Annotated in this window: 56 protein-coding genes (2 of these 56 running past the window's edge); 32 read left to right on the top strand and 24 right to left on the bottom strand. The window is 33.1% G+C overall.

What is annotated here, in order from left to right; translation table 11 throughout:
- The 19 genes from QLS31_RS03920 to QLS31_RS03830 all read left to right on the top strand — a co-directional run.
- Positions 1 to 2,876: the 3' portion of a CusA/CzcA family heavy metal efflux RND transporter gene (locus QLS31_RS03920; RefSeq protein ID WP_282742742.1), read on the top strand. The gene continues 1,468 nt to the left of window position 1, outside the view; 2,876 of the gene's 4,344 nt are visible here — the last part of the coding sequence; its start codon lies off the left edge, out of view; it ends in the stop codon at positions 2,874 to 2,876.
- Positions 2,877 to 4,013: an efflux RND transporter periplasmic adaptor subunit gene (locus tag QLS31_RS03915; RefSeq protein WP_282742740.1), complete on the top strand. Its 1,137-nt coding sequence runs from the start codon at positions 2,877 to 2,879 to the stop codon at positions 4,011 to 4,013.
- Between the two features lie 18 nt (positions 4,014 to 4,031).
- Positions 4,032 to 4,760 carry a superoxide dismutase gene (locus QLS31_RS03910; RefSeq protein ID WP_282742738.1) on the top strand — a complete coding sequence of 243 codons (729 nt, stop codon included), beginning with the start codon at positions 4,032 to 4,034 and terminating at the stop codon, positions 4,758 to 4,760.
- A 113-nt stretch (positions 4,761 to 4,873) separates the two neighbouring features.
- Entirely contained in the window at positions 4,874 to 5,992 is a 1,119-nt protein-coding gene (locus QLS31_RS03905) for a VIT1/CCC1 transporter family protein (RefSeq protein WP_282742736.1), read from the top strand.
- 56 nt (positions 5,993 to 6,048) lie between these two features.
- Positions 6,049 to 6,561 (top strand): hypothetical protein, encoded by a 513-nt coding sequence (locus tag QLS31_RS03900; RefSeq protein ID WP_282742735.1) that lies wholly within the window; start codon positions 6,049 to 6,051, stop codon positions 6,559 to 6,561.
- A 281-nt stretch (positions 6,562 to 6,842) separates the two neighbouring features.
- Entirely contained in the window at positions 6,843 to 7,700 is an 858-nt protein-coding gene (hisG, locus tag QLS31_RS03895) for an ATP phosphoribosyltransferase (RefSeq protein WP_282718345.1), read from the top strand.
- Between the two features lie 88 nt (positions 7,701 to 7,788).
- Positions 7,789 to 9,081, top strand: a complete 1,293-nt coding sequence (gene hisD / locus QLS31_RS03890; protein ID WP_282742733.1) for a histidinol dehydrogenase — start codon at positions 7,789 to 7,791, stop codon at positions 9,079 to 9,081.
- Positions 9,071 to 10,120 carry a histidinol-phosphate transaminase gene (hisC, locus tag QLS31_RS03885; protein ID WP_282742731.1) on the top strand — a complete coding sequence of 350 codons (1,050 nt, stop codon included), beginning with the start codon at positions 9,071 to 9,073 and terminating at the stop codon, positions 10,118 to 10,120. The genes hisD and hisC overlap by 11 nt, the downstream gene beginning before the upstream one ends.
- Before the next feature lie 24 nt (positions 10,121 to 10,144).
- Positions 10,145 to 11,281: a bifunctional histidinol-phosphatase/imidazoleglycerol-phosphate dehydratase HisB gene (gene hisB / locus QLS31_RS03880; RefSeq protein ID WP_282742729.1), complete on the top strand. Its 1,137-nt coding sequence runs from the start codon at positions 10,145 to 10,147 to the stop codon at positions 11,279 to 11,281.
- A gap of 99 nt (positions 11,282 to 11,380) precedes the next feature.
- The gene (gene hisH / locus QLS31_RS03875; RefSeq protein ID WP_282742728.1) at positions 11,381 to 11,962 is read left to right on the top strand and encodes an imidazole glycerol phosphate synthase subunit HisH; all 582 of its coding nucleotides are present in this window, start codon (positions 11,381 to 11,383) and stop codon (positions 11,960 to 11,962) included.
- Positions 11,963 to 12,071: 109 nt separating this feature from the next.
- Positions 12,072 to 12,803 carry a 1-(5-phosphoribosyl)-5-[(5-phosphoribosylamino)methylideneamino]imidazole-4-carboxamide isomerase gene (gene hisA, locus QLS31_RS03870; protein WP_282742727.1) on the top strand — a complete coding sequence of 244 codons (732 nt, stop codon included), beginning with the start codon at positions 12,072 to 12,074 and terminating at the stop codon, positions 12,801 to 12,803.
- Between the two features lie 9 nt (positions 12,804 to 12,812).
- Entirely contained in the window at positions 12,813 to 13,172 is a 360-nt protein-coding gene (locus QLS31_RS03865) for a four helix bundle protein (protein WP_282717814.1), read from the top strand.
- Positions 13,173 to 13,205: 33 nt separating this feature from the next.
- Positions 13,206 to 13,961 carry an imidazole glycerol phosphate synthase subunit HisF gene (hisF, locus tag QLS31_RS03860; RefSeq protein ID WP_282742726.1) on the top strand — a complete coding sequence of 252 codons (756 nt, stop codon included), beginning with the start codon at positions 13,206 to 13,208 and terminating at the stop codon, positions 13,959 to 13,961.
- Between the two features lie 99 nt (positions 13,962 to 14,060).
- Positions 14,061 to 14,660 carry a bifunctional phosphoribosyl-AMP cyclohydrolase/phosphoribosyl-ATP diphosphatase HisIE gene (gene hisIE, locus QLS31_RS03855; RefSeq protein WP_282742725.1) on the top strand — a complete coding sequence of 200 codons (600 nt, stop codon included), beginning with the start codon at positions 14,061 to 14,063 and terminating at the stop codon, positions 14,658 to 14,660.
- 122 nt (positions 14,661 to 14,782) lie between these two features.
- Positions 14,783 to 15,928, top strand: a complete 1,146-nt coding sequence (locus QLS31_RS03850) for an alpha/beta hydrolase-fold protein (RefSeq protein ID WP_349238930.1) — start codon at positions 14,783 to 14,785, stop codon at positions 15,926 to 15,928.
- A gap of 52 nt (positions 15,929 to 15,980) precedes the next feature.
- The gene (locus tag QLS31_RS03845) at positions 15,981 to 17,414 is read left to right on the top strand and encodes a leucyl aminopeptidase family protein (RefSeq protein WP_282742723.1); all 1,434 of its coding nucleotides are present in this window, start codon (positions 15,981 to 15,983) and stop codon (positions 17,412 to 17,414) included.
- 3 nt (positions 17,415 to 17,417) lie between these two features.
- On the top strand, positions 17,418 to 18,632 hold the full coding sequence (locus QLS31_RS03840; RefSeq protein ID WP_282742722.1) for an ATP-grasp domain-containing protein: 1,215 nt from the start codon (positions 17,418 to 17,420) through the stop codon (positions 18,630 to 18,632).
- Positions 18,633 to 18,778: 146 nt separating this feature from the next.
- Positions 18,779 to 19,825 (top strand): alkaline phosphatase D family protein, encoded by a 1,047-nt coding sequence (locus tag QLS31_RS03835; RefSeq protein WP_282742720.1) that lies wholly within the window; start codon positions 18,779 to 18,781, stop codon positions 19,823 to 19,825.
- A 60-nt stretch (positions 19,826 to 19,885) separates the two neighbouring features.
- Positions 19,886 to 21,541 (top strand): M1 family metallopeptidase, encoded by a 1,656-nt coding sequence (locus QLS31_RS03830; protein ID WP_282742718.1) that lies wholly within the window; start codon positions 19,886 to 19,888, stop codon positions 21,539 to 21,541.
- A 43-nt stretch (positions 21,542 to 21,584) separates the two neighbouring features.
- Here QLS31_RS03830 and QLS31_RS03825 read toward each other — a convergent pair whose 3' ends face one another.
- The gene (locus QLS31_RS03825; RefSeq protein WP_282742717.1) at positions 21,585 to 22,421 is read right to left on the bottom strand and encodes an AraC family transcriptional regulator; all 837 of its coding nucleotides are present in this window, start codon (positions 22,419 to 22,421) and stop codon (positions 21,585 to 21,587) included.
- A 155-nt stretch (positions 22,422 to 22,576) separates the two neighbouring features.
- Here QLS31_RS03825 and QLS31_RS03820 point away from each other — a divergent pair, with 155 nt between their 5' ends.
- Complete coding sequence (locus tag QLS31_RS03820) at positions 22,577 to 23,572, top strand: phytanoyl-CoA dioxygenase family protein (RefSeq protein ID WP_282742715.1); 996 nt, start codon at positions 22,577 to 22,579, stop codon at positions 23,570 to 23,572.
- A gap of 56 nt (positions 23,573 to 23,628) precedes the next feature.
- On the opposite strand, the gene QLS31_RS03815 is transcribed toward QLS31_RS03820, so the two are convergent.
- The 16 genes from QLS31_RS03815 to QLS31_RS03740 form a co-directional block, all read right to left on the bottom strand.
- Positions 23,629 to 24,504: a sugar phosphate isomerase/epimerase gene (locus QLS31_RS03815; RefSeq protein ID WP_282742713.1), complete on the bottom strand. Its 876-nt coding sequence runs from the start codon at positions 24,502 to 24,504 to the stop codon at positions 23,629 to 23,631.
- Positions 24,505 to 24,523: 19 nt separating this feature from the next.
- Positions 24,524 to 25,417, bottom strand: a complete 894-nt coding sequence (locus tag QLS31_RS03810) for a TIM barrel protein (protein ID WP_282742711.1) — start codon at positions 25,415 to 25,417, stop codon at positions 24,524 to 24,526.
- Between the two features lie 10 nt (positions 25,418 to 25,427).
- A complete protein-coding gene (locus QLS31_RS03805) occupies positions 25,428 to 26,666 on the bottom strand; it encodes a nucleoside permease (RefSeq protein WP_282718332.1) in 1,239 nt (412 codons plus the stop codon).
- Positions 26,667 to 26,736: 70 nt separating this feature from the next.
- On the bottom strand, positions 26,737 to 27,474 hold the full coding sequence (locus QLS31_RS03800; protein ID WP_282712970.1) for a DUF1080 domain-containing protein: 738 nt from the start codon (positions 27,472 to 27,474) through the stop codon (positions 26,737 to 26,739).
- 32 nt (positions 27,475 to 27,506) lie between these two features.
- A complete protein-coding gene (locus QLS31_RS03795) occupies positions 27,507 to 28,964 on the bottom strand; it encodes a Gfo/Idh/MocA family oxidoreductase (RefSeq protein ID WP_282742709.1) in 1,458 nt (485 codons plus the stop codon).
- Between the two features lie 103 nt (positions 28,965 to 29,067).
- The gene (locus QLS31_RS03790) at positions 29,068 to 29,442 is read right to left on the bottom strand and encodes a c-type cytochrome (RefSeq protein ID WP_282742707.1); all 375 of its coding nucleotides are present in this window, start codon (positions 29,440 to 29,442) and stop codon (positions 29,068 to 29,070) included.
- Between the two features lie 19 nt (positions 29,443 to 29,461).
- On the bottom strand, positions 29,462 to 30,514 hold the full coding sequence (locus QLS31_RS03785; RefSeq protein WP_099715524.1) for a sugar phosphate isomerase/epimerase: 1,053 nt from the start codon (positions 30,512 to 30,514) through the stop codon (positions 29,462 to 29,464).
- Between the two features lie 39 nt (positions 30,515 to 30,553).
- On the bottom strand, positions 30,554 to 31,717 hold the full coding sequence (locus QLS31_RS03780) for a Gfo/Idh/MocA family oxidoreductase (RefSeq protein WP_282742705.1): 1,164 nt from the start codon (positions 31,715 to 31,717) through the stop codon (positions 30,554 to 30,556).
- Positions 31,718 to 31,727: 10 nt separating this feature from the next.
- A complete protein-coding gene (locus QLS31_RS03775) occupies positions 31,728 to 33,431 on the bottom strand; it encodes a GMC family oxidoreductase (RefSeq protein WP_282718330.1) in 1,704 nt (567 codons plus the stop codon).
- A 53-nt stretch (positions 33,432 to 33,484) separates the two neighbouring features.
- Positions 33,485 to 34,048: a gluconate 2-dehydrogenase subunit 3 family protein gene (locus QLS31_RS03770; protein WP_282712975.1), complete on the bottom strand. Its 564-nt coding sequence runs from the start codon at positions 34,046 to 34,048 to the stop codon at positions 33,485 to 33,487.
- A 484-nt stretch (positions 34,049 to 34,532) separates the two neighbouring features.
- Positions 34,533 to 35,723: a hypothetical protein gene (locus tag QLS31_RS03765; RefSeq protein ID WP_282742703.1), complete on the bottom strand. Its 1,191-nt coding sequence runs from the start codon at positions 35,721 to 35,723 to the stop codon at positions 34,533 to 34,535.
- Positions 35,724 to 35,738: 15 nt separating this feature from the next.
- Positions 35,739 to 36,569 carry a homoserine O-succinyltransferase gene (locus QLS31_RS03760; RefSeq protein WP_099715529.1) on the bottom strand — a complete coding sequence of 277 codons (831 nt, stop codon included), beginning with the start codon at positions 36,567 to 36,569 and terminating at the stop codon, positions 35,739 to 35,741.
- A gap of 40 nt (positions 36,570 to 36,609) precedes the next feature.
- Positions 36,610 to 37,716: a carboxylate-amine ligase gene (locus QLS31_RS03755; RefSeq protein WP_282742701.1), complete on the bottom strand. Its 1,107-nt coding sequence runs from the start codon at positions 37,714 to 37,716 to the stop codon at positions 36,610 to 36,612.
- Positions 37,717 to 37,866: 150 nt separating this feature from the next.
- Entirely contained in the window at positions 37,867 to 38,814 is a 948-nt protein-coding gene (locus QLS31_RS03750; RefSeq protein WP_121342036.1) for a hypothetical protein, read from the bottom strand.
- An 18-nt stretch (positions 38,815 to 38,832) separates the two neighbouring features.
- The gene (locus QLS31_RS03745) at positions 38,833 to 39,546 is read right to left on the bottom strand and encodes an alpha/beta fold hydrolase (RefSeq protein ID WP_282742699.1); all 714 of its coding nucleotides are present in this window, start codon (positions 39,544 to 39,546) and stop codon (positions 38,833 to 38,835) included.
- Positions 39,547 to 39,758: 212 nt separating this feature from the next.
- Positions 39,759 to 40,160 carry a glyoxalase gene (locus tag QLS31_RS03740; RefSeq protein WP_282742697.1) on the bottom strand — a complete coding sequence of 134 codons (402 nt, stop codon included), beginning with the start codon at positions 40,158 to 40,160 and terminating at the stop codon, positions 39,759 to 39,761.
- A 69-nt stretch (positions 40,161 to 40,229) separates the two neighbouring features.
- Between QLS31_RS03740 and QLS31_RS03735 the strand changes: the two genes are divergently transcribed.
- Positions 40,230 to 40,613 carry a hotdog domain-containing protein gene (locus QLS31_RS03735; RefSeq protein WP_099715534.1) on the top strand — a complete coding sequence of 128 codons (384 nt, stop codon included), beginning with the start codon at positions 40,230 to 40,232 and terminating at the stop codon, positions 40,611 to 40,613.
- A 21-nt stretch (positions 40,614 to 40,634) separates the two neighbouring features.
- Here the strand turns inward: QLS31_RS03735 and QLS31_RS03730 are convergent, their stop codons facing one another.
- From QLS31_RS03730 to QLS31_RS03720, 3 genes are read right to left on the bottom strand one after another with little or no spacing between them, the layout of a single operon-like run.
- Positions 40,635 to 41,027, bottom strand: coding sequence for an ACT domain-containing protein (locus QLS31_RS03730; RefSeq protein WP_282742696.1), 393 nt, complete (start codon positions 41,025 to 41,027; stop codon positions 40,635 to 40,637).
- Between the two features lie 26 nt (positions 41,028 to 41,053).
- Positions 41,054 to 42,310: a mechanosensitive ion channel domain-containing protein gene (locus QLS31_RS03725; protein WP_282742694.1), complete on the bottom strand. Its 1,257-nt coding sequence runs from the start codon at positions 42,308 to 42,310 to the stop codon at positions 41,054 to 41,056.
- Positions 42,303 to 42,581 carry a DUF3817 domain-containing protein gene (locus QLS31_RS03720; RefSeq protein WP_282742693.1) on the bottom strand — a complete coding sequence of 93 codons (279 nt, stop codon included), beginning with the start codon at positions 42,579 to 42,581 and terminating at the stop codon, positions 42,303 to 42,305. Before QLS31_RS03720 ends, QLS31_RS03725 begins: the two co-directional genes overlap by 8 nt.
- Before the next feature lie 102 nt (positions 42,582 to 42,683).
- Between QLS31_RS03720 and QLS31_RS03715 the strand changes: the two genes are divergently transcribed.
- The 4 genes from QLS31_RS03715 (at position 42,684) to QLS31_RS03700 (ending at position 47,719) form a co-directional block, all read left to right on the top strand.
- On the top strand, positions 42,684 to 43,211 hold the full coding sequence (locus QLS31_RS03715; protein ID WP_121342034.1) for a DUF6155 family protein: 528 nt from the start codon (positions 42,684 to 42,686) through the stop codon (positions 43,209 to 43,211).
- A gap of 106 nt (positions 43,212 to 43,317) precedes the next feature.
- The gene (locus QLS31_RS03710) at positions 43,318 to 44,862 is read left to right on the top strand and encodes a DEAD/DEAH box helicase (protein ID WP_282712980.1); all 1,545 of its coding nucleotides are present in this window, start codon (positions 43,318 to 43,320) and stop codon (positions 44,860 to 44,862) included.
- Positions 44,863 to 45,005: 143 nt separating this feature from the next.
- Complete coding sequence (locus QLS31_RS03705; RefSeq protein ID WP_282742690.1) at positions 45,006 to 46,343, top strand: DEAD/DEAH box helicase; 1,338 nt, start codon at positions 45,006 to 45,008, stop codon at positions 46,341 to 46,343.
- Between the two features lie 95 nt (positions 46,344 to 46,438).
- Positions 46,439 to 47,719: an NAD(P)/FAD-dependent oxidoreductase gene (locus QLS31_RS03700; RefSeq protein ID WP_282742689.1), complete on the top strand. Its 1,281-nt coding sequence runs from the start codon at positions 46,439 to 46,441 to the stop codon at positions 47,717 to 47,719.
- Positions 47,720 to 47,732: 13 nt separating this feature from the next.
- Here the strand turns inward: QLS31_RS03700 and QLS31_RS03695 are convergent, their stop codons facing one another.
- Together QLS31_RS03695 and QLS31_RS03690 are read right to left on the bottom strand one after the other, a co-directional pair.
- The gene (locus tag QLS31_RS03695; RefSeq protein ID WP_282713078.1) at positions 47,733 to 48,962 is read right to left on the bottom strand and encodes a multidrug effflux MFS transporter; all 1,230 of its coding nucleotides are present in this window, start codon (positions 48,960 to 48,962) and stop codon (positions 47,733 to 47,735) included.
- Positions 48,963 to 49,083: 121 nt separating this feature from the next.
- Positions 49,084 to 49,803: a sulfite exporter TauE/SafE family protein gene (locus QLS31_RS03690; RefSeq protein WP_282742687.1), complete on the bottom strand. Its 720-nt coding sequence runs from the start codon at positions 49,801 to 49,803 to the stop codon at positions 49,084 to 49,086.
- 106 nt (positions 49,804 to 49,909) lie between these two features.
- Between QLS31_RS03690 and QLS31_RS03685 the strand changes: the two genes are divergently transcribed.
- Positions 49,910 to 50,329, top strand: coding sequence for an Lrp/AsnC family transcriptional regulator (locus QLS31_RS03685; protein WP_282742685.1), 420 nt, complete (start codon positions 49,910 to 49,912; stop codon positions 50,327 to 50,329).
- Between the two features lie 43 nt (positions 50,330 to 50,372).
- On the opposite strand, the gene QLS31_RS03680 is transcribed toward QLS31_RS03685, so the two are convergent.
- Positions 50,373 to 51,110 carry an NUDIX domain-containing protein gene (locus tag QLS31_RS03680; RefSeq protein ID WP_282742684.1) on the bottom strand — a complete coding sequence of 246 codons (738 nt, stop codon included), beginning with the start codon at positions 51,108 to 51,110 and terminating at the stop codon, positions 50,373 to 50,375.
- 469 nt (positions 51,111 to 51,579) lie between these two features.
- Here QLS31_RS03680 and QLS31_RS03675 point away from each other — a divergent pair, with 469 nt between their 5' ends.
- The 5 genes from QLS31_RS03675 to fucP are packed head-to-tail and all read left to right on the top strand — an operon-like array spanning position 51,580 to position 55,697.
- Positions 51,580 to 52,197 carry a carbohydrate porin gene (locus tag QLS31_RS03675; protein ID WP_282742682.1) on the top strand — a complete coding sequence of 206 codons (618 nt, stop codon included), beginning with the start codon at positions 51,580 to 51,582 and terminating at the stop codon, positions 52,195 to 52,197.
- A 51-nt stretch (positions 52,198 to 52,248) separates the two neighbouring features.
- On the top strand, positions 52,249 to 52,446 hold the full coding sequence (locus QLS31_RS03670; RefSeq protein WP_282742680.1) for a carbohydrate porin: 198 nt from the start codon (positions 52,249 to 52,251) through the stop codon (positions 52,444 to 52,446).
- Between the two features lie 29 nt (positions 52,447 to 52,475).
- Positions 52,476 to 53,330 (top strand): sugar phosphate isomerase/epimerase family protein, encoded by an 855-nt coding sequence (locus QLS31_RS03665; RefSeq protein WP_282742678.1) that lies wholly within the window; start codon positions 52,476 to 52,478, stop codon positions 53,328 to 53,330.
- Between the two features lie 52 nt (positions 53,331 to 53,382).
- The gene (locus tag QLS31_RS03660; protein WP_282742676.1) at positions 53,383 to 54,321 is read left to right on the top strand and encodes a carbohydrate kinase; all 939 of its coding nucleotides are present in this window, start codon (positions 53,383 to 53,385) and stop codon (positions 54,319 to 54,321) included.
- A 20-nt stretch (positions 54,322 to 54,341) separates the two neighbouring features.
- Entirely contained in the window at positions 54,342 to 55,697 is a 1,356-nt protein-coding gene (gene fucP / locus QLS31_RS03655; protein ID WP_282742674.1) for an L-fucose:H+ symporter permease, read from the top strand.
- Between the two features lie 269 nt (positions 55,698 to 55,966).
- On the opposite strand, the gene QLS31_RS03650 is transcribed toward fucP, so the two are convergent.
- Positions 55,967 to 56,473, bottom strand: coding sequence for a DUF2911 domain-containing protein (locus QLS31_RS03650; protein WP_282742672.1), 507 nt, complete (start codon positions 56,471 to 56,473; stop codon positions 55,967 to 55,969).
- 185 nt (positions 56,474 to 56,658) lie between these two features.
- Between QLS31_RS03650 and QLS31_RS03645 the strand changes: the two genes are divergently transcribed.
- Positions 56,659 to 57,671, top strand: partial view of a DUF294 nucleotidyltransferase-like domain-containing protein gene (locus tag QLS31_RS03645; RefSeq protein WP_282742670.1) — the 5' portion only. The gene runs 904 nt beyond the window's last position; only the first 1,013 of its 1,917 coding nucleotides appear in the window; the start codon lies at positions 56,659 to 56,661; the stop codon falls past the right edge of the window.

The following is a 57,671-nucleotide window of genomic DNA, read 5'->3' as shown; positions in this document are numbered from 1 at the left end:
GTGCTTTTATATTGTCGCTGACTTATGTTCCCATGATGACTGCTTTGTTTTTGAATAAAAACATATCCCACAAAAAAAACTTCTCAGATAGAATGATGGAAAAATTAGAAAATTTCTATCAACCTCTTCTGAACAAAGCATTAGGAATTCCTCGAACAATTATTGCTGCAACTTTTGGATTATTTCTTTTGGCGTTAATTACACTTTCGTTTATGGGCGGTGAATTTATGCCCTCATTAGAAGAAGGAGATTTCGCTGTAGAAACAAGGGTTTTACCGGGAAGTAATTTGCAAACTTCGATGACAGCCATTTCACAGGGCGCAAAAATACTAATAGAAAAATTCCCTGAAGTAGAGAAAATTGTTGGTAAAACTGGAAGCAGCGAAGTGCCAACCGATCCAATGCCTATTGATGCCAGTGACATGATGATTATTTTAAAGGACAAAAGCGAATGGACTTCTGCCGAAACTTTTGACGAATTATCAGAAAAAATGGCAAAAGAATTAGAAGCTGTTCCAGGTGTTTCTTATGGTTTTCAATATCCGGTACAAATGCGTTTTAATGAATTAATGACGGGCGCAAGACAAGACGTGGTTTGTAAAATATTTGGAGAAAACTTAGATACCCTGGCTTTATACGCTAATAAACTGGGCAAAATTGTGAATACGGTCGAGGGTACTTCTGATCTTTATATAGAAACCGTTACTGGAATGCCCCAAGTAGTAATTGACTACAATCGGGCAACAATAGCCCAATATGGGTTGAACATTGAAGATATTAATCGAATAGTAAACACTGCATTTGCAGGACAAAGCACCGGAGTTATTTACGAAGGCGAAAAAAGATTTGATTTAGTAGTTCGTCTGGAAGGCGAAAAACGTCAGGATTTGGCAGATGTTCAAAATTTATTAATTCCAACACCAAATGGTTTTCAAATTCCGTTATCCCAATTAGCAAAAGTTGAAATTACCGAAGGACCAAATCAGATACAAAGAGAAGACGCTAAACGTAGAATTGTGGTCGGTTTTAATATTCGAGGCCGCGATGTGCAAAGTATAGTAAAAGAGTTGCAAGGAAAAGTCGAAGCCCAAATAAAATTTCCCGCGGGTTACTATCCTACTTATGGCGGTGCATTTGAAAACCTAAATGAAGCAAAAAATCGTTTAATGATAGCTGTTCCGGTTTCATTATTATTAATATTTATTTTGCTTTATTTTGCATTCAATTCAATGAAACAAGGACTATTGATTTATTCCGCGATTCCACTTTCTGCAATTGGAGGTATTTTCTTTTTAGCGTTGCGAGGAATGCCTTTTAGTATAAGTGCCGGAGTTGGCTTTATAGCCTTATTTGGTGTAGCGGTTCTGAATGGATTGGTATTAATTGCAGAATTTAACAGTATTCGGAAATCAGGTGAAACCGATTTGAAAGCGATTATTTTGCAAGGAACTAAAATACGTTTACGTCCTGTTTTAATGACTGCATTTGTAGCCTCATTAGGTTTTTTGCCCATGGCATTAAGCAACGGTTCAGGTGCCGAGGTACAAAAACCATTGGCAACGGTTGTTATTGGCGGACTATTGATTGCTACTTTATTGACCTTATTTGTTTTACCAATTTTATACATTATGTTCGAAAAAGGAGCTAAATTAAAATCAAAAAAAATGCAATCAATTACAACAATCATGGTATTGGGGTTATTTTTTTCTTTTCAAAATGCAAGTGCACAAGAAAAAATTTCACTTGAAAAAGCTATTGAAACCGCATTGGAGAATAATATAAAAATAAAAAACGGAAAACTAAATTCTGAATATTTACAAAAGATGACCAAGACGGGCTACGATATTTCCAACACGGGAATTATTGGGGAATATGGTCAGTTTAACAGCAATGCTAATGATATAAAAATTGGCGTTTCACAAACTATTAAATTTCCGATAGTTTACAAAAGGCAGAGACAACTGCTAATTGAAGAAGCCAAAACTGGCGAATGGAACGAAGTCTTACAAAGAAAGGAATTGACAAGACAAGTGACAACAGTATTTTATGAAATGGTTTATCTCAAAGAAAAGGAAAAATTATTGCTAAAAAGTGATAGTATCTATTCTGAATTTTTAAGAAAATCAACACTTCGTTTTGACAAAGGAGAAAGCAATATATTAGAAAAAGCAACTGCCGAAAATCAATCAGGGCAAATAAAAATTCAACTTTTGGAATTACAAAGTGATTATAAAATGACACAATTGCAATTCAAGTACATTCTTAATACAGATAAAGACTTTATCCCGGTTTCAGATAAATACAAATTGGATTTTGCTGAAAATTTAGATAAAAGTGTTATAAGCAATCAACCCAGTATAAAATTATTTGAGCAAGAAGTAAATAGCAACAAAGCGCAAATTTCACTTGAAAAATCTAAAAAATTACCCGAATTAATAGGCGGTGTTTATTACCAGACGTTCAAAACAAATACTGCGTTTCAAGACGGCTATAATGGCATTTATGGACAATTTGGAGTGGCACTGCCGCTTTTCAATTCAAACATAAAAAACAGACAAAAAGCATTAGAAATCAACAGTCAAATTGCAGAAAATAATTTGACTAACGAAAAATTAAAACTGCAAAGTCAGTATCAGGAATTAATTCAAGAATCGAAAAAACACCAAGAAACTATTACTTATTTCGAAAATCAGGCTTTAAAGAATGTAGATTTGATAACTAAAGCCGCTAATGATAAATTCATCAATGGTGACATCAATTATTTGGAGTGGGTAATGTTGATCAATCAAAATACAGAAATTCAAAGTAACTACATTGAAACAGTTAGAAAATTCAATGAAACAATTCTTAAACTAGGAAATTTAATATCAAAATAAATGAAAAATACAGTCATTACTTTAATAGGGTTATTTTTTCTGTACTCGTGTGGTAATAAAAAAACAGAAAACGATCCCGAAGCTTCGGGAGAAGCTACTCCAGCTATTGAAAACACAACAACACTTACCGATGCACAAATAAAAAATGCAGGTATTGAAACCGGAAAAATCGAGCAAAAAGAGATTTCATCATTATTAAAGTTAAATGGAAAAATAGATGTGCCACCTCAAAATTTAGTATCCATAAGTGTTCCAATGGGAGGATATTTAAAATACACCAAACTTTTAGAGGGAATGTATGTGACCAAAGGACAAGTTTTATGCGTAGTAGAAGACCAACAATACATTCAATTACAGGAAGATTACCTTTTGGCAAAAGCAAAAATTGGGTATGCAAAAGCCGAATTCGAAAGACAAAAAGAACTTAATCGAAGTAAAGCCAGCAGCGATAAAGTGTACCAACAAGCACAATCAGAATACAACTCACTATCGGTAATGGTACAATCGTATGGGGAGAAATTAAAATTCGCAGGAATAAATCCAAATAATGTATCGGCAAAAAACATTTCAAAAAGCATCAATATTTATTCGCCAATAAGCGGATATGTGTCTAAAGTAAATGTAAATACTGGAAAATATGTAAATCCAAGCGATATTTTATTCGAGATTGTAAATCCTTCTGATATTCATTTGGCACTAACCGTATTCGAAAAAGACATTAACAAAATGGCAATTGGCCAGTCAGTTATAGCTTATAATAATACTGATCCAGAAAAAAAATATCCTTGTAAAATCATTTTAATTGGTAAAGACTTTTCCGAAAACAGAAGTACAGAAATGCATTGTCACTTTACAAGCTATGACAAATCACTTTTGCCAGGGATGTATATGAATGCTGAAATAGAATTAAAAAGTCAACAATCAAATGTGTTGCCATCAGAAGCTATTGTGAACTATGAAAACAAGAATTATATCTTCATAGAAAAGGAAAACAAGCAATTTGAAATGGAAGAAGTAACAACAGGAAATACAGAAAATGAATTTACTGAAATTATTTCAGAAGATTTGAATGAGGCTACTATTGTGATAAAAGGGGCTTATTCGCTTTTAATGAAAATGAAGAATATGGAAGAATAAAAACCGTAAATTTACAGTATGGACAGAAAAGAGTTTTTAAAATCAAGTACATTGTTTGGCGCAGCAGCATTAGTGCTTCCAACTACAAACGCGTTTACTAAAAATTTATCAGACAATTCTATTGATAAATTAGTAGATGCAAATGGTAATTATATTCAACAAACATTGCCCTACAGCGAAAGTTTTTTAGAACCCTACATGGATGCTGAAACCTTAAACCTACATTATACTTTTCATCACGGTGGCGCGGTAAAAGGAGCAAATAAGGATTTGCAGATGATAAAAAAAGCATTGGATGAAAATAGTTTAGAAACCATTGATTTATGGACAAAAAAGCTATCGTATCACTTTTCATCACACATATTGCATTCCATATTTTGGACAAATCTTACAAATAAAAGCAACATCCCTCAAGGAAATTTGCTAAAACGAATTGAGAAAAGCTTTGGTAGTTTCGACAGATTGAAAGTTTTAATTGCAGCTACCGCAAAAAATGTTGATGGTAACGGTTGGGGAATTTTGGCATATCAACCTTATAGTGACAGTCTTGTAGTTCTACAATGTGAAAACCATGAAAAACTAACGCAATGGGGTGCAATTCCAATATTAGTTATTGATGTTTGGGAACATGCCTATTATTTAAAATACAAAAATAAGCGAACTGATTTTGTAGATGCACTTTTCAATATCATCAATTGGGATAACGTGGCGATGCGATTGAACGATGCCTTAAAGCTGACCCGATAATAAATTGGATAAGCATTAACATCAAATGAAAAATGCTACTTTAGTTGAAATAATAAATGATTCTTCAGAAATTCTTGTAAAAGGGACTTTTGATATCGTAAATTAGATAAATAATGGACTTGAATAAACTAAAAGATCAGTTGCAAACAGAGGTTGATACGGCTTTTTTGTATGATAGTATTGCTGCCATTCAATCTAAGGATAATCTTAAAAGAGTATTATTGAGTTTGGGTGAAATTGAAAAAGGACATGCGAAACACATGTTTGATAAAGTGTTGACTTTTGAACCAAATTACAAGATGCCTTCACCTTCCTCCAGAGCAAAATTTCAATTGAAGTTGGGTAAAATCTTTGGTTACAGTTCTATAATTAGCAGCCTTTCCAATATTGAAAAACAATTTGCAGTAAATTCAATTAAAAATAAACTTAAAAGCGGAGAGAAACCAACAGGTTTTGAGCACAATCATCTTAATATTATTGAAGCAGTAAATAATAATGCTGCCTTGAATGTTTCCGGTGGCTTATTGTCTAAATTTGAAAGCAGGCATAAATCAGTAGGCGGAAATGCATTGCGTGCCGCCGTTTTAGGATCTAATGATGGATTGGTTTCTAATATGAGTTTGGTCATGGGAGTTGCTGGTGCGGCTGTTTCTAATGATACGATATTATTAACTGGTATTGCGGGACTTTTGGCAGGAGCAATTTCAATGGCTTTGGGTGAATGGCTTTCGGTACAAAGTTCCAGAGAATTAAACCAGCGCCAAATTGATTTGGAAACCGAAGAATTGGAAGCTTCTCCCGAAGAAGAGAAAAAAGAATTAGTTTTATTGTATCAGGCCAAAGGAATGAATGCTGTCGAATCACAAAAACTGGCGGATAAAGCTTTTGAAAATCCACAAACAGCGATTGATGCTATTATCACAGAAGAACTAGGAATTGATAAAGAAGAATTAGGCGGGTCTGCCTGGGAAGCAGCAACAGCTTCGTTTGTACTTTTTGCTATTGGAGCCATTATTCCGTTATATCCTTTTATGTTTTTAGATGGGAAAAATGCTATTCTATTGAGTGTAGGAAGCAGTGTTGTCGGGCTTTTTGGAATAGGTGCCGCAATTACTTTATTGACAGGGAAAAGCGTTCTGTTTTCTGGATTTAGACAAGTTTCTTTTGGATTGGCAGCCGCTGCAGTGACTTATGGCATTGGCTCTTTAATTGGAGTTTCACTAGCGGGATAAAAATAATTTGTTCAAATAATTCAGCTTTAAAACAATAAACTTTAAATAAAAAAATTATGAATGATGCTCATTTACATATGGTTGTAAACCATTTTCCTATCATCGGAACCATTTTTGGAATTGGAATTTTAATTGCAGGGATATTTTTAAATAACGGTTCCGTTAAAAATACTGCTTATATAATATTTATAATTGCAGCAATTTTTGGAGCGCTCAGTATGGGAACTGGTGAAGGAGCGGAGGAGATGGTTGAAGATTTTCCAAACATTGGAAAAGCAATTATCCATGAACATGAAGAATTGGCAGAAAAATTTGCATTAGTACTTTATGCAACCGGAATTTTTGCATTGGTTTCATTAGTAGCTGCCATAAAAAAGTTCCGACTAGCTAAAATATTTTCATTTATTACGCTTGTTTTAGCTTTAATTGCTGGAATTATATCAATAAATGTTGGGACTTCCGGTGGTGAAATTCGTCATACTGAAATCAGGGAAGACAACGGTACTACAGTTACAAGCGATACAAATTCTGTTGAAAATGAATCGAATAAAATGATAGATAAAAAGTAATTTGTAACAATTTCATATCTTTAAGTTAAAATAAAAATTGCTTTTTAAATATTTTATCTCTTATATTTGCAAAAGAATTTTAAAATAAAACAAACACAAAAATGTTTACAAATCAATTGCATCATCATCATTTTCATTATTGCTCTCAAGCGATGTGTTAATGGTATGTGTGTAAATCATCATATTCTAAAAACCCGTTTGAGTACATCAAACGGGTTTTTTTATTACCCAAAATTTGTACTCAATCAAAAAAATTTAAACAAAAACAAAAAAGACAAAAAATGAGTACATTAAAAATTGCAATTCAAAAATCAGGACGTTTAAACGAAGACAGCATTCAAATTCTTAAAGATGCAGGTATTTCAATCGATAATGGTATCGACCAATTGAAAGCGGAAGCATCCAATTTCCCTTTAGAGGTTTTATATTTAAGAAATTCAGATATACCTCAATATCTAATAGATGGTGTTGTAGATATTGCTATTGTTGGCGATAATTTATTAGTTGAAAAAGGAAACAACATTGAAGTAATTCAAAAATTAGGTTTTTCAAAATGTAAAGTCTCCGTAGCTGTACCAAAAGCATTTAATTACAAATCAGTTCAAGATTTAGATGGTATGCGCATTGCGACTTCTTACCCTAAAACAGTTCTTGATTTTTTTAATTCTAAAGGGGTTACAGTTGATATTCACCAGATTTCAGGTTCGGTTGAAATAGCTCCAAACATTGGTCTAGCCGATGCTATTGTTGATATTGTTTCTAGCGGGAGTACTTTGTTTAAAAATAATCTAAAAGAAGTAGAAGTTATTTTTAAAAGTGAAGCAGTTTTAGCCGTTTCGCCAAAAGTAAGTCCTGAATCTCAAAAAATAATAGATACCTTAAAATTCAGAATTGAATCGGTTTTAAGAGCACGAAAATCAAAATATATCTTGATGAATGTTCCAAATGACAAAATAGAAGCTGTTGGGAAAATTCTTCCTGTATTAAGAAGTTTAACCGTTTTGCCATTAGCGCAAGAAGGATGGAGTAGCGTACACTCCGTAATCGATAAAGATACTTTCTGGGATGTTATTGATCAATTAAAGGAAGCCGGAGCCGAAGGGATTTTGGTTTGCCCAATTGAGAAAATGGTTTTATAAAATCAGATTTGATAAGTTAGAAATAAGAGGTTTAAAAAGCCTCAATCTTTAAATTTTTGAATCATTTAATCTTTCAATTAAATTAAAAATGAATAAAATATACAATCCAAAACCAGAAACCTGGACTTCTATTTTAGAAAGACCTACAAAAACTGTCGATGATATTGAAGCGACTGTGAAAGAAATTTTTAAAGAAGTACAAAAAAAAGGCGATGCTGCCATAGCAAAATATACGTCGCTTTTTGATGGAGCTAAAATAGATGTAATTGAAGTTACTAAAGCTGAAATTAATCAAGCAATTGCATCAATTTCTACCGAGTTAAAAGAAGCTATTTTACTTGCAAAATCAAATATTAAAAAATTTCATACTGCTCAAAAAACAGATAGAGTTGCTGTAGAAACAATCGAAGGAGTTAACTGCTGGCAGGAAAAAAGACCGATCCAAAAGATAGGATTGTATATTCCAGGGGGAACTGCACCTTTATTTTCAACAGTTTTAATGCTAGCAGTTCCCGCAGAAATTGCAGGTTGTAACGAAATTGTTTTATGTTCTCCTCCAGATAAAAACGGAACTATAAATCCAGCTATTTTGTATGCCGCAAACTTATGTGGTGTGACTAAAATATTAAAAGTAGGCGGAATTCAAGCTATTGCAGGAATGACTTTTGGAACGGAAACAATTCCTAAAGTCTATAAAATATTTGGTCCTGGTAATCAATTTGTGACTGTCGCTAAACAATTGGCAACTCAATATGGCGTAGCAATCGATATGCCAGCTGGCCCATCAGAATTATTGATTGTTGCAGATGACAGTGCAGTTCCCGCTTTTGTGGCTTCTGATTTATTGTCACAAGCAGAACATGGAGCGGACAGTCAGGTAATTTTAGTTTCTACTTCCAGAAAGCTAATGGATGTTGTAGAGGCCGAAATTCAAATCCAAATGGAAGCGTTGCCAAGAAAAGCAATTGCCGAAAAAGCGATTGCAAATTCAAAATTAATTTTTGTTGAAAATGATAAAATTGCCCTGGAATTAATCAATGAATACGGACCGGAACACTTTATTATTTGTTCTGAATTTGATGATTTTTACAGCAATGGTGTTCAAAATGCAGGGTCTGTTTTTATAGGGAATTATACACCTGAAAGTGCTGGAGATTATGCTTCAGGAACCAATCACACTTTGCCTACTAACGGATATGCTAAAAATTATAGCGGAGTAAATTTAGACAGTTTCACCAAAACAATGACTTTTCAAAAAATTTCTCAAAAAGGAATACAAAATATCGGTAAAGCTATTGAAATAATGTCAGAAGCCGAAGGTTTACAAGCACACAAAAATGCAGTTACATTACGATTAAAAGCAATTGAAGATGGAAAATAATTTCGATATAAATACTATAGTTAGAGCAAACGTTAAGCAATTAAAACCCTATTCTTCGGCACGTGATGAATTTGAGGATTTTGATACCGCAGATATGATTTTTCTGGATGCCAATGAAAATCCATTTGAAAATGGGGTGAACAGGTACCCAGATCCACAACAAATGAGTGTAAAAGGGATTTTGGCAAAACAAAAAAATGTCAAAACGAATCAAATTTTATTGGGTAACGGAAGTGATGAAGTGTTGGATTTATTATTCAGAGCTTTTTGTGAACCAAAAACGGACAATGTAATCACTTTGCCACCTACATACGGAATGTATGGCGTTTTGGCTAATATCAATGCAGTAGAAAATAAAGAAATTTTACTTTCAGAAGATTTTCAACCACAAATTGAGAAAATCATGGAAGCGGTTAATGAGAATACTAAAATCATCTTTTTGTGCTCTCCAAATAATCCAACCGGAAATTCATTTTCGGATGAAAGTGTAGTATCACTTTTGCAAAATTTTAATGGTTTGGTTGTGATTGATGAAGCTTATATTGACTTTTCTAAAAAGGAAAGTTGGATTAACGAATTAGATGAATATCCAAATTTGGTCATTACTCAAACGCTATCAAAAGCGTATGGTTTGGCTGGAATACGTTTGGGTATTTGTTATGCATCTACGGAAGTAATTTCGGTTTTAAATAAAATAAAGCCACCGTATAATGTGAATGAGCTGACTCAAAAAAGAGCTTTGGAACGATTAGATGATAAAGATAAAATAAAATCGGAAATTGAATCTATAATAAGACAAAGAGAGGAGTTACTTAAAGTTTTACTTAATGTAAATTTTGTCGAAAAAATATATCCTACGGAAGCTAATTTTATTTTAGTAAAAGTGGATGACGCCAATAAAAGATACAATGAATTGATTGCAAAAGGAATTGTAATTAGAAACAGAACAACCCAACCGTTATGCGATAATTGTTTGCGTCTGACCGTTGGAACAGAACAAGAAAATATGAAATTAATTGAGGTGTTAAAACAACTTTAAACCTTAAACTTTAAACTTTTTTTAATGAAAAAAATACTTTTTATAGATCGTGATGGAACAATGGTTTTAGAACCAAATGATTACCAATTAGACAGTTTCGAAAAATTAGAATTTTATCCAAAAGCGTTTCAATATCTTGGTAAAATCGCTTTGGAACTAGATTTTGAACTTGTAATGGTTACGAATCAAGATGGTTTGGGAACTGATTCTCATCCGGAAATTAACTTTTGGCCCGTTCATAATTTAATCATGAAAGCTTTTGAAAATGAAGGCGTTGTTTTCAAAGAAGTATTAATTGACAAAACATTTCCTCACGAAAATGCACCAACTCGCAAACCTGCAACTGGTTTGTTGACAAAATACATTGATAATCCGGAGTATGATTTAGCAAATTCATTCGTAATAGGAGACAGAATAACCGATGTTGAATTGGCAAAAAACTTAGGCTCAAAAGCCATTTTTATAAACACGGACGAAGGTTTGGGAAGTGATGAAATTACTTCAAAAAGGTCAGCTTTGGATTCTGTCATTGCTTTACAAACGACAGATTGGAAAGTAATTTATGAGTTTTTGAAACTAGAAGAACGTTCCGCTTCTATTGAAAGAAAAACAAACGAAACGGATATTTTCATCAACTTAAACCTTGATGGAACCGGAAAAAGCAAGATCGAAACAGGAATTGCTTTTTTTGACCACATGCTCGACCAAATTGCACGTCACGGACAAATGGACTTGGAAATCCTTGTGAAAGGTGATTTAGAAGTTGATGAACATCATACTATCGAAGATACAGCGATTGCTTTAGGAGAAGTTTTTGCGAAAGCATTAGGAAATAAATTAGGTATCGAACGTTACGGTTTTTGTTTGCCAATGGACGACTGTTTAGCGCAAGTGGGGATTGATTTTGGAGGAAGAAACTGGTTGGTTTGGGAAACGGAATTCAAGCGAGAAATGGTAGGTAAAATGCCGACAGAGATGTTTTATCATTTCTTCAAATCGTTCTCTGATGGTGCTAAAGCCAACATTAATATCAAAGCGGAAGGAACAAACGAGCATCACAAAATTGAAGCTATTTTTAAAGCTTTTGCAAAAGCAATAAAAGTAGCCGTAAAACGTGATACCGAAAAGATGATTTTGCCTAGCACGAAAGGAATGCTTTAGTTTAAGGGTTAAGTTTTAAGTATGAATTATTAAGTTTAATAATAAAATCAAAATGCTTAAAACTTCATCCTTACAACTTAATATTTAATACTTATAAAAGTGAAAATAGTAATCATAAATTACGGAGCAGGAAATATTCAAAGCATTATGTTTGCCATCGAAAGATTGGGATTTAAAGCCATTTTGAGTAATAATCCTGATGAAATTAAAGCTGCCGATAAAGTTATTTTCCCAGGAGTTGGTGAAGCAAGTTCTGCAATGAAAATGCTTTTAGAAAGTGGTTTGGAGACTTTGATTCCAACGTTGAAACAGCCCGTTTTAGGAATCTGTCTGGGTATGCAATTGATGTGCAACAAATCGGAAGAAGGAAATACAAAAGGATTGGGGATTTTTGATGTTGACGTAATCAAATTCACGCCAAAAGTAAAAGTGCCACAAATGGGATGGAACCAAATTTATAATTTGAAATCGCCTTTATTCGAGGGAATTAATGAAAATGAATACATGTATTTGGTTCATAGTTTTTATGCTCCCAGCTGTCCTGAAGCCATTGCTACAACTGATTATGAAGTAGAATATGCTTCGGCTTTACAGAAAGACAACTTCTATGGAACACAATTTCACCCAGAAAAAAGTGGTGATGTTGGAGAGCAAATTTTAGGTAATTTTTTAAAATTATAATGGCAATAGCAAAATTCAATAACAATGAAAATTAGTAAGTAAGATTGCTTCGTTCCTCGCAATGACAAATCTGAAATCAAAAATCGTTAATCTAAAATCATAAATCTCAATGAGAATAATACCTGCAATAGATATCATAGAAGGAAAATGTGTTCGCTTGTCAAAAGGCGATTACAATACCAAAATTATATACAATGAAAATCCGCTTGAAGTAGCAAAATCATTTGAAGCACACGGAATAGAATATTTACATTTAGTTGATTTAGACGGAGCAAAGTCGAGCCAAATTGTAAATTATAAAATATTGGAGCAAATTGCTACACAAACCAAATTGAAAATTGATTTTGGGGGTGGATTAAAATCGGATTCTGATTTGAAAATTGCTTTTGAAAGTGGTGCAAATCAAATTACAGGCGGAAGTATTGCTGTCAAAAACAGAGAACTATTCGAAAAATGGATTGCTGAATATGGATCTGATAAAATCATTTTGGGAGCAGATGCTAACAATGAAAAAGTAGCTGTTTCGGGTTGGTTAGAAGATTCGAATGAAGACTTGATTCCTTTTATACAAGATTATCAAAGCAAAGGAATTCAGTATGTAATTTGTACGGATATAGACAAAGACGGTATGCTTGAAGGACCATCTTTTGATTTATACGCTAAAATTTTGGCGGAAGCCAATGGCATAAAATTAATTGCTTCAGGAGGAATTTCTACTTTTGACGAATTACCAAAGCTAGCCGAATTGGGTTGTGAAGGAACGATAATCGGGAAAGCAATTTACGAAGGGAGAATTTCATTAAAACAATTGGAAAACTATGTTTTAAGTATGAATTATTAAGTATTAAATATGAGTGAAGACGTAATAAAAATAAAAAGCTTTTCTTTTGCCATTAGAATTGTTAATTTATATAAAACTTTAAATAGTAGAAATGAATATGTAATGAGTAAACAAATTTTACGTTCAGGAACTTCTGTTGGAGCAAATATTAGAGAAGCTAAAAATGCAGAAAGTAAAGCTGATTTCATTCATAAAATGGGTATTTCTCAAAAAGAAGCTGACGAAACATTATATTGGCTTGAACTTTTACAAGCAACAAATTATATTTCAAATGAAGAGTTTTTAAGTCTAAATAATGATGGTATAGAAGTTTTAAAATTAATAAAAAGTATAATTATTACTTCTAAAAACAATATCAAAAAAACTTAATAATTCAACCTTACAATTTAATAATTAATTTAGATGTTAACAAAAAGAATTATTCCCTGTCTCGATATAAAAAACGGAAGAACCGTAAAAGGTGTTAATTTTATGGACTTACGGGATGCAGGAGATCCAGTGGAACTGGCCAAAATATATTCAGATGAAGGTGCTGATGAATTGGTTTTTTTGGATATTTCGGCAACGGAAGAAAGAAGGAAAACCTTAGTTGATTTGGTTCGTAAAGTAGCTTCAACTATTAATATTCCGTTTACTGTTGGTGGAGGAATTTCCTCCGTTGAAGATGTTGAAATTTTATTACAAAATGGAGCGGATAAAGTTTCCATTAATTCATCGGCGGTGAAAAATCCGCAGTTAATTAATGATTTGGCACAAAAATTTGGAAGCCAATGTGTCGTTGTTGCGATTGATGCCAAGCAAATTAATGGGCAATGGATTGTTCATTTAGTGGGAGGAAAAGTGCCTACAGAATTGAATTTATTTGATTGGGCCAAAGAAGTTGAAGAACGCGGCGCAGGTGAAATCTTATTCACATCAATGGATAATGACGGAACTAAAAACGGATTTGCTAATGAAGCTTTGGCAAAACTTTCGGAATTAGTTAATATTCCAATAATTGCTTCTGGTGGTGCAGGAAACATTCAACATTTTGTAGATACTTTTCTGGAAGGAAAAGCTGACGCAGCATTAGCCGCAAGTGTATTTCATTTTAAAGAAATTGAAATTAAAACATTGAAAGCAGCCCTTAAAAATAACAATATCGAAGTACGGATTTAAATTAAGGCATAAGTATTAAGTATGAGTCATTAAGTATTGAGTTGCTTATTTATCCATATAACTTAATACTTAAGACTTACAACTTAATACTTAAAAAATATGAACATAGATTTCTCAAAAAATACAGACGGATTAATTCCTGCTATAATTCAAGACAATGAAACCAAAACGGTTTTGATGCTGGGTTTTATGAATGCCGAAGCGTATCAAAAAACGGTTGATACTAAAAAAGTGACATTTTATAGTCGTACCAAGCAAAGACTTTGGACAAAAGGCGAGGAAAGTGGCAACTTTTTAAATCTGATTGACATCAAAAACGACTGTGATAATGATACGTTGTTGATTCAGGTAAAACCAGAAGGACCAACATGTCACAAAGGAACGGATACGTGTTGGGCTTATGAAAACAAAGCAGATTATGGCTTTATTTCGAATTTAGAAGATACAATCCAACTTCGAAGAGAGAATGCTGATTCTGAGAAAAGTTACGTGGCTTCCTTATTTAAATTAGGGATGAATAAAATTGCCCAGAAAGTAGGAGAGGAAGCAATAGAAGTAGTTATTGAAGCCAAAGATGATAATGATGATTTGTTTTTGAGCGAAAGTGCTGACTTGCTTTTTCATTACCTTATATTGTTGCAAGCCAAAGGATTTAAGCTAAATGATGTTGTTGAAGTACTAAAAAGTCGTCAGAAATAGAAATTCTTTTTAAAGATTTTACATCAATAAAACCCAATAGTAAATGAATATACTATTGGGTTTTCTTTTATTTCAAATAGCAATCCACTATATTTACTATTATTTTAAAATAAGAGTACCACATGCAAGTGATGAATTTAGATAATACCACATTGACACAAGAATTAAACGATCCAATCCTAAATACGGGACTATATATAATCCTTACAACTGACGAAGACGATGCAAGACCTGTTTATATTTCAGGGAATTTCAATAATTGGCGTACTCAGGACAAGGAGTTTATGATGGAGAAAATTGGAAATAACGTATACCATTACAAATTTTCGCATGATTTTGATTATCCTGTCGAGCTTTTGTATAAATTTACTAAAGGGGATTGGAGTGAAGTTGAGATTGACAGCCACGGCAATCGTACCGAAAACCGTTCAACATTAGCACATACGGGCATTCAAAATGAACACGTAGCAAGATGGAGAAAAAACTGGTTGCCTTTTAAGCAGTCTTTTTTACCACAGGTTCAGTTAATTTCAGATGAATTTGAAATCCCGCAACTTAATAAAACCAGAAAAATTTGGGCCTTGTTGCCTCATGATTATGATAATTCAAGTGAAAATTATCCCGTAATGTATTTGCAGGATGCTCAAAATTTATTCAATGAATCAGCCGAATTTGGTAATTGGGAAATTGACAAAAAACTGGCGGTTATGTCCGAGTATAAAATTGGAAAAATTATAATTATTGCCATAGAACACGCCAAAGAAGATCGAATAAAAGAATACAATGTTGGGAAAACAGTATTAGGAAAAGGACAAGGAAAAAAATACATCCGTTTTGTAACTGATACCCTAAAACCATTTGTTGACAGCAATTTTAGAACAAAAAAAGAACGGGAATTTACGGGGATTGGTGGAAGCTCGATGGGAGGATTAGTCAGTATTTTTAGTGGATTAAGAAACCCGGAAGTATATGGTAAATTAATGATTTTTTCTCCATCGCTTTGGGTTGTTCCAGAACTGAAAATTAATCCCAAAAAAGCAAATACAGCCGATACCAAAATCTATTTGTATGGCGGTGGTGATGAGAGTAAAACAATGATTGAACATATAAAAAGTTTTAAAGATAATCTGATTTCAAGCGAATTTGTAAAAGACAAATCAAAGATTAATTTAAGCATTAACAGGCAAGGAAAACATAGTGAAACCTATTGGAGTGATGAATTTCCTAAAGCAATAGAATGGTTGTTTTTTAATACAAAAGAGTCGTAGAGCACTATTCATAGGGTCTTGAATTAATAGGTAGAAAAAAAGAAAAGAACAAATGAAAACAAATACATTACAAAACGTAGCTGATTTTTCAGGAACAATTTTGATTCCGGTTTTTGAAACGTATTCAAAAAGTATTGTTCCTATAACTTTTAATGGATTAGAAATAACATCAAAAGTTTTTTTTGGAAAAAAAGACACGCACTATTTAGCTGAAAAAAACAATAATGCATATGTTTTTATTGGCTTAGGAAAAGTGATAGACTATAAATCATTGAAAACTATTTTTCGTCGTATTTCATCGAAACAAAAAGAAAATTTTAGTTCGAATGTTGCTTTAGTTATACCTGAACAATTCACTCAGGATCAGGTTGAAGCGATGGTTTCTGGTTTGCTTTTAGGAACGTATGATTTAGGTCATTTCAAAACAGAAAAAAACGCACATCCTTTTTTGAGTGCTGATTTTACTTTAAATTTAGTATCCGAAAAAGATTATTTGGCTACAGCCAAAAAAGGAATTAAAATTGCCAAAGCACAACTGGCAACTTATAATTTGGTTGATTTACCACCCAACACGATTAATCCTAAATATTTGGCCAATTGGGCTAAAGAAACAGGTGAAAAATATGGTTTTGACGTAGAAGTTTTAGGTCATGATGCAGCAAAAATAGTGGGATTGGGCGCTTTTTTGGCAGTTGGAAAAGGAAGTGAAAATGAACCACAGTTTATCATTATGAATTACACTCCTAAAGTGGAAGTGGAACACATGAAACATGTTGGGTTAGTGGGGAAAGGAATCACTTTTGATACAGGAGGATTAAATATAAAAACAGCTGGAATGCTTCATATGAAGTGCGATATGGCAGGTGGTGGTGCCGTTTTTGGGGCGATGCAATTGATTGCAGATTTGCAATTACCCGTAAAAGTGACTGCAATTGTTCCTTGTGCCGAAAATTCAGTTGATGCCAAATCATTTCTACCAAGTGATGTAATTCACAGTTATAGCGGACATTCGATAGAAATCATTGATACAGATGCTGAAGGACGACTCATTTTGGCGGATGGATTGTCATATTTAATTAAAAATTTCAAACCTGAATATATAGTTGATATTGCTACGCTAACCGGAAGCAGTGTTGGTACTTTTGGGTATGAATGTGGTGCTTTGTTTACCAATAATACCGAAATGGCTAAGAAGCTACAAGAAAACGGAGACGCAATAGGAGAGCGTTTGTGGCCTTTACCGCTTTGGGATGTTTATAAATCCGATATTGAGAGTGACATTGCAGATGTAAAAAATTATAGCGGAAAACCAGTTGCCGGAGCAATAAGTGCCGCTAAATTTTTAGAATATTTCACCCAAGAGCACAAAGCTTGGGCACATCTTGATGTTGCAGGTGTCGCATTTGGCGATGATGAGCTTGCTAAAAGTAAGCATGCTACAGGATATGGAGTTCATTTATTAACTAAATTCATTGAAAATTTATAACGTATGGAAAACTCTAAAACCTTCCTTTGTATTTCAAATTATTTCAAGGGTGCCGATTTTTTAATTAATTTAAAAAAGTTAGGCAACAAAGTCTATTTAGTGACAAGTGAAAAACTGAGAGACAAGCCATGGCCACATCAACATATCGATGAGATTTTTTATATGGAAGGCCAAGATGTCGATTGGAATTTAGAACATCTGCTGTTAGGTGTTGGTAATTTTATGAAGTCAACCAAAGTTGATGCCATTGTTGCCTTAGATGATTATGATGTCGAAAAGGCTACATATCTAAGGGAAAACCTGCGTATTGACGGGATGGGACAAACAACGGGACGTTATTTTAGAGATAAACTGGCGATGCGCATGAGAGCAAAAAGTTGTGGAATTCCTATTCCGGCATTTTGTTCTTTATTTAATGATCATGACATCAATACTTTTGCAGACACAATTTCAGCTCCATGGGTTTTGAAACCACGTTCTGAAGCTTCGGCTGCAGGAATTATAAAAATATATGATAAAGAGAGTTTGTGGATTCACATTAATGAAATGGGTAATAACAGATTCAAATATTTATTAGAACAATTCAAACCTGGCGATGTGTATCATTGTGATAGTTTAATTTCAGAAAGTAAAGTAATTTTTAGTTTGACTTCAAAATATTTAGCCACTCCAATGGAAATTTCTCAAGGTGGCGGTGTTTTCCGTTCAGCTAATATTAAGTACAATTCAGAGGATGATAAAGCCATAAAAAAGTTAAATGAAGAAGTAATGAAAGGCTTCGGATTGAAACACGGTGCCGCACATACTGAATTCATAAAATGCAATGAAGATGGTCAAATTTATTTCCTGGAAACTTCTTCAAGAGTAGGAGGGGCTCATTTGGCCGAAATGGTAACAGAAGCTTCCAATATTAATTTATGGAAAGAATGGGCTGCAATTGAAGACGCATTGGTTAAAGGAACTAAATACATTTTGCCAAAAGTAAAAAAAGAATATGCCGGTATCGTTTTGACATTATCAAAATTCCAGCATCCTAATTTATCTTCGTTTTCAGATCCTGAAGTTTGTTTTAGAGTTCCGTTAGAATATCACGCGGGTCTTATTGTCAAATCAGATAAGCAAGAAAGAGTTTTAGAATTGTTAGATGATTATGGGAATCGCTTAGCCAATGATTTTACTGCTGTAGTAGAACAAAGTAAGGTAACCAACTTGCATTAAATGCTATTATTAAACTAAAAAAAGCGACTGTTTCAATAGAGACAGTCGCTTTTTTATTTAAAGTTTACTTAAACTAATAATGGACAGATTTTTATATCTTACTTAAAAATTTCTATAATAAATAACGGTTTCCATCTCCTCCACACATGAAAAAAATAGTTCTGATTTTTAGCTTTTTAGGGTTAATTAGTTGTAAAACGTATACTACAACGAGTTTAATTGAATCTCAAAAACCGTTTCAAAATGAATATTTTACTGTTGCTTTTGGTTCCTGCGATAACCAGAAGATTAAAAACGAACTGTGGCCAGCTATAGATAAAAATCATCCGTCCGTTTGGATTTGGGGAGGTGATAATGTGTATTCGGATACTAAGGATATGGATTTTCTTAAAAGTAATTATGAAATTCAGAAACAAGATTCAGATTATCTCAAGTTCATTAAAGACAAAATTATATTAGGAACATGGGATGATCACGATTATGGAGCGAATGACGGCGGGGAAGAATATCCTTTTAAAAGACAAAGTCAACAGTTATTACTGGATTTTTTAGATACGTCAAAGAATGCTCCTGAACGAAAAAGAGATGGGGTTTATACTGCTAAAACTATTCTTGTAAATGGAAATAAAATAAAAATTATTGTATTGGATTCTCGTTTTTTTAGAACGGCATTGACTAAAGCCACCGATTCAAAAAAACGGTTTCAACCCAATACATATGGTGAAGGAACCGTATTAGGAGAGGCACAATGGAAATGGCTTGAAAAAGAACTTAAATCATCTGATGCGCAATTTAATGTAATTGTCAGCAGCATTCAATTTTTATCTGATAAACATGGTTTTGAAGCTTGGGGGAATTTCCCTCATGAAATAGAAAAACTGGAGAAATTGATTCTTTCGACGAAAGCAAAAGCCACTTTTATAATCTCAGGAGATTGCCATATAGCCACTTTTTCCTCAAAAAATGTTGCGGGTTTATCTTATCCGTTAGTAGATTTTACCTCGAGTGGATTGACGCATACTTACGCTTCTTTTTCCAGTGAGGAAAATCCTTATGTGAAAGGGGAAGTGGTTAAAGAGTTGAACTTTGGACTATTAAAATTTGATTTTAAAAACAATAAAGTGATAATGGAAATTCGTGGAAAGGAAAATAAATTTATTCAAGAATATGTTCAATCCTATCCTGAAAAATAATTTTTTTAGGTACTATATTTATAAAATTATAAAGTTTATTTTTGTTCAAAATGATTAATTATGAAAAAACAGTTTAGTATTATTTTTATTTCGTTTCTATTTTTTAACGGTATAAATGCACAAGGTTTACTAAATAAATCAGAGCAAAAATTCACGAGACAAGATACTTTGCGCGGAAGTATCACAAAAGAAAGAGCATGGTGGGATGTGAAATATTATCATCTCAATATTAAAGTAAATCCAGCAGACAGTACTATTACAGGTTCAAATACAATAAAATATCAAGTTGTAAAAGAATACAATAGCATGCAAATTGACTTACAAAATCCTATGGAAATTAATAAAGTCATTCAGGATGGAAAAGTTTTAAAATATAAAAGAGAAGGAAATGCATTTTTTATTGAATTAATTGCTCCTCAAACAAAAGGTGCACTAAAAGAAATTACCATATTTTATGGTGGAAAACCAAAAGTAGCCGTAAATCCACCTTGGGATGGAGGTATAACTTGGAAAAAAGACAGTAATGGAAATCCTTTTATTGCTTCTTCTTGTCAAGGATTGGGTGCAAGTGTTTGGTGGCCAAACAAAGATCACATGTATGATGAAGTGGATACTATGCTGATTAGTGTAAATGTTCCAAAAAATTTGACGGATGTTTCCAATGGACGTTTACTAAGTGTAAAGCAATTAAAAGATGGAACAAAAACCTATAATTGGTATGTATCAAATCCAATCAATAATTATGGTGTAAATATAAATATAGGCGATTATGTTTCGTTTTCAGAAAAACATAAAGGAGAAAAAGGCGATTTAGATTGCAGCTATTATGTTTTGAGAGACAATTTGGCGAAAGCCAAAAAACAATTTCAAGATGTTCCAAAAATGCTAAAAGCTTTTGAACATTGGTTTGGACCGTATCCATTTTATGAAGACAGTTACAAATTGGTTGAAGCTCCGTATTTAGGAATGGAACATCAAAGTAGCGTAACATATGGGAATGGTTTTCAAAACGGATATCGTGGTAGGGATTTAAGCGGAACGGGTTGGGGATTAAAATTTGATTTTATCATTATTCATGAATCTGGGCATGAGTGGTTTGCCAATAATATCACGTATAAAGATATTGCTGATATGTGGATTCACGAGAGTTTTACAAATTATTCAGAAAGCCTTTTTGTAGAATATTACTATGGAAAAGAAGCCGGATTTGAATATGTTCTGGGAACCAGAAAAGGTATAAAAAATGACAAACCAATTATAGGAAATTATGATGTAAACAACGAAGGTTCTGGTGATATGTATCCAAAAGGAGGGAATATGTTGCATACTTTACGCCAAATTGTAAATGATGATGAAAAATGGAGAGGCATTTTAAGAGGCTTAAACAGTACTTTTTATCACCAAACTGTTACTACAAAACAAATTGAAGATTATTTAAGTCAGCAAGTTGGAATCGATTTATCTACAGTTTTCAATCAGTATTTAAGAGATACCAGAATTCCAACATTAGAATATTTTTTCAAGGATAATCAAGTGGGTTATCGCTGGACAAATTGCGTTCCGGGTTTTAATATGCCCGTGAAAGTAACGCTAAATGGAAAAGAAGAATTACTGCAACCAGAAACAGAATGGAAGAGTGTTCCGGTAAATTCTGAAAATTCAAAACTGGAAACAGATAAGAATTTTTATGTAGCCAGTTTTAATATTACTGAGTAAATCCAAAAGGTGTGTTTCTAAAATTTAGAAAACACACCTTTTTTTATCTTTTCTTAAACTGTATCGGATTTTCTCCCACCACTTTTTTGAAGATTCTATTAAAGTACGAAAGGCTTTCAAATCCACATTCAAAGCACGTTTCGGTTACGTTTTTATCACTTTTTAAAAGTCTTTTAGCTTGTTCGATTCGATATTGATTTAAAAATTCAGTAAACGTCAATCGTGTCATTTTTTTAAAATAACGACAAAAAGCCGCCTTAGATAAATGAGTTAAATTGGAGATTTCTTCAATAGAAACAGCCCTTTGGTAGTTTTCCTCTATAAATTTATAGACGACTTTTAATCGCAATTGTTCTTTATTATTATATAAATTTTCAAATGGTTTATCGTGCAAAAAAGTCATTTCATTTGATGTTGATAAAATCTGAAATAATGACAGCACTTCAATAAATTGTTCAAAATGAGATAATAGATGAATTTTTTGAAGCCTTTTACCAATTTTATCTTTTACAGCTCCATGAAAACAAATCACCTTTTTTGAGTTCTCAAATAATTGATAAATAGAAGCTAATTCAGGAGTTGTTATAAAGTCATTTTTGAAAAAGTCTTCTTTAATCTGTAAGACTACTTTCTCATATTCAGTTTTAATTCCATAATCAAAATTCAAATGCGGAATATTGGAACCTATAAAAACCAAATCACTTCCTTCAAAATTGCCAATATGATCGCCTACGCGTCGTGTTCCATTTGGCGCAACAATGAAAGTTAATTCAAATTCAGGATGAAAATGCCAATAATAAAAATCATTCAATTTTGGATTTACCAATATTCTGAATGAACTCCCGGCTAATCTTTTTATATCCTCAAAAACTATTTTCATATCTCGTTAACTCAATAATTGCTCAATAGAATACATATACTTGTTTAAAGTTAATAAAAAAATCAATATTGTACAAATAGCAGTAAATTTTGTGGAAGTAATTAGTATTCACTTTTTCTAATTTTGAAATAGTTATAACACTAAAATATAAGACTATGGAAAAGAATAATCAATCAATGACACCAACTATGGTTCCCACAATGGCACAAAATAATGCTCATAAAGATATTCCGGGAAATCCATCTACTGCAAAATCCAGCACAACAAAATTAAATGATCGTTCAAATGGCAAACCGTTACGTTTACTTACTGAAGACGACTGGAAGTTTTGGATTGAAAACGGTTACATTGTCATAAAAAATGCTATTCCGAAAGAAAACGCTAAAAAAATGGCTGATTTTCTATGGGAATTTGAAGAGAAAAATCAAAATGATCCAGAAACTTGGTATGCTCCGCCAAGAGCCGAAATGCAAATGAAAGAGCTTACCAATAGCGGTATGGTTGAAGTTTACAATCATCAATATCAATGGGATAACCGACAAATGGAAAAAGTATATGATGCATTTGTAGATATTTGGGGAACCGAGAAATTATGGGTTACTATCGACCGAGCAAATTTGAATTTACCAGTTCGTCCAGGTTTTGATTTCAAAGGATTTATTCATTGGGATTATGATCCGGAGACAAAACCTCAAAACGTACAAGGGGTTCTAGCTTTGGCTGACCAAATGGATGAAAATATGGGAGGGTTTCAATGTATACCTGATTTATATCGAAATTATGATACTTGGAAACTGACACAACCAGAAGATAGAAATCGTTTTAAACCAGATGTTACTGGTCTTGAAGATAAATTTGTAAAAGTAAAAATGGAAGCTGGTGATTTATTAATTTTTAATAGCACACAACCGCATGGGATTCGCCCTAATATTACAAAAGATAAAGTAAGAATGGCACAATATATTTCTATGATGCCAGCTGAAGAGGATAATGAAGAATTGCGTCAATGGAGAGTTAATTCTTGGAAAAATCGCATTGCGCCTGAAGGATATGCGTTTCCTGGAGATCCTCGAAAATGGGAACAAACCAAATATAAAACTGCGGAATTGAGTGATTTAGGAAAAAAATTATTGGGAGTAGAGAAGTGGTAACAAAAAAAGGGATACAATAAGTATCCCTTTTTTATATTTATTATTTTTTAAAACATTTAGATTAAATTCTTCTTAATGTAATTAAAACTTGTTACTGCGGATTCTATCGGATTCGGTTTGTAGTTTGATTCGTGCTCTAAAAAGAAACGTTTCATTCCGGAAAGTTCTGCTTTAGCAAAAATCGATTTGAAATCAATTGCTCCAGTTCCAATTTCGGCATTCCAATCAGGATTTACTTTATCCATATCTTTTACGTGCCACATAGTGAAACGTCCAGGATATTTTTTGAATAATTGCAACGGATCATTTCCAGAACGAACAACCCAGTATAAATCCATTTCAAAATCAACTAAGTTTTTATCCGTTTCATTTAATAAAATCTCATATCCATTTGTTGATCCGAATTTTGTAAATTCAAAATCATGATTGTGATAGGCTAATTTTAAACCTCCTGCTTTACAAAGTTCACCCACTTTATTTATTTGTGAAGCTAGTTTTTTGTAATCATCACCGCTAGTTCCTCTTAATTCGGAAATTATATAAGGTACAGTTACATATTCACTTCCCAAATGATTTGCTGTTTCGATATATGATTTTACAAGATCAGTAGTGCCATCTTTAATCATAGAGTTAAAATCGAAATGATTACTAGTGGCTTTTAAACCGTTATCATCAAGTATCGATTTAAAATCATGTACAGAAGTTCCAAAAAAGCCTTTGTCTACTGAATAACCAAAAGTTTCCACTTCTGTAAATCCAGCTTTTCCAACTTGGGATAAAACTCCTTTGACATCTTTTGGTAAAGTATCACGCAGTGTCCATAATTGAATTCCGATGGCTCTTTTTTTAGAGTCAAAAGCAAATGTAGGAGCAATGGCTAATGCGCCTAATACTAAACCAGCATTAATTAAAAATTCTCTTCTTTTTATCATGGGTTATTTTTTAGATTAGTTAAATATCACAAATTGCAATAGCCTGCTTCAATGAAGCTAGTTTGTCCGGGTTTTTAGGAATAAATTCTTGTCCTACAAAACCTTTGAAACCAGTTTTTGCAATAGCTTTCATTATTGCTTCGTAATTTAATTCCTGTGTATTATCAATTTCATTTCGTCCTGGAACCCCGGCTGTATGAAAATGAGCAATATATTGATGGTTGTCTCTTATGTTTCTAATCACATCACCTTCATCAATTTGCATGTGATAAATATCATAAAGAAGTTTAAAGTTTTCTGAGTTTAAACGTTTTGCTAATTCAACTCCCCATGATGTTCTGTCACATTGGTAATCTTTATGGTCAATTTTGCTGTTTAACAATTCCATCACCAAAATCACATTATGCTTTTCAGCTAATGGAATTAGTTTTTGTAAACCAAGAACACAATTATTCCAACCTTCTTCATCTGTTTTTCCTCTTCGGCTTCCGCTAAAGCAAATTAGATTTTTATAACCGGCTTTAGCCACCAGAGGAATCATTTCGGTATAATTCTTTATAAGTGTTTCATGAAATTTAATATCATTGAAACCATCCACTAAATTAATCTCAGCACCGTTGCACATTGTAGAAACTAAATCATATTTTTTCAATGTTGGCCAAGAGGAAGGTCCTACTAAATCAATACCGGTAATTCCAATTTTCTTAGCCTCTATGCAAAGTGTATCCAAATCAAGACTGTCAAAACACCAACGAGAAACAGAGTGATTTATATTTCCTTTCAACATACCCAATTGTGTTTCTGTATTATTCATTGGCATAGCCAAAGCAGAAAATCCAGAAGGAATTCCCATAGCCGCTGTTCCGGCAAGTATTCCTTTTATGGCAGATCTCCTATTTAAATTAGTGCTCATTTTTTATTTTTTATACAGCAGAAGATGTTTCTTCGACTTTGTTTTTTTCATTGAATAAAAGTGCAAAAAGTAGGAATACTGCGAAAGCAATTCCGGCAGGAATTATCCAAACCATTTCCCAATTTATAGCGCCGTCTAACATTTTATAATTGTCCGTTATCCAACCAGCAACTGCAAAACCTATCAACATACCAACTCCGTAAGTAGCTAACGTAATTAGACCTTGAGCGGCACTTTTATATTTTTCTCCTGCTTTTGAATTGGTGTAAATTTGACCAGAAACAAAAAAGAAATCATAACAAATACCGTGCAAAGCAATACCTATAATAAGCATAAAACTTAAATCATCTCCATTACCATAAGCAAATAAAACGTAACGAATTGCCCACGCCAACATTCCAACCAAGATTGTTTTCTTGAAGCCAAAACGGGTAAAAAATACAGGAATCAATAATAAAAATAAAGCTTCAGATATTTGACCGATTGCCATTTTTCCAGTAGGATTTTCAACTCCTGCTTCTGTCAAAAATGGATGTGCATTTTGGTAATAAAACGCAAGAGGAATACAAATAAGAATTGATGAGATAAAAAAGATGGCGAAGTTTTTATCCTTCAATAACTTTAAAGCATCAAGACCAATAATATCTCCTATTTTTATTTTTTCGTCACTTACTTTTGGTGGTGTTTTTGGTAAAGAAAAACTAAATATACCTAAAACTAAAGCTGCGATTCCTGCTAAAAGGAACGTGTTTTTAAGCATTCCTTCAGAAATTGCTTCTGCAGCATCCCAATGGAAAACAAAACTAATAGACAATCCTGCTAAAATCCAACCAATTGTTCCCCAAACTCTAATGTTTGCAAACTCTTTCTCTGGATCTTTCATTTGATTGAAAGAAACTGAATTTACTAATGCTAATGTTGGCATGTATAAAATCATATAGCTTAGAACGTAAGTATAAAACATTCCAACCTCTTCTGACTGATACATTTGATACATTAAAAATGCTCCAATAAGATGAAGTATTCCTAAAATTTTCTCAGCATTAAAATATCGGTCAGCGATTAACCCTATAATAAAAGGTGCTATAATAGCGCCCCATGATTGTGTAGAAAAAATTGCGGCAGTTTCTGATCCAGATGCTTTTAGATTATTCCCCAGAAACGTACCAAGGGTTACAAACCATGCTCCCCAGATAAAAAATTCTAGGAACATCATTATGGATAATTTAATTCGGATGGTGCTATTCATTGGTATATTGGTTTTATTTTTTGGTTTTGGTTAATTAGCAGTAATTTATTTTTTAATATTTCATTCTCAATTACATACCGGCTTCACATCCAGTTGTAATTTTCATAGAATTCCATTCTTTAATCTGAATGTTTCTGAACCACACATTATCACCGTGATCTTGTAATGCAATTTTTCCTTTTTTGAATGCAGCAAAACCAGGCCAAGTAGCAAATTTACTTCCTGCTACCAATGTTTTAAAGTTGGCATCCCAAAGTGTAGTTTCAACTACTTTCACGCCATTCAATAACATTGTCAGTTTTCCGAATTTACATACAAGGTCAACAGAATTCCATTCTCCAACTGGTTTAACAGGCTCAGAAGTACTTTTTATTAAATCATACAAATCTCCTGATCTGTGTTTTTCAATTTTTCCGTCAGGGTGACCGTCATTGTCCAATACTTGCATTTCCAATCCAGTTTCGTAAGTATTTTTGAATTTTGTCAAATCTTCGTTTACAAAGAAAATAATACCACTGTTTGCATTTGCTGCTACTTTCCATTCTAATTTTAAATGAAAATTCTCGTATTCTATATCTGTTACAAGATCGCCTCCTTGACCATTTTTGGCAGCGGTAGGGTCAAAATGCAATACACCATCTTCAACTTTCCAACCGGAACCAGCAGTTTTTTTTCCATAAGTATGCCATCCTGTTGTTGATTGTCCATCAAATATTGATTTAAATCCTTTTGCTATTGGTGCTTGTTGTGCATTTGCTGTTTGAATCATTACCATAACAATTAATGAAGTACAAATATTTTTAATCATTTTTAAATTTTTGATTTAATAATTAATCTTGTTTATAAAGTTAAAGCTTTCCAACCTTGACGATAATCACGTTTTACAAATTGATTAACTTCGTCAAAATTAGTGATTTTCATAGCATCATTATCCCATAATAATTTTGCTGAACGTCCTGGATATACTTCTTCTCCAAGTTCTTCTCTCATCACATCGTAACCTCTGATTGCAAGATTTGCCATCAATAAAGCTTCAGTTAATGGTCCGGCAATTTCAAAAGGAGAGCTTAATTCTTTTTTCCCGTAACCTGCAATTGCGGCTTCAACCCATTGTCTGTAATGACCTTCGGAACCATCCTTTACTCTGCTATATTTTTGAGCAACTTTGAGATTTTCATTTTTGCTAAGAGGAAGTAAACGAGGATTTAAACCATACGTATCACACATCATTTTTCCTTTTGTACCAGTGAATAACGTTCCATTTCCACCATCACCAAAAATCTCATTCGGGCCTAATTCAGTAGGTCTTTCAGGTTGAATTCCTCCATCCATCCAGTGTACCGCTATGTCACCATTTGTTTTTTCAGTTTTTGGAAAAGTTAATGTAACATGACTTGAAGGAGGGCAACTTTCTGGGAAATATCCTCTTTGAAATTCATCTACATAAACAGAACCAACACTACATTGAACATCTTTAGCATATTTTAAATTCAATACACTAAAAGGAGCTTCTAATAAATGGCATCCCATATCTCCTAATGCACCTGTACCGTAATCCCACCAACCGCGCCAGTTGAATGGCACTAATTTATTTACATACTCTTTATAAGGGGCTGTTCCTAACCATAAATCCCAATCCAATTCTTTTGGAATATCCGCTTTATTGGCAGACCAAGGAATACCTTGAGGCCAAACTGGACGGTCTGTCCAAGCATGAATAGTGTGAACATCACCAATTAAACCAGCTTCATACCATTCTTTCATTATTCTGGTACCATCATTTGATGCACCTTGATTTCCCATTTGGGTTACCACTTTATATTTTTTGGCCGCTTGAGTCAAAATACGAGCTTCGTAAATATCATGTGCCATAGGCTTTTGAACATATACATGTTTCCCTAATTGCATAGCTGCTAGAGCTTGTATAGCATGATTATGATCCGGTGTAGAAACTGAAACAGCATCGAAGTTTTGGTGTTCTTTATCTAACATTTCGCGCCAATCCTTATAAAATTTAGCTTTTGGAAATTTATTTATGCTTGCGGCAGCTCTTTTAGTGTCAACATCGCACAAAAATGAAATATCGGCTTTTCCACTGCTGGCAAACATAGCAATATCAGATTTTCCTTTTCCACCAACACCAATACTGGCTATTGATAAACGATCACTTGGTGCTACGAATCCTCTTCCTAAAACATGACGAGGAACAATCATAAAAGCTGCTGCCGCTATTGCTGTTGTTTTTATGAAATCACGACGGTTGTTTGTGATTTTATTCTCTTCTTCTTTTTGTTTCATTTATTTTAATACGGTTATAGTTAATAGTAATAAAATAGCTTAATAAATGAAGTTCTTTTCAATATTCTAAAGTTATTTAGAATATTGAAAAGCACCTTTGGAATTATTTTTTTAAGGATAAAATATATTTCGCCATTGATTTTGCATCGTCCTTTTTTAGAGATGTATGAGCGGCCATCGGTATAGTTCCCCAAACTCCAGAACCTCCTTTTATAATTTTACCGGATAAATAAGCGACATTTTTTTCATTAGAAGGATATTTTTTTGCAATATCTAAATAGGAGGGACCTATAAGTTTTTTGTCTAATTTATGACATCCAACACAATCAGATTTAGCAATTAATTTCTCTCCATCAGATGTTTGAAAAATGGCGTTTGTTTTTTTTATGGCTTTAATATATTTTGTATCTAAATTATCATTGGAAAATGAGGTTAAGCTAATTAAAGCTACCCCAAAAAGCAAATATTTTAATTTCATTTTCATTTCTATTTAAGTTTTATAATCCTAAGTTTTTTCTGTTAAAAGCTTTATTAGTTTCTACCGCAGCAAAATCATCAAATGCTTTATCGGTAACTTTTATAATATGATTTTTTATAAATTCAGCACCTTCACGTGCACCATCTTCTTGATTTTTAATACAACATTCCCATTCCATAACAGCCCAACCTTTGAAATCATATTGTGCCAGTTTGCTGAAAATAGTTTTAAAATCAATTTGACCATCTCCGGGAGATCGATAACGTCCCGCACGATTTACCCAACTTTGATATCCACCAAAAGTTCCTTGCTTTCCTGTAGGGTTAAACTCGGCATCCTTCACGTGAAAAGCTTTAATCCTTTCGTGATAGAAATCAATATATTGAATGTAGTCTAACTGCTGCAATACAAAATGTGACGGATCGTAAAGTAAACAAGCTCTTGAATGGTTATTTACAGCCTTCAAAAACATTTCATAGGTTTCCCCATCAAATAAATCTTCTCCTGGATGAATTTCATAGCAAAGATCGATCCCATTTTGATCAAACTCATTTAAAATTGGCAACCAACGTTTTGCTAATTCGGCAAAACCGTCTTCAACTAAGCCGGGAGGCCTTTGTGGCCAAGGGTGAAAATATTGCCAAAGCAAAGAACCACTAAAAGTTGCATGTGCATTTAAACCTAAATTTTGGGATGCTTTTGCAGCATATTTCAATTGTTGCACTGCCCATTCTTGTCTGGCTTTAGAATTACCATGCACATTTACAGGTGCAAAAGCATCAAAAAAATCATCATACGCAGGATGAACCGCAACTAATTGACCTTGTAAGTGAGTTGATAGTTCTGTGATTTCTAATCCGTAAGAAGCAATTGTACCTTTAAGTTCTTCTGCATAGGTTTTACTTTCTGCAGCCTTTTGCAAATCAATGAATCGAGTATCTAATGTTGGCATTTGAATACCTTTAAAACCTAAATCAGCAGCCCATTTGCAAATCCCATCTAAGGAATTAAAAGGAGCTTCATTACTGATAAATTGAGCTAAAAATACTGCTGGGCCTTGTATTGTTGTCATATTATATTTTGTCTAAAACTTTTATGAATTCCTATTTTATTACAAAACGTAAGGAGTCCATTTTTTATCAGATTGTGATGATGCTACTACGTTATCAATAAATGCCATTCCTCTTAATCCATCTTCAACAGAAGGAAAGTCTAACATTTCAGGCGTAGGCTCTGTACCATCTAACTTACAACCAAGCGTTAAGGCAAAGTTACGGTAAATATTAGCAAATGCTTCTAAATAACCTTCTGGATGCCCGCCAGGAGTACGACAATTATGGGTAGCAAATGAAGATAAATGTGCTCCATAATTAGATCCCGCTCTTAAAATCTGCGCTGGTTCATCTAACCATCTAACCATTAAAGTATTTGGGTCGTGTTGGAACCATTCGATTCCACCTTTTTCACCATAAACTCTAATTTTTAAAGCGTTTTCTTCGCCAGCAGCAACTTGAGATGCAATTAAAACTCCTTTTGCGCCATTGTCAAACTTCAACAATACAGCGCCATCATCATCCATTACGCGGCCTTCAACAAGTGTGTTTAATTCTGCACAAACATCTGTAATTTTAGCTCCGGTAATATATTCGGCTAAATGTGATGCATGAGTTCCAATGTCTCCCATTACAGAACTTTTTCCTGATTTTTTAGGATCAGTTCTCCAAGCAGCTTGTGCATTTCCTTCTCTTTCTGATAGTTTACTTAACCATCCTTGAGGATATTCTACCAAGACTTTTCTAATCTTACCCAATTTTCCCTCGCTAACCATAGCTTTCGCTTGTTTAACCATTGGATAACCGGAGTAGGTATGTGTCAAACAAAGTATTAGTCCTGTCTCTTCTACTTTTTGTTTCAATAGTTTTGCTTCCTCCAATGAAAAAGTCATTGGTTTTTCAATTACTACGTTAAAACCATGCTCCAAAGCCATCATAGCAGGTGCAAAATGCGCAAAATTTGGAGTAACAATAGTAACAAAATCGATTCTTTGGTCAGCAGGTAATGCCGCTTCAGCTTTAATCATTTCGTCATACGTTAAATATGTTCTTGATTCTGGAAGAAACAAGGCTTTACCAGATGCTATTGCTGTTTCTGGGTTTATACTTAATGCACCACAACTTAATTCAATTAGTCCATCCATATTGGCGGCTAAGCGGTGAATTGCACCTATAAAGGCATCTTGGCCACCACCGACCATACCCATTCTTAATTTTCTCATAATGATGAACCTAAATATTTCCTTTTTTTAATTCTTTTACTGCATAATCACATGCACGTGCCGTTAAAGCCATAAATGTTAATGATGGATTTTGACAAGCGATAGAAGGCATACAAGAACCATCGGTAACAAATACATTACTAACTTCATGCATTTGATTCCATTTATTTAAAACTGAATCTTTAGGGTCATTACCCATTCTGGCAGTACCCATTTCGTGTATAGCCATTCCAGGATAACAATCGTTATCGTATGTTTTTACATTTTTGATTCCAGAAGCTTCGAGCATTTCAGCAGCATCATTCATCATGTCTTCACGCATTTTAGCTTCATTCTCTTTGTATTCGCAATCAATAGCCAAAACAGGTTGTCCCCATTTGTCTTTTTTGTTGTGATCGATATATACTTTGTTTTCATAATAAGGTAACATTTCTCCAAATCCACCTAATCCCATGCTCCAAGAATCAGCAGGTAATGACATGGTAGATTTAAAGTTTTCGCCAAAAGCTAATTCTGCTACTTCTTTATGCCATGATCCTCTGCTGGCGCCTCCTTGATAACCAAAACCTCTTAAATAATCACGTTTATCACCACCTACATTCTGGTATCTTGGAATATAAATACCATTTGCTCTTCTTCCGTATGTGTACTTATCTTCAAAACCTTCAGCTGTTCCTTCGGCTCCACAACGGAAATGATGGTCCATTAAATTATGTCCCAATTGTCCACTAGCATTACCCATCCCATTTGGATGCGCTTCTGAAGTTGAATTCAATAAGATGAATGTTGATCCTAAAGTAGAACCATTTACAAAAACAATTTTAGCATAAAACTCCATAGTTTCATTTGTTTCTGCATCAATTACCATTACACCTTTAGCCTTTTTTGTGTCTTTATCATAAATAATATGATTCACAATAGAGTAGGGTCTTACTGTTAATCTATTAGTAGCCATAGCAGCAGGCAATGTAGATGATTGCGTGCTGAAATAAGCTCCAAACGGGCAACCACGACTACATAAATTTCTATATTGACAACTTCCACGACCTTTATGAGGCACCGTTAAATTAGCCGTACGACCAATGGTTAAAATACGTGTTCTGTTATAATGCTTTTCTAATCTTTCTTTAACTGATTTTTCTACACAGTTTAAATCCATTGGAGGCAAAAATTTACCATCTGGTAAAAGAGGCCAGTTTTCTGCTTGACCACTGATTCCTGCAAATTTCTCTACATAATCATACCATTTAGTAAGGTCTTTATAACGGATAGGCCAGTCATTACCATGACCATCTTTGGCATTATCTTCAAAATTGTGGTCGCTAAAACGGTAACTTTGACGACCCCACATTAAAGACTTTCCTCCAACATGAAATCCTCTGTACCAGTCAAAACGTTTGTCTTCTGTATACGGACATTCCAAGTCATTAACCCACCATTTTTCGGTAGCTTCATTGTATGGATAATCACGTGTTTGTACCGGATGTGTTCTTTTTTGTTCTTCAGTAAGTTTACCGGCATGCTCAAATTCCCAAGGAGCTTTCATTGCAGATTCGTAATCTTTAACGTGCTCAATGTTCATACCGCGTTCCAACATCAAAACTTTTAAACCTTTTTCAGTAAGTTCTTTTGCTGCCCAACCACCACTAATTCCTGATCCTATTACAATAGCATCATATGTATTTTCCTCTTTTAAATTCGTATTTATATTCACGTGTAGTATTTTTATTTAATAAAATAGTTTAAGACAAAAGGTTCCAATAACAATTAGTTGGTAGCCCAAGCTTTTTGTCCAGGTTTGTAATCAGCATTTCCATCATATCTACCGGGAACTGGAAGGTATTCACGTGCTTGTGTACAGCCTATTTCTGAAGAGTAATACCCTAGAAGTGTCAAATCTCTTGCAATCAAAAAGAAAGAAGGTGCTTTTCCATTAGCTATTGTTTCGTCTTTTAAAGCTTCCATTAATTTCTGACGCTCTTCTATTGACATTGCCAAGAAATCTTTATTAAAATCTTTCAAGCATTTTGCTTGCATATCTTTCATTCCTGATGCAAAAATCTCTTGCATCTGTGCTGGATAACAATCTCTAATCATCATAGGAATAAAAGGGCCAAGTCCTGCGGCTTTAGCTCCTGGTGAAGATGCTGTCGTCGGTATGATGATATCGGCAAATTCAGCTAAAACCTCCTCATCCGAAGCGGAAAAAAATACTCGATTTTTTTCTTTTTCAGGCAAAGTAAAACTTTCAAATAAAACGCCCATAGTAGTTGCTGAGATTGCGCTTCCCATCAAAAACGCAACGCTTTTAAGTGCTTCTCTTCTATTCATTTGTTAATTATTAAAATTGTTTATTATTCTTAAATTATTATAACCTTACAATAATAAAGAAAAAAAAAATAGCTTAATTTTTTTTATGTTAATTTATTGAATAATTCCATTTTTTTCAAATTATTAAGGGAATCGCTTTAAAAAATTCATTAAACACTATCTGTAATCTGTTAAAACAAGAAAAAAAAAAAATTACATAAGACTAATAATCCTTTTTTTTGTTGTTTTTAGTTTAATTTAATCAGTTTTAACTTATAAAATTTTAAGCGATTTCCATTTTAAGTAATTTCAATGCGTTATAATGACATTATTACTAAAAATTAATCTTAAAAATAAATTTTATATAGCTCGACTAAATATGGTTTTGCATTTAAGAATAAAGGCCTTTGTTTTGAATAAGATAATATAGACAAATGAGGATCTAAATTGAAATAAAATTAAAAGTATAAGTTCGAAAAACTTAAGGCTTGACAATATCAATAATTTACCTCTCAAATAATCCAAGTGTTCCTCCAACCCAATCTTTATCTTTATTGAATTTTACGCCTATCATTTCGCCACGACTTAATCGAACCAAGTTGCACAATAGAGTAGGTGCGGCATCTTCATTTTTCCAAAAACAGAGTACACGGACTTCGGCTTTTACTTTCCCATCAGGAGATTGTACAATAGGAAGATAGTTTACCTTTTTTTGAAGAATATAAAGTTCTTTTTCGACAACTGCTTCAATATCCTCTTTTGTTACATGAAAAATAACTCCTGTTCCTGAGAAGGAAAAGAGTGGTTTTAGAACATAATTTTCTAAATCTTGTGGGATTTCTTTGAGCTCACTTAATAAAGTTGTTTCGATGAAATATTTCCCTTTTAAGAATGGTAAAATAAATTTACTGATTCGAAAAAACCAGTTGGGATGTCCAGCCCATTCCACATCAAGTTCATCAGAGAAATTAAAGTTTAATTTCAAATCCGTTCGCAAATCCAATTCATCAAAAATAACCCGATTATAGATTCTTTTTACAAGAATTTCATCGCCTTTTTCATTTTTATAGAACAGTTGTTGGTCTTTCTTTATGAGTTCAGTAACGCAAACTATCGGTATACCAATATCTCTTCGGCAATAATAAAAGTCAATCTTTGTATTTTGTTTTTCGGGTTCAATTTCAAGGAGAATAACATTTTCTTTTGGATGGTTATTGCAAATCGCTTCTTCCAAAATATCCAGATATTCCTGTGGTTCAATGTTATTGATAAATGGTGTTAACTCACTGAGGAATGGATAGTGATTCTTGAATTTGTCGTATAAATTAATCTGATAATTATACAAAGAAGGAAATCCTTGCACTTCAATAAGTTTAGGAATAACAGCTCCGTCTTCTTCACAAATTCCAAAATCAATTGCTAAAAAAGTGGTGTGATCATCCTCATTTGGAACTTTATGATTTAGTTCTAACGACTTATCTGTTAATAACTTAAAGTCTTCTTTTTGAATAAAAGAAATAACTTCATTACAACCTTCAATCAATTGATTTTTAAGCTCTTTCGAAATAAAAAAAGGCGTTTCTCCTAAACGAAAGGTAGGCATATAATTAAAATCGGAAGCAATATCATCTTTAAATTCCTGATATTTCTTTTCTGTAAATTGAGCATTAAATAACTCCCGATATTTTGAAATCATCTCGAAATGAATTTATTAATTAGAAAGCATTTTCTTTGTTTTCATCAAGTCATTAATAGCAGTTCTTAGAAAGTTTGGAATCAAGGTTTCATTTGTTCGGTATATTTTATCATCATCTAATAAATCTTCCAACATATTTCTAAACTTCCTTTTTCCTTTCATAGCTCTAATTTTTTCTTTTGCCTGTTTGTTTCTTAAATGAGAGACAAAGCTAATTGGATCTGCTTCGGGATGAAATTGAGTACCTACAAAATAGTCTGTAAAACGAACCGCCATGATAGCACGCTCGTATTGAACATGGTCTCTAATTTTCTCCAACGAAATAATTTTTGCGCCTTTTTTGGCAAAAACACTAAGCTTAGGCTGTACTACTTGATAATCTCTGGAATCAATTGCGTAAAAAGGATCTGCAAGTCCTTCAAATAAAGGATCTGTAACTCCTTCTTTGGTTTTATGAATGGTCATTACACCAAAAGAAGTATCATTTCTTCGGGTAACCGTGGCCAACCCAAAATGCAAGCAAGCCATTTGAAAAGAATGACAAATGAACAGTACATGCTTTTTAACCGCATTTTCACTATTCCATTTGTTCAACGAATCAATAAACGCATAATATTTCACATCCCAATTTCCATCTCCAATTAATGGATTCCCTGGACCACCGGTAGAAATATAAATATCAAATTCCTTAATATCCGGTAATTCACATTTTACCCGAACATCGAATATTTCAAAACTAACTACAGGACTGAACCTGTTTACAACATCAATTATACAACGCATCCCCTGATTAGGTTCTCCTTTGTACATATCTAAAAGCGCTATTTTTATAATTTTATTCGACATAACTATTTTTAAAAAACGATGCGCAAAGATAATTTATATTTTACAATCCCTTTGTAAATTCGCCAGTTATAAAGTCCACGACTTTGCTAAGATCACCTGTTTCTTCAAAAACAGTTAATTGTTTGTCTGCTCCGGTTCCATTTTTCAAAATTTCATGAACATAATTAATATCCTCACGACTTCCCAGTTCATCAACAACATCGTCAATAAAGTCTAATAATTCTAAGATGAGCATTTTAGTTTCCACTTCTTTTTGAAGACCAAAATCAATCATATTATTATCGATTCCATAGCGGGCAGCACGAAATTTATTTTCCTTTATCAACGCCAATCGATAAATATTGAAACTCGTATTGTTCATGTTCAATTTGTAGAGTTTAGCCACAATTGCTTGAATAATAGCTACTATGCAAATGGTTTCATCAACTGTTAAACACATGTCACAAATCCTGAATTCTATCGTATTATAAAAAGGATGCAAGCGTAAATCCCACCAAATTTTCTTTGGATTATCGATACAATTTGTTTTTACCAAAGTATCTAAATAGTTTTCGTACGAACTTACAGAATCAAAATATTCCGGTAATCCAGTTCTTGGAAACTTATCAAAAACTTTAGTCCTAAAGGATTTATAACCCGTTTTTCTTCCTTCCCAAAAAGGGGAATTTGTCGAAAGCGCAAATATGTGAGGCAGAAAATAGGTCGCTTGATTCATCAATTGCAAACCAATTTCACGGTTTTCAATACCTACGTGACAATGCATTCCAAAAATCAAATTAGAACGTGCCGCATCTTGTAATTCATTAACAATATCGTGGTATCTGGGATCGTCAGTTATGGGTTGATCTTGCCATTTTGAAAATGGATGTGTCCCTGCACCACCAACAATAAGATCTTGTTTATCCGCTAATTCAACGATTTTTGAACGCAGAAACCGAATCTCATTTTTGGCATCATTAACGCTATGACAAATATTGGTACCAACTTCCACCACTGATTGGTGCATTTCGGCCTTAACTTGCTCATTTAAAATTATTTTGGCTCCATCCACAATTTTTGACAAATGCGAGCGTAAATCTCTCGTTTCAGGATCAATAATTTGATATTCTTCTTCTACACCAAGTGTAAAAACAGGTAATTTTTTCATTAATTTATTTTTTTAGGAGCTATTTACTCCGTCAGTTCGCTTCGCTCGTGTCTACTTTCCGCTTCAATCATTTTTTGTCCTGAAAAAGTTAAGAACAAAAAAGGATTTTCACTTTAATCGGGACTAGGGCATTCGACAATCTATAGCATCTTATTTCCCGGCAGCGGCATCTTTTATAAAAGTTCCCCAAGTTAAATTTATCTTTCCTGGTTTTTGTTTTTTTGCAGCAGCAATAGCCATTTTAGCAGCTTCTTCAACTACCCATTCAAAGTTTTCAGCACCCACCGAAGTCAACTCGGCATCAGGCGCAGGATTTCCAAAATCAATCGCATACGGAATTCCGTCACGAACTGCGAATTCTACCGTATTAAAGTCATATCCTAAACCTTTACAAAGACGCAAAGTGTAGTCTTTTATAGTTGCCAATAACTTTTTATCTACTGGAGGTCCATCAATTACATAGCGCAAATGATGCGGATTTCTAGGTTCGTATTGCATAATTCGAACAGCTTTGCAGCCCAAACAATACACTCTGAAATACTCCGTAAAAACAATTTCTTCTTGTAACATCATTACTAATTGCCCTGTTTCCTGATGTTTTTCCCAAAACTCTTCTTTGTTTTCTAATCGGTATACATTTTTCCAACCTCCGCCAGCGTACGGTTTCATGTAAGCCGGAAATCCAATGTAGTCAAAGATTCCTTCCCAATCCATTGGGTATTTTAAATTTCGGAATGATTTTCCGGTTGTATCAGTAGGATGTTCAGCTGAAGGAAGAATCACCGTATTAGGCAATGGAACTCCAAGCGTATCTGCCAAAGCATTATTAAAAAACTTATCATCAGCACTCCACCAAAAAGGATTGTTAATTACATTGGTTCCTGTTAAAGCGGCATTTTTTAAATAAGCACGATAAAAAGGAACGTCTTGCGAAATTCGGTCAATAATTACTGCATATTCACCGTCTTGATTTTGAACCACTTTATCAATTGCAACAGCTTCGGCAATGATTCCTTTTTCATTTTTTGAATTGACACGATCAATAAATGCTTGCGGAAAGGTGTCTTCCATTCCAAATAAAATTCCGATTTTTTTCATCTTGATACGTTTATAATTTTAAAAAAATTTAATTCTTGATAAATAATGTGGAAACATTTCTTTCCAAACAGGCCAGTCGTGCTTGCGTTCTTGACGAATATCCAACCAATAATGAATATTCCTGTCACTCAGCACTTTGCTTAATTTTAGATTAGCATCAAAACAAATATCCCAGTTAGAAGTCCCTAAAACGATATCCATATTCCATAATTCATAATCATCCAGTCCGTATAAATAATCTTCAGGACTGTTATAGAACACATCATCATTGTGAAAACCATCCATAAAACTTTTAATATTGAAAGCACCGCTCATCGAAAATACATGACTCACATATCCTGGATGTCGAAACGCAAAATTGGCCGCATGATACCCGCCAAAACTACAACCTGCCATAACAACTTTTCCTGAAGAAGTATTATTCTTTACCTTTTCAACTATTTCGTGACAAATCATTTTATCATATCTCACATGATTTTCTATGCGATGTATGGGATGAATATTTTTATTGTAAAAACTGTCTTTGTCAATGCTGTCCGGGCAAAATATTTGGATTAAACCCTGATCGATGTACCATCTTGCGGAATCAATCAATCCCATATCCTTATTTTCATGGTAACTGCCCATAGAAGTGGGAAATAAAATAATAGGATATCCTGCGTGTCCAAAAACTAACATTTCAATATCCCTGTTAAGATTGGGTGAATGCCATTTAAAATATTCTTCCTTCATAACTTTATTTTTAACAATTATAATGAAAAAATTCGTGCAAATGACATAAATATTTATACTTAATTAAGATTTATTGTATAAAACATTACGATTGTCAAATTGTAATTTAATTGTAAAATTTGAATGAATATGTCGCTGTTTTTTAAATTATAAACAACAAATCAATTCCTTTTAACATATTTCTAAAACTAAAAAAATTAAGATTCCTTTTTTTAGTTTTCCTTTAATTCAAACAATTGGACTTGACTTTTTAGTCTTTCAATTAACATGCTCATCATTCTTTTATTGATATTTGATGAGTTTTTTATATAAACGGCATATTCATCCGAAGTGAATAATGCGATTATCATTCCTTTTAATGCATTTCTAAACTTGATGTCTTTTTGGATAGCATTTTCTATAACCGATAATTTTTTTTCTACGGTGTAGCTATAAAAATCTGCTTTGTTTTTTGCTACATAATTAATAAATGAAGCTATAAACAAATCGTTTTGTAGTTTTAAAATAGGTCTAAGCACTTCATTTTGAAATGATTCTTCGGTTGAAGATTGATTGGTTACGGAGCCTATTGTTTGTCCTCTGAATTCTTTTAAAAAAGTATCACGTTCGCTCATTTTTTTTTCTTTAAAAATAAAGAAAATAGCCATAAGAAAAGTTTATTTTTGCAGATATAAAGAAAAATTATGCGATTTCATACTAGGAAATGGGTAAAACCAGAAGATCTAAACCCTAACGGAACATTATTTGGAGGTAAATTATTGGCTTGGATTGATGAAGAATTGGCATTATACACCATTATTCAATTAGAAAATACCAGAATTGTAACCAAACACATGTCTGAAATCAACTTCAGAAGCTCAGCAAAACAAGGTGATATTATAGAAATTGGTATTGATGTTTTAAAATTTGGAAATACTTCGCTAACCCTAAAATGTGAAGCTAGAAATATGATGACACGCGAAACGATTATCACGATAGATCACACTACAATGGTAAATTTAGATGGTAACGGAAAACCAAAAGCACACGGAAAAACCGAAATTGAATTTGTTAAGAATCGTTTGTAATTAGATTTGATATTTTCGCCTTTAATTTGAAAATCGATTAAGGATTTCCATTGTTTTATCAGTGTCTTTTTTATCTACAAAAATATGGTCGTGATAAAAAGCGGCTACCACATTACAACTTATTCCTTCCTGCGAAAGAGCATTGGAAAAAGCGGCGGTTAATCCTACAGCTTCCAGTGAAGAATGAACTGTTAAAGTAATCCAAGAAGCAATAAAAGAATATTCTAATTTTAGACTATCGGCAAATTCCTTCTTGATCACTATGGTAGTACCTTCCTGTTCTTTGAATGTCATAATAATATCTTTAAGATTTAGATTTGCCAAATCATGAACCATACAAAAAACATATTCTCCTAAAATATGTTCCGGTTTCATTGTTTTAAGCAACTTACCTAAGTCTTTTTCTCCGCTCATTTTAATGTAGAATGCATTTAAATTTTTTATACTTTGAAATCATTTTCGGATACCATTTCAAAAATTTCCAAATCAAAATATTTTACAGAAGCAATAATATGATCAAATATATCCGACATGATGTACTCGTAATTCTCAAATCGCTTGTCATGTGAAAAGGCATAAACCTCGAGAGGAACTCCGTGTGATGTAGATTGTAATTGACGACAAAGCATCAACATATCCTTATTTAATCCCGGATAATTGAATAAATATTCTGTAATATATTTTCTAAACAAACCTAAATTAGTCAAATTTCGTCCATTAATCGCAATTGATTTATCAATTTTATGGATAGAATTATATTCGTCTATTTCTAATTTTCGAGTGTCAATATAATCTGATATCAGATGGATTTTTTTTAAGTCACTTAATTCAGCTTCTTCCAAAAATCGGATGCTGCTCGTTTTAATAAGAATGTGTCTTTTGATACGTCTTCCATCTGAATTCAGCATTCCGCGCCAGTTTTGAAATGAATCGGAGCTTAAACTGTAAGTAGGAATTGTGGTGGTTGTATTGTCAAAATTTCGAACTTTCACTGTTGCTAAATTGATTTCAATTACATCACCATCGGCACCAAATTTATCCATCGTAATCCAGTCGCCAATTCGAACCATATCATTTATGGATACTTGAACGCTGGAGACAAAACCTAAAATTGTATCTCTGAAAATCAAAATTATAACTGCAGAAACAGCTCCTAAAATGGTTAAAAGCTCTTTTTGGTCAATATCAAATAATTTGGAAATAATCACTGTAATCCCAACAGCCCAAAGCACAATCATGATTACTTGAATAAAACTGTCAATAGGTTTATCGCTGTATCTTGGTTTTAGCTTTAAATAATCTCGTAATGCATTGAAAATAGTTCGGATAATCCATAAAACAAGCAATACAATATAAATCCCAACAAGTTTTCCAAAAACGCCTTCCCAATATTCATAGCGCTCCAGAATGATTGGAACCGATTTGTAAATAAACAACAGCGGAATTAAATGTGCGATGTATTTAGCCGTTTTATTAGACACTAATAAATCATCAAATTTGGTTTTAGTTTTCTGGGCGATTACCGCCATAATCGTTACCAAAATAAGACGAAAGACTACATAAATAGCATATGCCAAAACGCAAAGTATAGCAATATTTATAAACAGACTCAGGTAAGAAGCAAAACTGCTGCCTAATCCCCATTTTCTGAATATAGGATATAGAAAATTGAATATTTTTTCTATTAATTTATACATTTTTCAAGTATTTTCTTTCTATGTAAAAAGTACCAAAAGGAGGAATTGACGCAATACAAATGATAAAATACTTTTTTAAATCCCACTTTTCACTAAACTTTAAAATTGTTGCCAAAATAATGTAGGCAGTAAATAATACGCCGTGAGCCATTCCAATGTGTTTGACATAAGTAGGGTCATTAAAAATGTATTTCATTGGCATAGCAAAGAAAAATAACAATAAGGCAGATATACCTTCTACTATTGCTGTAACCTTAAAAATCTTAAGCATTTATTTTATTTTAAGTGATAATTGACAAAATTAAGTATTATCATTGATTTTCGATGCATTCCTTCCTAAAGTAAATTACTTTTGTATTCTTAAACTTTGATAATGAGCAAACGCGATTTAAAAAAATATTTAGCCGAACTAAATAAGGAGCAACTCGAAGAACAAATTATTGAATTGTACGAGAAATTCAGCCCCGTGAAAGTCTATTATAATTTTGTTTTTAATCCAAAGGAAGAAACACTTTTGCAGGAATGCAAACTCAAAATTTCGAATGAATATTACCCTTTAAAAAAGGCAGGAAGACGCAGTAAACCAAAAATGAGGCGTTCCGTTGCCCAAAAATACATCAAGCATTTTACACTTTTGGGCGTAGATCCATTCCTAATTGCCGATGTAATGCTCTATAACATCGAAATTGCACAAACATTCTCCTCTGAACACATCGTAAAGCAAGACTTATTTTTTAAAAGTATGTTCAATTCTTTTGAGCAAGCCGTTATTTTCTTGATTGCAAATGGAATACTCAATGATTTCAAAACAAGGATAATAGGAATTCATACCGAAACCATAGAACAGAAGTGGTTCAACGAACCGGAGTTTAATGCTATAATAGAGCGATTTGAATATTGAGCGGTTGCATAATTCAATTTTATTTAATCAATCCTGTTTTTTTTAATTAAAATTGACAATTAAACTGTTTTTTAGGTGTATTTTTGCAAAAATCCAACAATAAGCAATGTCCCAAAACACTTTAGAAATAGAAATCGAAGACAAAAAAGAACTTTATGCGTATCAACAAGGCGATATTGATGCCATATTTGAACGCATAGATAATGCACCTCCACAACACCATTTGTTATATCAACTGCCTACTGGTGGTGGGAAAACTGTAGTTTTTTCAGAAATAGTACGCCGTTATTTATCACAACACGATAAAAAAGTAGTTGTTTTAACACACCGAATTGAGTTGTGTAAGCAAACTTCAAAAATGTTGAAGGGTTTTGATGTAAAAAACAAAATAATCAACAGTAAAGTAAAAGAACTTCCGGACCAAAACGATTATTCTTGTTTTGTGGCCATGGTCGAAACTTTGAAAAACCGTATCAACGATGAAAAACTCCATTTAGATAATGTAGGATTGGTAATCATTGATGAGGCGCATTACAATTCCTTCAGAAAATTATTAAGCTCTTTCAAAAATGCATTCATATTAGGCGTTACCGCAACACCTTTAAGTTCGAATATTAAATTACCAATGCATGAAAGCTATGATGAATTAATCGTAGGGGACACCATTAGTTCTTTGATTGCAAATGGCTTTTTGGCCAAAGCAGTCACGTATAGTTATGATGTCGGTTTGACTTCGTTAAAAGTCGGTATCAATGGGGATTACACCGTTAAATCATCTGATGATTTATACACGAATATGGCGATGCAGGAAAAATTATTGCATGCCTATACCGAGAAATCTTTAGGCAAGAAAACCTTAATTTTCAATAATGGAATCAATACATCTTTATATGTGTATGAAACATTTAGAGAAGCCGGTTATGCGATTCGTCACTTAGACAACACCAGTAATAACGAGGAAAGAAAAGATATTTTACATTGGTTTAAGCATACGCCGGATGCAATTTTAACATCGGTTGGGATTCTTACCACCGGTTTTGATGAACCTACTGTAGAAACCATTATTCTGAACAGAGCGACAAAATCATTGACCTTATATTACCAAATGATTGGTCGTGGTTCCAGAAAATTACCTAATAAAGATACTTTTAGCGTTATCGATTTAGGAAATAATGCAGCACGATTCGGATTGTGGAGTGAGCCGGTAAACTGGCAGCACATCTTTAAATCTCCGGAGTTTTACTTAGAGAATTTACGTGATGATACAGAAATCGAATTGTATTTTAAATACAGTATGCCGCCTGATGTACGCTCTAAATTCAGTAAAACCGAAGTCGTGACTTTTGATGTCGATGAAGAACACAAACTCATCATCAAACAAAATTTACGTTCCAAAGAAGTACTGGAAAAATCATTGGAACAGCACGCTGCCATGTGTGTTGATAATTCTGAAACCCTGCAAGAAGCAAAAGCATTAGGAAAACTGTTAGATGATGATATCGATTGCCGTATCAAGCGCTATTCAAAATGTTTGAGTCAGTGCAGTAAAAATTACCGCGAGTGGCTTGTTGACGATTACAAATTGAAACTGGTATTGTTAACCGGGAAAAAATATCGTGAGAAAATCATGAACGAACCGGATGAAGATTAATATTTTCTTTTCAAGGAGCTAATCCCGCTATTCGTTACAATCTTTTATTTTTAAAGAAAAAATAAAAGGATTTTCACTGCTATCGGGGCTAAAAATTACGTTTACAAAACAACTATTTTTTATAAAATATAAAATCCAAAAAAATGCCAAAACAATTCTCTGATTTAGGAATTTCAGCACCCATATTAAAAGCGATTACCGAATTGAAAATTGTTGTACCAACAGAAATTCAGCAAAAAACAATTCCGTTACTTTTATCAAACACTACGGATTTGGTTGGACTTGCTAAAACAGGTACAGGAAAAACGGCAGCATTTGGATTGCCTATTTTACAATTAATAGATACTAATTTACCTGTTGTACAGGCTGTTGTTTTGGTTCCAACACGTGAATTAGGACACCAGATTTTTAGAAACTTAGAAGATTTTGCTAAATATTTACCTCAAGTTTCTATTGCAGCAACTTGTGGAGGAATTCCAATCAAACCACAAATCGAGCGACTTGCAACACCTACACATATTGTTGTTGCAACTCCGGGAAGATTAATAGATTTGATTCAGCGCAAAGCGATAAACTTAAAAGAAACCAAATTCCTTGTGCTCGATGAAGCCGATGAAATGGTAACTATTCTAAAAGAAAGCTTAGATGAAATTGTAGCGGAATTACCTAAAACTCATAATACTTTTTTATTCTCGGCAACCATGCCAGGAACCATCAAGCAATTAATTCAGAACTATTTAAATAAAAATGTGGTGCAAGTTAGTGCCAACATGGAAACAATAGGAAATCAAGGAATTGACCATGAATATATTGTGGTGGATCCTATTGAAAAACTGGATGTTTTAATGCATTTCCTAAATTCTAAAGAAGGAGAACGCGGAATTATCTTTTGCAAAACGAAAGCTGCAGTCAATAAATTAGCTAAAAACTTAGCCATCAACCGATTTTCTTCGGGTGCATTGCACGGAAGTTTATCACAAGGAATTCGAGACAGAATCATGGAGCAATTCCGTGAAGGACATATCAATATATTGGTAGCGACGGATTTAGCGGCAAGAGGAATTGACGTAAAAGAAATCTCTTATGTAGTTAATTATCATTTACCGGATGTTTACGAAGCGTATGTACACCGTAGCGGAAGAACAGCCAGAGCAGGAGCAAAGGGGCTTTCTTTGACGGTTTTACAACCGGAAGAAGTAGTGGAAATTGCTGATTTCGAAAAAGAGTTGGGAATTAAATTTACTCAATTCAAGAAACCAACTGTTGCCAGCATCGAAGAAAATAACACGTTATTATGGGCGAAGCAAATTTTCAAGACAAAACCGAATCATGATGTAGCCCCAGAATTAAAAGAAAAAATAAAAACGGTTTTTCATCATTTGACTAAAGATGAATTGATTGAAAAGTTATTGGCTAATTACATCCTTCAAAATAAAAATGAGCCTACAGAAAAGCCCGTTAAAAGACTAAAAAAGAACTAAACATTTAAAGTTTTTTTAATATTTAATATTTTATCTGCATCCATAAATAACGTATATTTATGGATGCTTTTTTAATTTTAGACTTAAAATACAATATGGAAATTATAATAATAGGAGGAGGATTCGCAGGATTAAATCTTGCTAAAGAACTAGTAAATGAAAAAGGAGTCAATGTAACACTCGTTGACAAAAACAATTATAATTTCTTTCCGCCACTAATTTATCAGGTTGCTACCGCTTTTTTAGAACCTTCAAGTATCAGTTACCCTTTTCGAAAATTTTTCTCGGGTAAAAAAAATCTACAATTCCGTCTGGGAAATTTATTAAAAGTTAATCCTTCAGAAAATAAAATCATTCTCAATAATGGCGAATTAACATACGATTACTTGGTTTTTGCCACTGGAGCCGAAACGAGTTATTTTGGAATGGAAAACGTAAAGAAAAATGCCATTTCAATGAAAACGCTCAATGATGCCATTGTGATGCGTAATACATTATTGAAAAATTTAGAAAAAGCAGCCATTTGCAAAGACATTCGCGAACGCAGAAAATTATTGACCATTGTTGTTGCCGGTGGAGGTCCGACTGGTGTTGAAGTGTCGGGAATGTTTGCTGAAATGCGTAAAAATATTTTGCTGAAAGAATATCCGGAATTAAGTACTACGGCAAGTAATATTTATCTGGTTGATGGCGCCAATGCTGTGTTATCTCCAATGAGTAAAGCTTCACAGGAAGATACACTGGAAGCGCTGACAAAATTAGGTGTCGTGGTAAAATTGAATACAACTGTGGTTGATTATATTGATGACACGGTATATTTTGGAAACGGTGAAACAATTCAAACCAAAAATTTAATATGGGCAGCTGGAGTTTCGGCTAAAGTTTTCGAAGGAATTCCTGCAGAAAGTTATGGTCGCGGAAAAAGAATGGCTACAGATGCTTTTAATAAAGTCAACGGCACTGAAAATATCTATGCAATAGGCGATACTTGCATTCAACTTACAGATGAAGCTTTTCCCAATGGTCATCCGCAAGTGGCACAAGTTGCTATTCAGCAAGGAATAAATTTAGCTGATAACTTTAAATTAATGAGCCAAAAAAAGCCATTAAAACCCTTTAAATATAATGATAAAGGATCTATGGCTATTATTGGAAAAAATAAGGCTGTGGTTGATTTACCAAAACCAAAAATGCATTTCAAAGGATTTTTTGCCTGGATAATTTGGTTATTTATTCACCTGATTTCATTGATAACATATCGCAACAGAGTGAAAACATTCTTCAATTGGATGATTGCTTATTTTGCTAAAGATCAATCGTTACGTATGATTATCAGACCCGATAAAAAAATAAAAACGGAGCCAAAACAACAATAAATCAAATCTATAATTAATGAACTATTGCAATTCCCTCATCGTGAGAAGTTGTAATAGTTTTTTTTATGTTTCGTTTTCCGAAAATTAAAATAATCAAAGCCAGAATTGTTGAAACAGCCATAATCATAACCATTGGCAACATTGAATTTTTAACAAAAATACCCACTGCAAAAGAAGCTAATGCTCCTAATCCTAACTGAATAGCCCCCATTAATGCCGAAGCACTTCCTGCATTTCTTGAAAAAGGCGCAAGGGTAAGTCCCGCTGTATTCGGATTTGAAATCCCTAAACACGCTAAGAACAAAAATAACATCGCAATAGTTTCATATAAACCCAAAAGATCATTCATTGCCAAAATAAGAAAAGAAATACTAATGAAAGATTGCGTGATTAATGCGCCATAAATCATTTGTTCACTCGTAAATTTTCGTAACAAGAATGAATTCAGCTGGCTGGCACCGATGAAACTTAATGACATAAAAGCAAATATCCAACCATACGTTTTTCCGTCAACTTTAAAAATGTCCATAAATAAAATAGGGGAGGCCGCTACATAAGTAAACAATCCTGAGAAAGCGATAGCACCCGTAAACGCATAGGTATAAAACTGTGGTTCCTTTACAATACTTATGAAATTTGAAATAATTGGTTTTGGTTTTAATGAAATTGAAGTGTCTGGTTTAAAGGTATTTGGCAACCCAATTTGAGCTGCTAAAAGAATCAAAATTCCCATGCACATCAATATAAAAAAGACCGTATGCCAGCCATAATCTTCTGTTATATAACCTCCAACTGTAGGCGCTAACATTGGCGAAAGCCCAACCACTAACATTAATAAAGAAAATACTTTTGGAATATCTTTCACAGGAAATAAATCACGAACCATAGAAACCGATGCTACGGTCGCTGCACAGCTGCCAATAGCCTGAATAAAACGCAAACCTATGAAAGTATCAATATCGGTTACAAAAACACAACCTAAAGAAGCTAAAATGTAAACTAAGAGTCCTATAAACAGTGGTTTTTTTCGTCCAAAACGGTCTAATAATGGTCCATAAAGCAATTGTCCAGCAGAAATTCCAATGAAATAACTGGAAAGAGTCATGGAAACATTAGCAACAGAAGTATTCAAATCTTTTGCAATTCCTGCAAAACCAGGCAAATACATGTCAATTGAAAATGGACCAAGTGCTGTCAGTGAACCTAAAATTAGAATTAATTTTAAATATTTTGCTTTTGTCATTACGGTATCAGTCATGGAATCTTTTTTAATTTTTGCAAAGGTAAATATTTAAAAGGCGAATCAATTGTTAGATTCAATAAATTTAAACTGTTGCAAAAACAGATTGCATCAAATGAAGCAATTAATTTTTAATCAATAACATAATTCCGGACAGAAAAAGAAGTCCAAGCATTATCCTCTTTAAAAAAAGCTCATTTAATTTTAAGTATACTTTTTTACCCAATATCAAAGCCAGTATGAAAAAAGGCAAAACATACAATGAGTTGTACAATTGATTTACGGTTAAAATCCCTTCGAAAGCAAGGACAGGAATTCGCATGAATGTTATCAAACCCAAAACACCAAACATAGTGGCACGTAAAGTCTTCACATCAGAGGTTTCGTTTTTTACAATTACTAAATATAAAGGTCCGCCAGTTGAAAAAACACCCGAAAAGAAACCACCTAAAAAGCCAAAAAAATATTTCATTTTTGAGATTAATTGTATCTCTTTATTTGCTTTTAAACTATTTAAAACAAACAGAATTATAAATACACCCAATGCTTTTTTTAGAATTACAGGCTGGCCATATGCTAATACTATAATTCCTATCAGTAGTCCAAAAAATGACGATAAAGCTAATTTTTTAAGAAGAGGCTTGTCTATATAATTCCATTCTTTATACACATGAATAGGTGTAGAAATAAAATAGAATATAGATAAATACCCAATTGCATCCGGTAGCGGCATTACAAATAGTAAAAACGGTAATGCAATTATAGCACCCGCAAATCCGGTAATAGTTTGAACAAAAAAGCCAGTAAAAATTCCAATAGTAAGCAGCAATAACATCATATCCATAGTGCAAAATTAAAATAACACTCAATTATACTAAAATTTAATCCACGGATTTAGTATCATTATTCCATAATATAAATGTAATTTAGCCTATATTAAAACTTTATTTATGGTAGATACGCTTGATTTAAAAATAATAGAAAGTCTTAAAGTTAATTCGAGAACTTCATTTGTAGAAATTGGAAAACAAATAGGACTTTCGCCATCATCAGTTAGAGAACGGGTTCAAAAACTAGAAGATACTGAAATTATAAAAGGTTATAATGTTCAACTCGATAATAGAAAACTCGGCTTTGGCTTAGAAGTTTTTATTATGTTCAAATTATTTAGTGGAAAGCTTAAAATATTTTGTGATGATTTGAACCAGTTTCCTGAAATATATGAAGTTTACCGAATTACCGGAACACATAATATTTTCATGAAAGTTGTTTTAATCGATCAATTGCATCTGCAACAATTTATCGACAGACTTTTAGTTTATGGAGAACCTACAACGCATTTGATCTTATCTGATTTGAAAGATTTATAGTTTGTTCTAACTGATTTATTTTTAGATTATTAGAGACAGTAATCTAAATATTAATTAAATAGGTTTCCTTATAAATTTTTTGATAAACATCTTTGCTGAACATAAAGAGTTGAGAAGGTCTTTTAGAGACACCTACTTGCTTTTCATCCAGCTCAATAATATACTTTTTTGTCAGCAGTTTTCTTCTAAAATTCCTGTTGTCAATTTCGTTTCCTAATATGGATTCGTAGGTATCCTGCAATTCTTTGAAGGTAAATTTATCAGGTAAAAGCTCAAAAATAATAGGTTTGTACAATGCTTTTTCTTTTAAATCGGCATAGGCTTCATTGATAATATCTTTATGATCAAATCCTAATTCCGGCAAATCATTAACTGGAAACCATTGCGGATTATGTTTGTTATTTTCTAAATTAACTTCTTGAGTTTTTAATAAAAAATAATAAGCTATAGTTATCGTTCTCTCATTAAAATTTTCATTTTTGACCCAAATAACATCTTTTTCATTCGTCAACCGATTTGGGTCTCCAAAAACCTTAAATTGTTTTTTATAGACATTATCAAGTCCTGTCAACTCCTTCAAAACCCTGGTAGCAGTCTCATCTATGGTTTCATCCTCTAATGTATGATATCCTGTAAGAACATAATCATTTACCAATGGCTCGTGATTTTCTTTAGAATCTAAATAGCGTTTTATCAACAATACGTTAAGTGATTTAGTATTGACGTCAAACCCAAAAACGACGCAGTCTACAGATATATTTGGAATTATTTTAGACATCATATGAGGACAAAGAATATAATTAGTTTTTGAAAGACGCAATGTTTTACTGCATCTTTTAATAATACAAAACTAATGATTTATTTGTAATTATATTTTTTCGGTAATATTGTTCATTTTTAAAATTAAACGTCACTATTACGTTATATTTTATTTATAACAAATTAATTCATATTTATTAAAAAAGTACATAATCAAGCTTATATTTGTCAATTTTAGATATTTATTTAGTTTTTTTTATTAAAAATTAAAAAAATATAATACATTTGAAAAATAATATTCAAAATGACGCTTATTATTTAAAAACCATAAAACTATTCATAAATCTAAATTTCATACCATAATTCAATTCGCGTATTGAATATTTTAGAAGCATTAAATAACAAAATTTCAATACCTATACGTGCCATTTTTACAAACTTAGAACTGCCAAAAAACTTATTCAAGCCATTTTTTTTTAATAAACACTTACATGCAAAAAATACTTTTTACTTTCTTATTTTCAATATTATTCATGCCAATTTATTCACAGGTCGTTATAACTAATTCGGATTTTTCATTGGGAACAACTGGTCGAATCGGAGTTGGGCTTTCGCCAAATGGAGAAGGAAATATGTGGAAACCGTTGAGTCTTTCCGGTCAAGGTCCATTAGGAGGTCGAATGGAGCAAAGCGACTATATCGATATATTGCCAGCCATACATTTTACTCCAAAAATTGACGGTAAAGAGAGCACAAACGTAACTTTTCAAATGCGTTTAGGAATGTACCCAGCTAATGGACAATTTGTAGGAAATGTAAGTTCCCGTTCCAATAATGGTTTGACTTTTATCCTTCCCGAAGCGTATATTGAAGCCCGAAATATCATGGAAAGCAAATGGTCGGCTTGGGCAGGGTCTCGTTTTCGTCGCTATGATGACATTCACATCCGTGATTATTTTTATTTTGATGATCATTCTACACAAGGTTTTGGCATAAGCCATAAAAATACGGAACTAACGATGTTGATGCCTGCTTCTGCTGATTCAACAAATGCGTATCCTTATAATTATGAAGTTACCGTTGCAGGTGCGACAAATCCTGCCAATTGAAGAAGTATATTATGCCGTGCGAAAAGATGGTGATAATCCAGAAGCCAATATGTGGAAATTTTCTTTTGCTCCAACCATTGTGCCGTTAGGAAAAAAGATCCTTGGAGTCATCCGCACATTCGTCTTGTTTACACGCTGGCGCACTACAACGATTACGCTCGCAATAATAACTATTCTCCGTTTTTACAAGTAAACCAAAAGCGTTGGGGCTCTTTTATTGGAGTAAAAACAGAATGGTGGTTGTTTTAAAATAGAAATAAATCTAAAATTATATAAATATGCCAATTTTTGGAACAACAATTTTATCATTTATCCCTGGATGGAGTGCCGAAGGAGGTCGTTTTGCAATAGAAAAAACCGCAGAATATGGTTTTGATATGCTTGAAATTATTTTGCCGGCTTCATTAGATTTCGATACTAAAAAAACAAAAAAACTACTTGACGATAACAGTATTTTAGGACGTTGCACGTTGAATTTACCCGCAAACTGTCACATTCCTTTGTATCCGGAACAAGCCACATCAATTATAAAATCAGCTCTTGACAAAGTAGCCGAAATGGATGGTGATTTTTTAGGAGGTGTGTTGCATTCTGCCATTGGAACATTCACTGGGAATCCCTGCACCAAAGATGAAAAGATAATCATTCAGCAAGTATTTACTGAAGTTGCTGATTATGCTAACAAAAGCAATATCACTATTGCTCCCGAACCCATTAATCGGTATGAAAGTTATGTTTTTACTGTTGCTGATGAAGTGCTGGATATGATTGAATCCATTGGAACAACTAATATAGGATTACATCTGGATACGTTTCACATGAATATTGAAGAACGAAATTTCTACGATCCTATTATTCGTGCAGGAAACAGGTTAAAACATGTGCATATAACAGAAAGTGATCGTGGTATGACTGGTGAAGGCAACGTGCATTGGGATGATTTTTTTAAAGCTTTGGCTGCTATTAACTATCAAGGTCCGCTAGTTCTGGAGAATTTTTCTTCACAAATTACAGCATTAGTTGGCCCAACTTCCTTGTGGAGACCTTCTAAATACAACTCGGAAGATCTTGCTAAAGGCAGCCTCGTTTTCATGAGGGAAATGATCCACAAATGGTATACGAATCAAAAATAATTAAACCTAAAAAAGTAATTATTCAATGCTTTTTTACAAAAAATCACAACAAATGAAAAAGAAATTAAACGGTGTTTGTTTTGGAGAAATCCTTTTTGATGTTTTTCTGGAGCATAAAAAAATTGGTGGAGCTCCACTAAATGTGGCTTCAAGATTAAATTCGCTAGGAGGGGAGGTTTCCGTTATCAGTGGAGTAGGAAATGATGCCAATGGGAAAGATTTAATAGATTATTTAAGTCTTTGTGGCATTAACACCGATGCTATTCAAGTAAAAGATAATTATCCAACGGGTTTAGTTAACGTTATTTTGAATGAAAAAGGAAATGCTTCGTATGATATTAATTATCCTTCGGCATGGGACAAAATTGAAACTTCAAAAGAGAATATTTCAATTGTTGAAAAAGCAGACTTTTTTGTTTACGGAAGTTTATCTTCAAGGGATTCAGTTTCCAGAAATACATTGGAACAACTTTTAGCTGTAGCAAAATATAAAATATTTGATGTCAATTTAAGAGTTCCGCATTATACAAAAAAAAATGTTTTGGATTTATTGCATGCGGCTGATTTCATTAAGTTTAATGACGATGAGTTAAATGAAATTTGCGAGGATTTAAATTCAAATAAAAAGTCATTAGAGCAAAATATTAAATTCATTGCTAAGGAAACCAATACTGATACGGTTTGTGTCACTTTAGGATCACATGGAGCAGTATTGTATTGTAACGATACCTTTTATCATAACTGTGGATTCAAAGTACATGTTGTAGATACTGTGGGTTCCGGAGACTCCTTTTTGGCGTCATTAATCATAATGTTATTCAATGGAGAAGATCCTCAATACGCAATTAATTTCGCTAGTGCTGTTGGCGCAATTGTCGCTCAAAACGAAGGTGCAAACCCTGTAATTTCTCAGTCGGAAATAGATGATTTTTTATGTGGCTTTGAACAAACAGAATCCAAAACCAATGAATCCGTAGTGATTCTTAATTAACAAATTAAACCAACTAAACAATGAACCAATTCAAAAAAATCCCTGTAGTCAGTAAAGAATTTGTCTTTCAATTTATAATAATAACAATATTATTTGCACTGTGGGGAATTGCCAATGATTTAACAACTCCGATGGTTTCTACTTTCAAAAAAGTGATGCCGGAACTTTCGAATACGCAAGCCTCATTAGTACAATTTGCTTTTTATTTTGGCTATTTCTTTATGGCATTGCCGGCGGCATTATTCATTAGAAAATACAGCTATAAATCAGGAATAATATTGGGACTTTTATTATACGCAACTGGCGCTTTTCTGTTTTATCCCGCGGCACATTACCAAAGTTATACTTTTTTCCTGGTTTCATTATGGGTGATTACTTGTGGTTTAGCGTTTCTTGAAACCACTTCAAATCCTTTGATTTTATTCCTTGGAAATAAAGAAACTGCAACGCAACGTTTGAATTTAGCGCAGGCATTTAACCCAATTGGAGCAATAACAGGATTGGTAATGGCGCAGTTTTTAGTCATCAAAGAAATAAAATCAGATGATTATTCGCAAGAAGCCTACAAAGCATTAACATCAAGTGAATTAGCGAGTATTAGAGAAAATGATTTAGATGTAATTAGCATTCCATACATTGGATTAGGAATTTTTGTCTTAGTAATTTTGATCATTATTATTTTAACAAAAATGCCTAAAACGGCACAAGAAGATAAAATGTCTGTATCTGAATCATTCAAAAAGTTATTTGCAAATAAAAATTATAAACATGGGGTTATTGCACAGGCTTTTTATGTAGGTGCACAAATTATGTGTTGGACCTTTATTTTTCAATACGTAGACAACATCAATAAAACATTCGGATTAGAATTAACAGCTACATATTACAACATAGCGGCCATGATTTTATTTTTATTAGGCAGATGGATTGGAACTGGTTTGATGAAAACTATAAATCCATCAAAAATATTAATGGTTTTTGGTATTGGAGGCGTGATTTGTGCAACCGGAGCAATTGTTTTACAAGGAATGTCTGGATTAATTTCGCTGGTTTGTATTTCTATTTTCATGTCGATTATGTTTCCAACAATTTATGGAATTGCACTAAAAGATATGGGAGACGAAGCAAAAATTGGGTCTGCAGGTTTAGTTATGGCTATCGTTGGTGGCGCATTGATGCCGGTTATGCAAGGAAGTATTTTGGATTTAGGCGGTTCAGGTTTTGCTGATATTAAATTATTTGGCTTTATTCCTGAAGTGAATTTTTCTTTTATTTTACCTTTAATTTGTTTGGCTGTTGTTGCGTATTATGGATATAGTACGTTGAAAGCATCTAAGAAAATTAAAGTTTTAGATGTTGCAGATGCAATAGTTTAGCTTTATTAAAAGAACCGAACAATATTAAAAGAACTGAAATAATAATAATTTATTGTTCGGTTCTTTCATATCAATAAACAACTCATCAATGATAATAGAGTCAAATGTGCTTAAAATACTGAGAAAGCTGTAATATTCCATTGCAATAAGATGCACTATAATTTATATTATGTAAAATAGAATTTATTGTTAAATATTTGTAATTACATATTCAACCAAATAAAACAGCATCACCTATTGGTGATGCTGTTTTATAATTTAAAAAAAACTTATTTTACAGAAACCGGAATATCCCAATTATCCCAACTCAAAGTAATAGTATTTTTATCAATTGTATACGCTAATTTTTCAGCTTTAGATTTTGCAACTTTTTGCTTAACTGTAACTCTTAGTTGATCTTCTTTTTCTTTGTATTTATAAGCTCCCCATTGTTTCGCTTCTTTATTGAAAATTATGATACATTCCTTGTCATTTGGTAAAACAAAAAAAGAATATTTCCCTGCAGGTAATTTTGATCCTTCAACAGTAATTTCTTTGTCGGTTTCAAAAGTTGTTGCATCATTTGCTCCGGCACGCCAAACTTGATTAAACGGAACCAATTTACCCCAAATTTCTCTTGCTCTGACTGATGGACTACCATAATTAATTGTAATTGTAGCGTCATTAATTTTTCCAGTAACCACTTCTTTTGTGCTGGTTGGTTTTTCTTGGGCATTTAAAGAATTAATAATCAAAAATGCAATAAGCAAATGGTGAATTTTTTTAAGTAATCTCATGATTTAAAATGATTTAGTTTTGCTTATAAAAATAAAATAACTTCATTTAATTTAGCATAATTCCCCTTAATTTTAAGAAAATATTATGAAGTTTATAAATTAGTTGTTTTACTGCAGTAATGACGGTATTATGATTTATTATTTTATTATTTTTACAAACAATACACCATTTATTTGAACAACTTATGAATACAATTGCTGAGCACATTGCCGATTTTTTAAAGGAATATCCACCATTTAATCATTTGACATTTGAGGAGTTATCCGAAATAGCTACAAGTATTCGCGTTGTAAATTTGGAAAAACATAAAACATTATTCCAAATTAATGATGTTTTGCATGACAGTTTTTATGTTGTTGCTTCAGGTACTATCAATTTATCTGTGATTTCAGATGCTGAAGAAACTTTATTAAATAAGTGTCATGAAGGTGATATTTTTGGGCTGCGTCCCTTTTTTGCCAAGAATAATTACATGATGACAGCCAAAGCAAGAGAAGAAAGTATTGTTTATGCTATACCAATCGCTACTTTTCGTCCTTTTGTGGTGAATAATTCAGAAGTACTAAACTTTTTGCTGGAGAGTTTTGCAACAAATACGCGAAATCCAAATGACAAAGAAAATTTAAGAGGTAAACTTATCTCTGACAATGTTTTCTATTCTGACCAGCAGTCGGAAATGCAATATTTTCAATCTTTATCCTATACTATTTCACCATTAAAAACAACTATTACTGCAATTGTGCAAGAAGTTGCTCAGTTAATGACTGAAACATTAAAAAACAATGTTATCGTTTGTGACAATAATTTTCCAATCGGAATTGTGACTGACAGTGATATGCGTTCCAAAATTGCAACCGGTCGATTCCCTGTAACCGTTTCAGTAGATAAAATAATGTCATCTCCCGTTATTACTGTTGTGGAAAATGTTTCCTTAGCCGAAGCTCAACTGCTTATGTTGAAACATAATGTGACCCATTTATGTGTAACATACGACGGAACTGATAAATCTGATGTAAAAGGAGTCATTTCTGAACATGATTTGATAGTTGCGCAAGCAAATAATCCAGGTGTTTTAATTAAAGAAATTAAGCGTTCCCAAAATCCTAAAGAATTAAAACAAATTCGAGAACGTTTAACAGATTTGATTCAAACATCTATTTCTAAAAACATACCGCTTTCTCACGTTTTTAATATTGC

Origin of the sequence: Flavobacterium sp. XS2P24 (assembly GCF_030010285.1) — a bacterium.
Classification (GTDB): Bacteria; Bacteroidota; Bacteroidia; order Flavobacteriales; family Flavobacteriaceae; genus Flavobacterium; species Flavobacterium algoritolerans.
Note: the sequence above shows the minus strand (reverse complement) of the source record. Positions and strands in the feature narration are given on the sequence as shown.

What these genes read in the sequence shown, in the direction of transcription:
- QLS31_RS03865 (WP_282717814.1), top strand. Translation starts at nt 12,813, where the DNA reads ATGAGTGAAGACGTAATAAAAATAAAAAGCTTTTCTTTTGCCATTAGA.
- QLS31_RS03650 (WP_282742672.1), bottom strand. Translation starts at nt 56,473, where the DNA reads ATGAGATTACTTAAAAAAATTCACCATTTGCTTATTGCATTTTTGATT.
- QLS31_RS03675 (WP_282742682.1), top strand. Translation starts at nt 51,580, where the DNA reads ATGCAAAAAATACTTTTTACTTTCTTATTTTCAATATTATTCATGCCA.
- QLS31_RS03680 (WP_282742684.1), bottom strand. Translation starts at nt 51,110, where the DNA reads ATGATGTCTAAAATAATTCCAAATATATCTGTAGACTGCGTCGTTTTT.
- hisG (WP_282718345.1), top strand. Translation starts at nt 6,843, where the DNA reads ATGAGTACATTAAAAATTGCAATTCAAAAATCAGGACGTTTAAACGAA.
- QLS31_RS03660 (WP_282742676.1), top strand. Translation starts at nt 53,383, where the DNA reads ATGAAAAAGAAATTAAACGGTGTTTGTTTTGGAGAAATCCTTTTTGAT.
- QLS31_RS03725 (WP_282742694.1), bottom strand. Translation starts at nt 42,310, where the DNA reads ATGTATAAATTAATAGAAAAAATATTCAATTTTCTATATCCTATATTC.
- QLS31_RS03685 (WP_282742685.1), top strand. Translation starts at nt 49,910, where the DNA reads ATGGTAGATACGCTTGATTTAAAAATAATAGAAAGTCTTAAAGTTAAT.
- QLS31_RS03745 (WP_282742699.1), bottom strand. Translation starts at nt 39,546, where the DNA reads ATGAAGGAAGAATATTTTAAATGGCATTCACCCAATCTTAACAGGGAT.
- QLS31_RS03845 (WP_282742723.1), top strand. Translation starts at nt 15,981, where the DNA reads ATGAAAACAAATACATTACAAAACGTAGCTGATTTTTCAGGAACAATT.
- QLS31_RS03830 (WP_282742718.1), top strand. Translation starts at nt 19,886, where the DNA reads ATGAAAAAACAGTTTAGTATTATTTTTATTTCGTTTCTATTTTTTAAC.
- QLS31_RS03770 (WP_282712975.1), bottom strand. Translation starts at nt 34,048, where the DNA reads ATGAATAGAAGAGAAGCACTTAAAAGCGTTGCGTTTTTGATGGGAAGC.
- QLS31_RS03765 (WP_282742703.1), bottom strand. Translation starts at nt 35,723, where the DNA reads ATGATTTCAAAATATCGGGAGTTATTTAATGCTCAATTTACAGAAAAG.
- hisA (WP_282742727.1), top strand. Translation starts at nt 12,072, where the DNA reads ATGAGAATAATACCTGCAATAGATATCATAGAAGGAAAATGTGTTCGC.
- QLS31_RS03735 (WP_099715534.1), top strand. Translation starts at nt 40,230, where the DNA reads ATGCGATTTCATACTAGGAAATGGGTAAAACCAGAAGATCTAAACCCT.
- QLS31_RS03715 (WP_121342034.1), top strand. Translation starts at nt 42,684, where the DNA reads ATGAGCAAACGCGATTTAAAAAAATATTTAGCCGAACTAAATAAGGAG.
- hisC (WP_282742731.1), top strand. Translation starts at nt 9,071, where the DNA reads ATGGAAAATAATTTCGATATAAATACTATAGTTAGAGCAAACGTTAAG.
- hisF (WP_282742726.1), top strand. Translation starts at nt 13,206, where the DNA reads ATGTTAACAAAAAGAATTATTCCCTGTCTCGATATAAAAAACGGAAGA.
- hisD (WP_282742733.1), top strand. Translation starts at nt 7,789, where the DNA reads ATGAATAAAATATACAATCCAAAACCAGAAACCTGGACTTCTATTTTA.
- QLS31_RS03695 (WP_282713078.1), bottom strand. Translation starts at nt 48,962, where the DNA reads ATGACAAAAGCAAAATATTTAAAATTAATTCTAATTTTAGGTTCACTG.
- QLS31_RS03800 (WP_282712970.1), bottom strand. Translation starts at nt 27,474, where the DNA reads ATGATTAAAAATATTTGTACTTCATTAATTGTTATGGTAATGATTCAA.
- fucP (WP_282742674.1), top strand. Translation starts at nt 54,342, where the DNA reads ATGAACCAATTCAAAAAAATCCCTGTAGTCAGTAAAGAATTTGTCTTT.
- QLS31_RS03820 (WP_282742715.1), top strand. Translation starts at nt 22,577, where the DNA reads ATGGAAAAGAATAATCAATCAATGACACCAACTATGGTTCCCACAATG.
- QLS31_RS03755 (WP_282742701.1), bottom strand. Translation starts at nt 37,716, where the DNA reads ATGAAAAAATTACCTGTTTTTACACTTGGTGTAGAAGAAGAATATCAA.
- QLS31_RS03750 (WP_121342036.1), bottom strand. Translation starts at nt 38,814, where the DNA reads ATGAAAAAAATCGGAATTTTATTTGGAATGGAAGACACCTTTCCGCAA.
- hisIE (WP_282742725.1), top strand. Translation starts at nt 14,061, where the DNA reads ATGAACATAGATTTCTCAAAAAATACAGACGGATTAATTCCTGCTATA.
- QLS31_RS03905 (WP_282742736.1), top strand. Translation starts at nt 4,874, where the DNA reads ATGGACTTGAATAAACTAAAAGATCAGTTGCAAACAGAGGTTGATACG.
- QLS31_RS03720 (WP_282742693.1), bottom strand. Translation starts at nt 42,581, where the DNA reads ATGCTTAAGATTTTTAAGGTTACAGCAATAGTAGAAGGTATATCTGCC.
- QLS31_RS03780 (WP_282742705.1), bottom strand. Translation starts at nt 31,717, where the DNA reads ATGAGAAAATTAAGAATGGGTATGGTCGGTGGTGGCCAAGATGCCTTT.
- QLS31_RS03710 (WP_282712980.1), top strand. Translation starts at nt 43,318, where the DNA reads ATGTCCCAAAACACTTTAGAAATAGAAATCGAAGACAAAAAAGAACTT.
- QLS31_RS03900 (WP_282742735.1), top strand. Translation starts at nt 6,049, where the DNA reads ATGAATGATGCTCATTTACATATGGTTGTAAACCATTTTCCTATCATC.
- QLS31_RS03705 (WP_282742690.1), top strand. Translation starts at nt 45,006, where the DNA reads ATGCCAAAACAATTCTCTGATTTAGGAATTTCAGCACCCATATTAAAA.
- QLS31_RS03825 (WP_282742717.1), bottom strand. Translation starts at nt 22,421, where the DNA reads ATGAAAATAGTTTTTGAGGATATAAAAAGATTAGCCGGGAGTTCATTC.
- QLS31_RS03805 (WP_282718332.1), bottom strand. Translation starts at nt 26,666, where the DNA reads ATGAATAGCACCATCCGAATTAAATTATCCATAATGATGTTCCTAGAA.
- QLS31_RS03840 (WP_282742722.1), top strand. Translation starts at nt 17,418, where the DNA reads ATGGAAAACTCTAAAACCTTCCTTTGTATTTCAAATTATTTCAAGGGT.
- QLS31_RS03740 (WP_282742697.1), bottom strand. Translation starts at nt 40,160, where the DNA reads ATGAGCGAACGTGATACTTTTTTAAAAGAATTCAGAGGACAAACAATA.
- QLS31_RS03785 (WP_099715524.1), bottom strand. Translation starts at nt 30,514, where the DNA reads ATGACAACAATACAAGGCCCAGCAGTATTTTTAGCTCAATTTATCAGT.
- QLS31_RS03795 (WP_282742709.1), bottom strand. Translation starts at nt 28,964, where the DNA reads ATGAAACAAAAAGAAGAAGAGAATAAAATCACAAACAACCGTCGTGAT.
- hisB (WP_282742729.1), top strand. Translation starts at nt 10,145, where the DNA reads ATGAAAAAAATACTTTTTATAGATCGTGATGGAACAATGGTTTTAGAA.
- QLS31_RS03730 (WP_282742696.1), bottom strand. Translation starts at nt 41,027, where the DNA reads ATGAGCGGAGAAAAAGACTTAGGTAAGTTGCTTAAAACAATGAAACCG.
- QLS31_RS03910 (WP_282742738.1), top strand. Translation starts at nt 4,032, where the DNA reads ATGGACAGAAAAGAGTTTTTAAAATCAAGTACATTGTTTGGCGCAGCA.
- QLS31_RS03665 (WP_282742678.1), top strand. Translation starts at nt 52,476, where the DNA reads ATGCCAATTTTTGGAACAACAATTTTATCATTTATCCCTGGATGGAGT.
- QLS31_RS03835 (WP_282742720.1), top strand. Translation starts at nt 18,779, where the DNA reads ATGAAAAAAATAGTTCTGATTTTTAGCTTTTTAGGGTTAATTAGTTGT.
- QLS31_RS03700 (WP_282742689.1), top strand. Translation starts at nt 46,439, where the DNA reads ATGGAAATTATAATAATAGGAGGAGGATTCGCAGGATTAAATCTTGCT.
- QLS31_RS03760 (WP_099715529.1), bottom strand. Translation starts at nt 36,569, where the DNA reads ATGTCGAATAAAATTATAAAAATAGCGCTTTTAGATATGTACAAAGGA.
- QLS31_RS03815 (WP_282742713.1), bottom strand. Translation starts at nt 24,504, where the DNA reads ATGATAAAAAGAAGAGAATTTTTAATTAATGCTGGTTTAGTATTAGGC.
- QLS31_RS03790 (WP_282742707.1), bottom strand. Translation starts at nt 29,442, where the DNA reads ATGAAATTAAAATATTTGCTTTTTGGGGTAGCTTTAATTAGCTTAACC.
- QLS31_RS03915 (WP_282742740.1), top strand. Translation starts at nt 2,877, where the DNA reads ATGAAAAATACAGTCATTACTTTAATAGGGTTATTTTTTCTGTACTCG.
- QLS31_RS03850 (WP_349238930.1), top strand. Translation starts at nt 14,783, where the DNA reads ATGCAAGTGATGAATTTAGATAATACCACATTGACACAAGAATTAAAC.
- QLS31_RS03810 (WP_282742711.1), bottom strand. Translation starts at nt 25,417, where the DNA reads ATGAGCACTAATTTAAATAGGAGATCTGCCATAAAAGGAATACTTGCC.
- QLS31_RS03690 (WP_282742687.1), bottom strand. Translation starts at nt 49,803, where the DNA reads ATGGATATGATGTTATTGCTGCTTACTATTGGAATTTTTACTGGCTTT.